Annotated in this window: 55 protein-coding genes (1 of these 55 running past the window's edge); 31 read left to right on the forward strand and 24 right to left on the reverse strand. The window is 29.3% G+C overall.

The window, feature by feature from the left end:
• A partial coding sequence (locus K354_RS0111435) for a methyl-accepting chemotaxis protein (RefSeq protein ID WP_024955635.1) occupies positions 1-1,063 on the forward strand: 1,063 nt, incomplete at its 5' end.
• A gap of 62 nt (positions 1,064-1,125) precedes the next feature.
• On the opposite strand, the gene htpG is transcribed toward K354_RS0111435, so the two are convergent.
• The 8 genes from htpG to K354_RS0111475 all read right to left on the reverse strand — a co-directional run bounded on the left by htpG (position 1,126) and on the right by K354_RS0111475 (position 8,239).
• A complete protein-coding gene (gene htpG, locus K354_RS0111440) occupies positions 1,126-3,015 on the reverse strand; it encodes a molecular chaperone HtpG (RefSeq protein ID WP_024955636.1) in 1,890 nt (629 codons plus the stop codon).
• Between the two features lie 126 nt (positions 3,016-3,141).
• On the reverse strand, positions 3,142-3,531 hold the full coding sequence (gene crcB / locus K354_RS0111445; RefSeq protein ID WP_342665261.1) for a fluoride efflux transporter CrcB: 390 nt from the start codon (positions 3,529-3,531) through the stop codon (positions 3,142-3,144).
• Positions 3,497-4,192 carry a lysophospholipid acyltransferase family protein gene (locus K354_RS0111450; RefSeq protein WP_245600608.1) on the reverse strand — a complete coding sequence of 232 codons (696 nt, stop codon included), beginning with the start codon at positions 4,190-4,192 and terminating at the stop codon, positions 3,497-3,499. Before K354_RS0111450 ends, crcB begins: the two co-directional genes overlap by 35 nt.
• Positions 4,176-5,273, reverse strand: coding sequence for a hypothetical protein (locus K354_RS0111455; RefSeq protein WP_024955639.1), 1,098 nt, complete (start codon positions 5,271-5,273; stop codon positions 4,176-4,178). Before K354_RS0111455 ends, K354_RS0111450 begins: the two co-directional genes overlap by 17 nt.
• Positions 5,273-5,947: a phosphoribosylformylglycinamidine synthase subunit PurQ gene (gene purQ / locus K354_RS0111460; RefSeq protein ID WP_024955640.1), complete on the reverse strand. Its 675-nt coding sequence runs from the start codon at positions 5,945-5,947 to the stop codon at positions 5,273-5,275. The genes K354_RS0111455 and purQ overlap by 1 nt, the downstream gene beginning before the upstream one ends.
• Complete coding sequence (purS, locus tag K354_RS0111465; protein ID WP_024955641.1) at positions 5,947-6,186, reverse strand: phosphoribosylformylglycinamidine synthase subunit PurS; 240 nt, start codon at positions 6,184-6,186, stop codon at positions 5,947-5,949. Before purS ends, purQ begins: the two co-directional genes overlap by 1 nt.
• An 18-nt stretch (positions 6,187-6,204) precedes the next feature.
• The gene (gene purC, locus K354_RS0111470) at positions 6,205-6,915 is read right to left on the reverse strand and encodes a phosphoribosylaminoimidazolesuccinocarboxamide synthase (RefSeq protein ID WP_024955642.1); all 711 of its coding nucleotides are present in this window, start codon (positions 6,913-6,915) and stop codon (positions 6,205-6,207) included.
• A 13-nt stretch (positions 6,916-6,928) separates the two neighbouring features.
• Positions 6,929-8,239 (reverse strand): S41 family peptidase, encoded by a 1,311-nt coding sequence (locus tag K354_RS0111475; protein WP_024955643.1) that lies wholly within the window; start codon positions 8,237-8,239, stop codon positions 6,929-6,931.
• A 266-nt stretch (positions 8,240-8,505) separates the two neighbouring features.
• Between K354_RS0111475 and K354_RS0111480 the strand changes: the two genes are divergently transcribed.
• Positions 8,506-11,079 carry an ATP-dependent Clp protease ATP-binding subunit gene (locus K354_RS0111480; RefSeq protein WP_037940737.1) on the forward strand — a complete coding sequence of 858 codons (2,574 nt, stop codon included), beginning with the start codon at positions 8,506-8,508 and terminating at the stop codon, positions 11,077-11,079.
• A gap of 21 nt (positions 11,080-11,100) precedes the next feature.
• Here the strand turns inward: K354_RS0111480 and K354_RS0111485 are convergent, their stop codons facing one another.
• The 5 genes from K354_RS0111485 to K354_RS14310 form a co-directional block, all read right to left on the reverse strand.
• The gene (locus K354_RS0111485) at positions 11,101-11,706 is read right to left on the reverse strand and encodes a DsbA family protein (RefSeq protein WP_024955645.1); all 606 of its coding nucleotides are present in this window, start codon (positions 11,704-11,706) and stop codon (positions 11,101-11,103) included.
• 29 nt (positions 11,707-11,735) lie between these two features.
• Positions 11,736-11,939, reverse strand: a complete 204-nt coding sequence (locus tag K354_RS0111490) for a hypothetical protein (protein ID WP_024955646.1) — start codon at positions 11,937-11,939, stop codon at positions 11,736-11,738.
• A 135-nt stretch (positions 11,940-12,074) separates the two neighbouring features.
• On the reverse strand, positions 12,075-12,431 hold the full coding sequence (locus K354_RS0111495; protein ID WP_024955647.1) for a hypothetical protein: 357 nt from the start codon (positions 12,429-12,431) through the stop codon (positions 12,075-12,077).
• Positions 12,432-12,502: 71 nt separating this feature from the next.
• A complete protein-coding gene (locus K354_RS0111500; protein ID WP_024955648.1) occupies positions 12,503-12,853 on the reverse strand; it encodes a nitrous oxide-stimulated promoter family protein in 351 nt (116 codons plus the stop codon).
• A complete protein-coding gene (locus tag K354_RS14310; protein ID WP_037940739.1) occupies positions 12,850-13,365 on the reverse strand; it encodes a hypothetical protein in 516 nt (171 codons plus the stop codon). Before K354_RS14310 ends, K354_RS0111500 begins: the two co-directional genes overlap by 4 nt.
• 152 nt (positions 13,366-13,517) lie before the next feature.
• Here K354_RS14310 and K354_RS0111510 point away from each other — a divergent pair, with 152 nt between their 5' ends.
• Genes K354_RS0111510 through K354_RS14930 form a run of 3 tightly spaced genes read left to right on the forward strand, consistent with a single transcriptional unit; the run spans position 13,518 to position 17,786 of the window.
• Entirely contained in the window at positions 13,518-15,425 is a 1,908-nt protein-coding gene (locus K354_RS0111510; protein WP_024955650.1) for a TonB-dependent receptor plug domain-containing protein, read from the forward strand.
• On the forward strand, positions 15,425-15,889 hold the full coding sequence (locus tag K354_RS0111515) for a hypothetical protein (protein ID WP_024955651.1): 465 nt from the start codon (positions 15,425-15,427) through the stop codon (positions 15,887-15,889). The genes K354_RS0111510 and K354_RS0111515 overlap by 1 nt, the downstream gene beginning before the upstream one ends.
• Entirely contained in the window at positions 15,879-17,786 is a 1,908-nt protein-coding gene (locus tag K354_RS14930; protein ID WP_024955652.1) for an EAL domain-containing protein, read from the forward strand. The genes K354_RS0111515 and K354_RS14930 overlap by 11 nt, the downstream gene beginning before the upstream one ends.
• Positions 17,787-17,796: 10 nt before the next feature.
• Here K354_RS14930 and rraA read toward each other — a convergent pair whose 3' ends face one another.
• A complete protein-coding gene (gene rraA / locus K354_RS0111525; RefSeq protein ID WP_024955653.1) occupies positions 17,797-18,276 on the reverse strand; it encodes a ribonuclease E activity regulator RraA in 480 nt (159 codons plus the stop codon).
• A 158-nt stretch (positions 18,277-18,434) separates the two neighbouring features.
• Here rraA and glmS point away from each other — a divergent pair, with 158 nt between their 5' ends.
• From glmS to mnmE, 10 genes are all read left to right on the forward strand, one after another.
• Positions 18,435-18,839 carry a methylaspartate mutase subunit S gene (glmS, locus tag K354_RS0111530; protein ID WP_024955654.1) on the forward strand — a complete coding sequence of 135 codons (405 nt, stop codon included), beginning with the start codon at positions 18,435-18,437 and terminating at the stop codon, positions 18,837-18,839.
• Positions 18,836-20,203, forward strand: coding sequence for a methylaspartate mutase (locus K354_RS0111535; RefSeq protein ID WP_024955655.1), 1,368 nt, complete (start codon positions 18,836-18,838; stop codon positions 20,201-20,203). Before glmS ends, K354_RS0111535 begins: the two co-directional genes overlap by 4 nt.
• Positions 20,196-21,401 carry a glutamate mutase L gene (locus K354_RS0111540; protein ID WP_024955656.1) on the forward strand — a complete coding sequence of 402 codons (1,206 nt, stop codon included), beginning with the start codon at positions 20,196-20,198 and terminating at the stop codon, positions 21,399-21,401. Before K354_RS0111535 ends, K354_RS0111540 begins: the two co-directional genes overlap by 8 nt.
• Positions 21,391-22,965: an AMP-binding protein gene (locus tag K354_RS0111545; protein ID WP_024955657.1), complete on the forward strand. Its 1,575-nt coding sequence runs from the start codon at positions 21,391-21,393 to the stop codon at positions 22,963-22,965. Before K354_RS0111540 ends, K354_RS0111545 begins: the two co-directional genes overlap by 11 nt.
• A gap of 76 nt (positions 22,966-23,041) precedes the next feature.
• On the forward strand, positions 23,042-23,176 hold the full coding sequence (gene rpmH, locus K354_RS0111550) for a 50S ribosomal protein L34 (protein ID WP_024955658.1): 135 nt from the start codon (positions 23,042-23,044) through the stop codon (positions 23,174-23,176).
• Positions 23,176-23,499: a ribonuclease P protein component gene (gene rnpA / locus K354_RS14320; RefSeq protein ID WP_037940740.1), complete on the forward strand. Its 324-nt coding sequence runs from the start codon at positions 23,176-23,178 to the stop codon at positions 23,497-23,499. Before rpmH ends, rnpA begins: the two co-directional genes overlap by 1 nt.
• Positions 23,499-23,849, forward strand: a complete 351-nt coding sequence (gene yidD / locus K354_RS0111560) for a membrane protein insertion efficiency factor YidD (RefSeq protein WP_024955659.1) — start codon at positions 23,499-23,501, stop codon at positions 23,847-23,849. Before rnpA ends, yidD begins: the two co-directional genes overlap by 1 nt.
• Positions 23,846-25,432, forward strand: a complete 1,587-nt coding sequence (gene yidC / locus K354_RS0111565) for a membrane protein insertase YidC (protein ID WP_024955660.1) — start codon at positions 23,846-23,848, stop codon at positions 25,430-25,432. Before yidD ends, yidC begins: the two co-directional genes overlap by 4 nt.
• Positions 25,429-26,340, forward strand: coding sequence for a Jag N-terminal domain-containing protein (locus K354_RS0111570; protein WP_037940741.1), 912 nt, complete (start codon positions 25,429-25,431; stop codon positions 26,338-26,340). Before yidC ends, K354_RS0111570 begins: the two co-directional genes overlap by 4 nt.
• Positions 26,337-27,680, forward strand: coding sequence for a tRNA uridine-5-carboxymethylaminomethyl(34) synthesis GTPase MnmE (gene mnmE / locus K354_RS0111575; protein WP_024955662.1), 1,344 nt, complete (start codon positions 26,337-26,339; stop codon positions 27,678-27,680). The genes K354_RS0111570 and mnmE overlap by 4 nt, the downstream gene beginning before the upstream one ends.
• 2 nt (positions 27,681-27,682) lie before the next feature.
• Here mnmE and K354_RS0111580 read toward each other — a convergent pair whose 3' ends face one another.
• Positions 27,683-29,224 (reverse strand): inorganic phosphate transporter, encoded by a 1,542-nt coding sequence (locus K354_RS0111580; protein WP_024955663.1) that lies wholly within the window; start codon positions 29,222-29,224, stop codon positions 27,683-27,685.
• Between the two features lie 164 nt (positions 29,225-29,388).
• On the opposite strand from K354_RS0111580, the gene K354_RS0111585 reads away from it, so the two are divergent.
• Complete coding sequence (locus K354_RS0111585) at positions 29,389-30,783, forward strand: MBL fold metallo-hydrolase RNA specificity domain-containing protein (protein WP_024955664.1); 1,395 nt, start codon at positions 29,389-29,391, stop codon at positions 30,781-30,783.
• Here K354_RS0111585 and K354_RS0111590 read toward each other — a convergent pair.
• Positions 30,780-31,493, reverse strand: coding sequence for a glutamine amidotransferase (locus K354_RS0111590; RefSeq protein ID WP_024955665.1), 714 nt, complete (start codon positions 31,491-31,493; stop codon positions 30,780-30,782). The genes K354_RS0111585 and K354_RS0111590 overlap by 4 nt on opposite strands.
• Before the next feature lie 141 nt (positions 31,494-31,634).
• Between K354_RS0111590 and purL the strand changes: the two genes are divergently transcribed.
• From purL to K354_RS0111605, 3 genes are read left to right on the forward strand one after another with little or no spacing between them, the layout of a single operon-like run.
• A complete protein-coding gene (gene purL / locus K354_RS0111595) occupies positions 31,635-33,836 on the forward strand; it encodes a phosphoribosylformylglycinamidine synthase subunit PurL (protein ID WP_024955666.1) in 2,202 nt (733 codons plus the stop codon).
• Positions 33,837-33,896: 60 nt separating this feature from the next.
• Positions 33,897-34,694, forward strand: a complete 798-nt coding sequence (locus K354_RS0111600) for an ion transporter (RefSeq protein WP_024955667.1) — start codon at positions 33,897-33,899, stop codon at positions 34,692-34,694.
• A 7-nt stretch (positions 34,695-34,701) separates the two neighbouring features.
• Positions 34,702-35,451: a metallophosphoesterase family protein gene (locus K354_RS0111605; RefSeq protein ID WP_037940756.1), complete on the forward strand. Its 750-nt coding sequence runs from the start codon at positions 34,702-34,704 to the stop codon at positions 35,449-35,451.
• Positions 35,452-35,482: 31 nt separating this feature from the next.
• On the opposite strand, the gene K354_RS0111610 is transcribed toward K354_RS0111605, so the two are convergent.
• Positions 35,483-36,619, reverse strand: a complete 1,137-nt coding sequence (locus K354_RS0111610; protein WP_024955669.1) for a MalY/PatB family protein — start codon at positions 36,617-36,619, stop codon at positions 35,483-35,485.
• A gap of 47 nt (positions 36,620-36,666) precedes the next feature.
• Positions 36,667-38,259, reverse strand: a complete 1,593-nt coding sequence (locus tag K354_RS0111615; RefSeq protein WP_051505442.1) for a cation:proton antiporter — start codon at positions 38,257-38,259, stop codon at positions 36,667-36,669.
• Between the two features lie 63 nt (positions 38,260-38,322).
• On the opposite strand from K354_RS0111615, the gene K354_RS0111620 reads away from it, so the two are divergent.
• From K354_RS0111620 to K354_RS0111630, 3 genes are all read left to right on the forward strand, one after another.
• Positions 38,323-39,075, forward strand: coding sequence for a DnaJ domain-containing protein (locus K354_RS0111620; RefSeq protein WP_024955671.1), 753 nt, complete (start codon positions 38,323-38,325; stop codon positions 39,073-39,075).
• Between the two features lie 134 nt (positions 39,076-39,209).
• Positions 39,210-40,742: a bifunctional phosphoribosylaminoimidazolecarboxamide formyltransferase/IMP cyclohydrolase gene (gene purH / locus K354_RS0111625; protein WP_024955672.1), complete on the forward strand. Its 1,533-nt coding sequence runs from the start codon at positions 39,210-39,212 to the stop codon at positions 40,740-40,742.
• A 201-nt stretch (positions 40,743-40,943) separates the two neighbouring features.
• Positions 40,944-42,536, forward strand: coding sequence for a methyl-accepting chemotaxis protein (locus tag K354_RS0111630; RefSeq protein ID WP_024955673.1), 1,593 nt, complete (start codon positions 40,944-40,946; stop codon positions 42,534-42,536).
• A gap of 13 nt (positions 42,537-42,549) precedes the next feature.
• On the opposite strand, the gene K354_RS0111635 is transcribed toward K354_RS0111630, so the two are convergent.
• On the reverse strand, positions 42,550-44,487 hold the full coding sequence (locus K354_RS0111635) for an ABC-F family ATP-binding cassette domain-containing protein (protein WP_024955674.1): 1,938 nt from the start codon (positions 44,485-44,487) through the stop codon (positions 42,550-42,552).
• Between the two features lie 84 nt (positions 44,488-44,571).
• Between K354_RS0111635 and K354_RS14325 the strand changes: the two genes are divergently transcribed.
• From K354_RS14325 to K354_RS0111655, 4 genes are read left to right on the forward strand one after another with little or no spacing between them, the layout of a single operon-like run.
• Positions 44,572-45,837: an EAL domain-containing protein gene (locus tag K354_RS14325; protein WP_051505443.1), complete on the forward strand. Its 1,266-nt coding sequence runs from the start codon at positions 44,572-44,574 to the stop codon at positions 45,835-45,837.
• Positions 45,838-45,877: 40 nt separating this feature from the next.
• The gene (locus tag K354_RS0111645) at positions 45,878-47,077 is read left to right on the forward strand and encodes a M48 family metallopeptidase (protein ID WP_024955675.1); all 1,200 of its coding nucleotides are present in this window, start codon (positions 45,878-45,880) and stop codon (positions 47,075-47,077) included.
• Entirely contained in the window at positions 47,070-47,885 is an 816-nt protein-coding gene (prmC, locus tag K354_RS0111650) for a peptide chain release factor N(5)-glutamine methyltransferase (RefSeq protein ID WP_024955676.1), read from the forward strand. Before K354_RS0111645 ends, prmC begins: the two co-directional genes overlap by 8 nt.
• 11 nt (positions 47,886-47,896) lie before the next feature.
• Complete coding sequence (locus tag K354_RS0111655; RefSeq protein ID WP_037940743.1) at positions 47,897-48,517, forward strand: LysE family translocator; 621 nt, start codon at positions 47,897-47,899, stop codon at positions 48,515-48,517.
• 46 nt (positions 48,518-48,563) lie between these two features.
• Here the strand turns inward: K354_RS0111655 and ftsZ are convergent, their stop codons facing one another.
• The 3 genes from ftsZ to K354_RS0111670 form a co-directional block, all read right to left on the reverse strand.
• On the reverse strand, positions 48,564-49,691 hold the full coding sequence (gene ftsZ, locus K354_RS0111660) for a cell division protein FtsZ (RefSeq protein WP_024955678.1): 1,128 nt from the start codon (positions 49,689-49,691) through the stop codon (positions 48,564-48,566).
• A gap of 86 nt (positions 49,692-49,777) precedes the next feature.
• Positions 49,778-51,145, reverse strand: coding sequence for a cell division protein FtsA (gene ftsA / locus K354_RS0111665; RefSeq protein ID WP_024955679.1), 1,368 nt, complete (start codon positions 51,143-51,145; stop codon positions 49,778-49,780).
• Positions 51,146-52,606: a peptidylprolyl isomerase gene (locus K354_RS0111670; RefSeq protein WP_024955680.1), complete on the reverse strand. Its 1,461-nt coding sequence runs from the start codon at positions 52,604-52,606 to the stop codon at positions 51,146-51,148.
• Positions 52,607-52,704: 98 nt separating this feature from the next.
• On the opposite strand from K354_RS0111670, the gene K354_RS0111675 reads away from it, so the two are divergent.
• Complete coding sequence (locus tag K354_RS0111675) at positions 52,705-54,015, forward strand: adenosylmethionine--8-amino-7-oxononanoate transaminase (RefSeq protein ID WP_037940745.1); 1,311 nt, start codon at positions 52,705-52,707, stop codon at positions 54,013-54,015.
• The gene (locus K354_RS14795; RefSeq protein WP_024955682.1) at positions 54,008-54,544 is read left to right on the forward strand and encodes a hypothetical protein; all 537 of its coding nucleotides are present in this window, start codon (positions 54,008-54,010) and stop codon (positions 54,542-54,544) included. Before K354_RS0111675 ends, K354_RS14795 begins: the two co-directional genes overlap by 8 nt.
• Here K354_RS14795 and K354_RS0111685 read toward each other — a convergent pair.
• Positions 54,534-55,610, reverse strand: a complete 1,077-nt coding sequence (locus K354_RS0111685) for a hypothetical protein (RefSeq protein WP_051505444.1) — start codon at positions 55,608-55,610, stop codon at positions 54,534-54,536. The genes K354_RS14795 and K354_RS0111685 overlap by 11 nt on opposite strands.
• 164 nt (positions 55,611-55,774) lie before the next feature.
• On the opposite strand from K354_RS0111685, the gene K354_RS0111690 reads away from it, so the two are divergent.
• Positions 55,775-56,089 (forward strand): DUF3817 domain-containing protein, encoded by a 315-nt coding sequence (locus tag K354_RS0111690; protein ID WP_024955684.1) that lies wholly within the window; start codon positions 55,775-55,777, stop codon positions 56,087-56,089.
• Positions 56,090-56,092: 3 nt separating this feature from the next.
• Here K354_RS0111690 and K354_RS0111695 read toward each other — a convergent pair whose 3' ends face one another.
• Complete coding sequence (locus tag K354_RS0111695) at positions 56,093-56,674, reverse strand: class II aldolase and adducin N-terminal domain-containing protein (protein ID WP_024955685.1); 582 nt, start codon at positions 56,672-56,674, stop codon at positions 56,093-56,095.
• Positions 56,675-56,735: 61 nt separating this feature from the next.
• Between K354_RS0111695 and rsmH the strand changes: the two genes are divergently transcribed.
• Positions 56,736-57,638: a 16S rRNA (cytosine(1402)-N(4))-methyltransferase RsmH gene (rsmH, locus tag K354_RS0111700; protein WP_024955686.1), complete on the forward strand. Its 903-nt coding sequence runs from the start codon at positions 56,736-56,738 to the stop codon at positions 57,636-57,638.
• Positions 57,635-57,671, forward strand: the 5' portion of a protein-coding gene (locus K354_RS0111705) for a hypothetical protein (protein WP_024955687.1). It continues 260 nt past the right edge of the window; 37 of the gene's 297 nt are visible here — the first part of the coding sequence; the start codon lies at positions 57,635-57,637; its stop codon lies beyond the right edge, outside the window. Before rsmH ends, K354_RS0111705 begins: the two co-directional genes overlap by 4 nt.

Genomic DNA, 57,671 nt, shown 5'->3' on the forward strand with positions numbered 1-57,671 from the left:
AAAATTCATCATTATTGGTATTGTTTCAATTTTAGTATCAATTCTTATTGTATATTTGATTATTACATTTTCTTTAAAACCATTATCAGATATGAGATTACATGCTCAAGATTTAGCTAGTGGAAATGGTGATCTTACAAAAGAGTTAAGCACTGAGAGAAAAGATGAAATATCTAAAGTAAGTAAAGAGATAAATAATTTTATTCAAAGAATTAGAAGTGTCATTCAAGAAGCTAAACAGTTAAGTAGCGAAAATTCTTCTGTATCTCATGAACTCTCAACAACATCTTTTCAAGTAGGTGAAAGAGTTGAAAATTCAACATTACTTATATCTGAGACAACTAATATTTCTCAAGATATTAAAACTGAAATAGATAGTTCAATTGAAGAAGCAAATGGTGCTAAAGAAGATATTCAAGAAGCAAATAAATCTTTACAAGAAGCAAAAGATGAAATTGTTTTAATGGCAACAAGCGTAGAAAAAAGTGTACAAACAGAGATTGAACTTGCTGCAAAAATTGCACAATTAAGTCAAGATGCTGAACAAGTAAAAGAGATTCTTACAGTTATCAATGATATTGCTGACCAAACAAATCTTTTAGCACTCAATGCAGCTATTGAAGCAGCCCGTGCTGGTGAGCATGGACGTGGATTTGCTGTTGTTGCTGATGAAGTTAGAAAATTAGCTGAACGTACTCAAAAATCTCTTATTGAAATCAATGCTACGATTAATGTTATTGTTCAATCTGTTTCTGGTTCAAGTGATGAGATGAATAAAAACTCTGAAGAGATTCAGAAGTTAACTATCTTTGCTGAAAATGCTCAAAGTAAAATTGTTCAAACTACTAAAGTTATGAATAAAGCTACACTAGTGAATGAAAAGATGATTAATAACTATATCCAAACAGGTAAAAATGTTGATAATATAGTAAGTAAAGTTCTTACCATAAATGAACTCTCTGGTGAAAATACAAGAAGTGTTGAAGAGATAGCAAGTGCTGCTGAACACTTAAATTCTATGACGGAAAAACTCAATACTACTTTAGGTATGTTTAAAACTTGATTTATAGAAAAAATTTACATGTAAGGATTTTTCCTTACATGTAAAAAGTCAGTTTGAAGTTGTTATAATGCTTTAGCAATGATTTTGTTTAATCTTTTTGCAAAACCAGTAATGTCTTCTATTTTCATACCTTCACTTAGTCTTGCTTGATCCATGAGTAGATAAGAAACATCATTTAAAAGTAAGTCATCAGATTTATTTAAAAGCTTTTCAAAAATTTCATGTTTAGGATTAATTTCAAGAATAGGCTTCACTGTAGGAAGATTATCTTGTCCCATCTGTTTGAGCATTTGTTGCATTTGAAAATCTGGATCATTTTTATCATAAATTAAAACAGAAGGAGAATCACTTAAACGACTAGAAATCTTAACGTCTTTTGCATCATCTTTTAGGATTTCTTTCATTTTTACTAAAATAGCCTGGTATTTATCTTCGTTTTCTTTTACTTCTTCTTTATCTTCTTTGATTTCCTCATCAATATCTGAATTATTGACTGGCTTGATAGGTGTTTTATCATATTCTGTTACCATAGGCATAATGATACTATCTACATCCTCATCAAGTAAAAGAACTTCAATATCTTTAGCTTTAAATTGCTCAATGAGTGGAGAATGTCTTAAGATAGCTTCTTCTTCACCAGTGATATAGTAAATTGATTTTTGCTCATCCTTCATAGCTTCTTTATACTCTTTTAGAGTTATAAGTCCTTCACGTTTGCTTGATTTGAACATAGCAAGGTCAAGAAGAGCTTCTTTGTTTTCAAAATCACCATAAAGACCTTCTTTAAGAACACGACCAAATGTTTTATAAAATTCAAGATATTTTTCTTTATCTTTAGTTTGAAGTTTTTTAAGTTCGCTAAGTATTTTTTTTACAGAAGCTTTTTTAATAGTTTCTAAAACAATATTTTGTTGCAGAATTTCACGACTAACATTGAGTGGCAAGTCTTCAGCATCAATAATACCTTTAACAAACCTTAGGTATACAGGAAGTAATTCTTTTTCGTCATCAGTGATAAAAACTCTTTTAACATAAAGTTTAACACCTGGTTGATAATCCATACGAAAAAGATCCATTGGTGCAGTTGTAGGGATATAAAAAAGTGTATTATACTCTATAGTTCCTTCTGCTTTTGTGTGCGTCCAAAGGATTGGGTCAGTACTATCATGTGAAATTTGTTTGTAAAAGTCTTTATATTCATCTTTTTTAATTTCACTTTTATTCATACGCCATAAAGCAGATGCTTTGTTGACTTGGATATTTTTAATTTCAGTTTTTGAAGGTTCTGTCTCTTTTCCATCATCATCTGTAACAGCAGGAATAGTTTCTTCTTTATCCATCCAAATACCAAATGGTATATGGTTTGAGTATTTTTTAATAATAGATTCTATTCTATAGTATTCTAAAAATTCTACTTCTTCATCTTTTAAAAAGAGTTTTATTGAAGTCCCATGAGTATCTTTAGTTGCTTCTACTATTTCGTAATCGCCACCAGCTTCACTTGACCAAGTATATGCTTTATCTTCACCCGCTTTTTTTGAAGTAACTTCAATTTTATTTGCAACCATGAAGGCTGAATAAAAACCAACACCAAATTGACCTATTAAAGAAGAGTCTTTTTTTTCATCACCACTAAGGTTTTGTACAAATGATTTAGTACCACTTCTTGCTATTGTACCAAGGTTTTCAACTAAATCTTCTTCATTCATCCCAATACCACTATCACTAAGTGTAAGAGTTTTTGCTCCTTTATCTATAGCTATATCTATTTTAGGTTTATATTCTAAATTTTTATAATTATCATCAGTCAGTGTTAGATAGTTTAGTTTATCCAACGCATCTGATGAATTAGATATAAGCTCTCTTAAAAATATCTCTTTATTAGAATATAAAGAGTGAATCATTAAGTCCAAAAGTTGTGTAACTTCTGTTTGAAACTGATGTTTTGACATGTATTTATCCTTTAATAAATTTTTTCATATTTTAGCAAAAAAACTATAAAAAATCGATAAAGTTTAATTTTTATATAGAGTAATCTTTAGTCTATATGTATCAAGTTTATTAAAAGAAGAAAAGTATTATCTTAGAAAATACTCAATAACTTTAAATCCACTACCAGCTGCTAAAACTGTAGCTACTACATTTAATATAATATTTGCAAGGCCTAAAACAAAACTACCTTGATTTAATAACCAAAATGTTTCTAGTGCAAAAGTAGAGTAGGTTGTGAGTGCACCCATCATTCCAGTAGATAAAAAAGATTTTATTGGTATAGAAAAAAACTGAGTATAAGTAAAAAGAGCAAATAAAATGCCTAAAATAAGACTACCTAAAATATTGACACCTAGAGTACCAAAAGGTAAATCATGAGGGACATTACGGTTTATAAGACCATTTATATAAGCACGACTAATGGCACCTATAAAACCGCCACTACCTATTGCTAGTATAGTTTGCCAGCTCATCATCTAAGGCCTTTTGCATATTTTCTCTCATGGTTGTAAACCAATTTTCATCCTTTTTTGGGTCAATTATGTCTAAATATATTACAGAGATATTTCCACTATGAGCAGTTAGCTTTTGTGAATCAAATATATGTTTTGTATTTACTAGAACTACTGGCTGTACTTTTAAATTGAGTTTTTCTGCTAAAATTTTTCCACCATTATGAAAATCTCCTAATTTTTCTCCTTGACCACGTGTACCTTCAGGAAAGAGGGCAATAGTACGCCCTTGATTGATTCTTTCTTTACTAAGTTTAATAATTTTAATAATGGAGCGTTTATCGTTTCGATCAATTGATATCATTTTTGGTGCTGCTATGATATGTCCAAAAAGAGGAATGTCTCTTAATTCTTGTTTAGCAACCCAGCATAAGTCTTTAGGATAGATTGTTTCTAGAGCTATTATATCAACCAAACTTTGGTGATTTATAAGGATCAGTTTAGCTTCTGTATTAGGTTCATTTTTTTGAATAATTTTAAAATTCATAAAATAGGTTTGCAGATGTCCCCAAGCTCTTCTTATGGCATGACTATTTTTTTGAAATATATAAATTAAAACAACAGTCATAAGAACAGTCATAACAAATTCAATAATAATAAAAAAACCTTTAATTTTTGGTATCACTCTGTTCCTTTATCCATCCAATTTTTCCATTAGGAAGTAGTATTTTTATATAATCATCTTTAGCATCAAGTTTTTGGGCATACAAGGTTCTATTTGTTGTATAAAAAATAGTAGATTTTTTTGTTGGCAATATTTTTATTTTTGTATTTTTGTCTATTCTTATACTATTAAGAGGATTTTTATCAAATGCAAAAAGCACAAATAGCATAATTATTAAGATTAAATAAGTTATTTTTCTTCTTCTTATAAATAAAATAATCAAGATAAGTGCAATAACTCCATATGCTCCATCTATATAAATTTGAATGCTACTGTCTTGTGGGTTTAAGTCTATTTGTGTACTAACACTGTCATCATCAACTACAATAGGAATAGAAAATTTTTCAAATTTGTTGTTCTGTGTATTAAAGTAAGTAAAATCAAATTTTTTTTCAAAATTAGGGATTATTGCATAATAAAATATTCTATGATAAGGTAAATTGTCAACACTAGAGTCAATACCATCTCTAGTTACCCATTGGAGTTTAAAATCTTCAAGATTTGATTGTTCTGCTTCTACTTCTAAAACGATAATATAACTTTTATCATCAAATTGACTCATTTTATGTTTTTTTATTTTAAGTGATTTTGCTATAACATTACTAAAGTATTTTGTACCATTGAGTTTAAATTTTGTAGGATTAAGTGCTTTTATAGTGGCACTATCAATTTGTAAAGAGTCTTGATGAATACTCAATGTAATATCAGGTAATTGGCTTGTATTATCATTTATTTTTATATAAAAAGTATTATAAAATATATTATCACTAAACCATTGCCATTTTGCATCTGGATTGATAACTTTTATATTTTCAGAGTTACTAAAACTGCTAGTAATTTCTTCAAAATTATTATTAGCAATAATAGCTTTAATTTTAAGGGGAAAAACTTCACCAACATATACTTTTGTGGGAATATTTTCATAGGATAAAAAGATAGATTTTACTTTTTGAGAAGTATTAGTACTATTATTAATATCATATTTATTCTGTGCAAGTGAATATGTGATGAAAATAAAAAGTAGTACTAATACTTGTTTCATTAGCCTTCCATAAGTCCTTGAAGCATTTTTATGCCGTCATTTGAGCCTAACAAAGTTTCTATAGCACGTTCAGGATGAGGCATCAGTCCAAATACGTTTTTATTTTTGTTACATATACAAGCAATTGAATCAACTGATCCATTTGGATTCTTATCAATTCCATTTTCATCAGAGTATTTTAATAATACTTGATTATTTGCATATAATTCATCTAAAGCTTTTTCATCAATAAAGTAGTTACCTTCACCATGTGCAATAGGAATATTAAGAACATCACCAATGTTGAGTTTTTGTAAAAAATCATTTTCGTTATTGACAACTCTTAAGTGATGGTACTTAGATATAAAATGCACATTAGAGTTTCTTTTCATAGCACCTTCAAGTAATCCCATCTCTAAAAGCATTTGAAAACCATTACAGATGCCAAGTACTTTTCCACCATCATTTGCAAATCTAATAACATCTTTCATAATAGGTGAAAATTTAGCAATAGCAGCACTTCGTAGATAATCACCATAACTAAAACCACCAGGGAGAACTACAAGATCAGTATCATTTGGTAATGTTTCATTTTTATGAAAAACTAATTCAACATCAGCATTTAATTTCTCATAAGCATATTTTGTATCCATTTCACAGTTAGTTCCTGGAAATACAACTACACTAACTTTCATTATGCTAGCTCAATCTCATAATTTTCGATTACTGTATTTGCAAGTAATTCTTCACACATATTGGCTACTTTAGCTTTGATGTCTTGTTCATTTCCTTCATTAACTTGTAAAATTATTTGTTTACCAATTCTCACATCATTTACTTCATTGAAACTAAGTGCACTTAATGCATGATGAACTGCTTTCCCTTGAGGATCAAGAACACCTTCTTTAAGTTGGATATTTACTATTACTTTCATTTTTATTTTCCTATATTTTTATTTTAAAATTCTTCTAAGCACTTCTTCATAAGCAACTTTTACATTACCTAGATCTTGTCTAAAAATATCTTTATCTAATTTTTCATTTGTATCCATATCCCAAAAACGACAACTATCAGGGCTTATTTCATCTGAAAGAAGTATGTTTCCTTCTGCATCAACACCAAATTCTACTTTAAAATCAACTAGACTGAGTCTTCTTTCAGCAAAAAATCTTTTCATAATAACATTTATTTCGCGACCAAGTCTTTTTAATTCTTCTAAATCAGATTCACTTTTCACTAAATCCATCATGATACAGTGTTGATCATTAATTATAGGGTCATTTAAAGAGTCGTCTTTGTAATAAAATTCAACTAAAGTAAAAGGTAGTTCAGTTCCATCTTTTATACCAAGACGTTTTGTTAATGAACCTGTTGCAATGTTTCTAACAACTACTTCAATAGGAATAATTTTTACAGCTTTTATTAGTTGGTTATTATCATCTAAAGTTTTAACAAGATGAGTTTTAATCCCACCTTTTTCTAAAAGTGCAAAAAGTTGTGTACTAATCTTACAATTAAGTGCACCTTTGCCTTCTTCACTACCTTTTTTTGCAGCATTACCAGCTGTTAAATCATCTTTAAATTCTGCAACTAAAAGATTTTCATCTTCAGTTTCATAAAGCCTTTTTGCTTTTCCTTCATATAATAAACTTTGCTTTTCCACGGTGTCTCCTACGTTATTTTTGTTTTATACTTAATACTTTTATAATATCAACTGCACTTTTTAACTGTAAATCTTTTAATATATCTTCTTCTGTTATAATTGTTTTTTTATCTTTTTTAATCTCTTTTTTCTTTGTTTTACTTTTACCGTCAACTTTTTCTAATTCTTTTTGAAGATGTTGTTTTAACTCTTTTTCTTTTATCATAAACTCATTTTCTTTATGAGGAACTTTTCCTGGGAAAACAGTAATATCAGGAGTAACACCAACAGCTTGTATAGTTCTTCCACTTGGCAAATAATATCTTGCAATTGTAAGTCTTAAAGCTTCTTCTTCATTAACAGGTAAAATAACTTGAACACTTCCTTTTCCAAAAGTTTTTTCTCCCACTATAATAGCACGTTTATGATCTTGAAGTGCTCCACTTACAATTTCACTTGCACTTGCACTTCCTCCATTGACTAAAACAACCAATGGAATATCTGTAATGGTACCTACTTTTGTAGCTGAATACTCACTGTTTTGATCTTTATAACGTCCTTTTTGAGAAACTATTACGCCTTTATCTACAAATAAGTCAGTTAATCCTACAGCTTGATTTAAAAGTCCTCCAGGGTTGTTTCTTAAGTCTAAAACAATACCTTTAATGTCTCTGTTTTTACTTAAAGCTTCTTTTGTTTTTCTTACAACTTTTTTATCAAAACTAACAACTCTAAGATAAAGAATATTTTCTTTTTCTATAGTTTTTGTATATACAGAATCTATTTTAATAATATCTCTTGTAATAGGGATTTTTAAAGGTTTGTTTTCTCCAGTTCTTACAACAGTAAGAGTTAAACTAGTACCAGGTTTTCCCCTCATAATAGCAACTGCTTCATCTATGGTCATATTTAAAGTGGATTGTTCATTGATTTTTAGTATAATGTCACTTGCTTTTACACCAGCTTTATCAGCTGGAGTTCCTTCCATAGGAGCAATAATAGTTAAAGCACCATCTTTCATGCCTATAGTAATTCCCAATCCTCCAAACTCACCTTCGGTTTGAATTTTTAGAGATTTGAAATGTTTTTTATCTAAATAAGAAGAGTGTGCATCTAAATTTGATAAAAGTCCTTCTATAGATTTGTTAACAATATCATTGACTTTTAAATCATCTACATAATATTGTTCTACCTTGTCTAAAACTTTTGAAAATTTAGCAAGTGCTGCAAGTCTACTTTGTGCTCCTTTACCTTCATCTTTAGCCATTAAGGTTGATGATAATACAAGTGTTGCCCCAAGTAGGGTTGTCGCAAAACCTAAACTTACAAATCTAAGATGTTTCATATTAACGCTCTCCCTTTTTCTGAGTAAATTCAGAAAAAAAATCCTCTTACTAAAGTCAAGAAGTAGAACTTCTATAAGCCTTATGTGCAAAAAGAAATTTATGTTATTTAAAATAGATGTAGATTATATAGAAATTTTACTAAAAAATCTATAAAGTCACTATTTGTTAATAGTGATAAATTATTATATGAGTTAATATGATAAAGAAACTTGACACTAGTTGACTAAAGTTGTATAATTTAATAAAGAAAAAATAGGAGCATATAATGAGTAATAAAATTTTTGAAAAACTTACACATCAGATGACACAAACAATAGAAAGTGCAATTAGTTTGGCTTTACATTCAAAAAATAGTGAAGTTGTTCCTTTACATGTATTTTGGGCACTATGTACTAATAGCAACTCTATTTTAAATCAAGTATTTAATAAAATGAGTGTTGATAAAGCAGCACTTGAGCTTGAAATAAAAAGTGAAATAGGAAAATTATCAACCTCTTCAAGTATTACAAAAGAGAGTATAAAAATATCTAAACAAATGGTAGAGAGTTTACATGTTGCTGAAGGTAAAATGAGCCAAATTGGAGATAGTTTTTTAGCTGTAGATACTTGGGTATTATCAAATTTAGACACAAAACCTATAAAAGAGATATTTACAAAATATATTGATTTGCTTGAATTTAAAAAGAATTTTGAAGCCTTAAGAGGTGGAAAGAAAATAGATAAACAGACAAGTGATGAGAATTTAGAGGCTTTAGGTAAATATGGAATTGATTTAACTGCTATGGCCAATGAAGGAAAGTTAGATCCCGTGATAGGAAGAGACGAGCAGATTCATAGAATGATGCAAATTTTGATAAGAAAAACAAAAAACAATCCTATTTTAATAGGAGAGCCAGGAACTGGTAAAACAGCAATTGCTGAAGGATTAGCAAGTAAAATTGCAGCTAAAGATGTTCCTCTAAGTTTACAAAATAAAAGGTTGATTGCTCTTGATATGGCTGCACTCATAGCTGGTGCAAAATATAGAGGTGAGTTTGAAGATAGACTCAAAGCAGTCATTGATGAAGTAAAAAAAGATGGGAATATTATACTTTTTATTGATGAGATTCATACTATAGTTGGAGCTGGGGCAAGTGAAGGAAGCATGGATGCTGCAAATATCCTTAAACCTGCTCTTGCACGAGGAGAACTTCATACTATAGGAGCTACTACGCTAAAAGAGTATAGAAAACATTTTGAAAAAGATGCCGCCCTACAAAGACGTTTTTTATCTGTAAAAGTAGATGAACCTAGTATTAATGAGGCTTTACAAATTTTAAGAGGTCTCAAACAAAGTCTTGAAGCACACCATAGTGTAAGTATTCAAGACTCTGCTTTAGTGGCTGCTGCAAAATTAAGTGCAAGGTATATAACGGATAGATTTTTACCTGATAAAGCAATAGATTTGATTGATGAATCAGCGGCTGAGCTGAAAATGCAAATAGAGAGTGAACCTACAGAGTTATCTATAGTCAAAAGGGAGATAAGTTCTCTTATGGTTGAGAAAGAAGCTCTTTTGATGGAAAAAAGTAAAAAAAATTCTGATAGATTAGAGATGATTGCAAAAGAGTTAAGTGATGCAAAAGAAAAACAGCAATCTTTAGAGGCACAATTTGAAAATGAAAAATCTGTATTTGATAAAATTTCTAATTTTAAGAGTGATTTGGATGCATTAAAGCGTGAAGCTGAAATGGCAAAGAAAAATAGTGATTTTAATAAAGCTGCTGAAATAGAGTATGGAAAAGTTCCAGAACTTCTTAAAAGTGAAGAAGAGTTAAAAAAGACTTGGGTGAATATGGAAAAAAGTGGCACACTTTTAAAAAATAATGTAGATGAAGAGATGATAGCTAGTATTGTGAGTAGGTGGACAGGAATTCCTGTTAATAAAATGCTTCAAAGTGATAAACAAAAAGTTTTAGACATAGAGGATAAATTAAGAGAAGAGGTTGTCGGTCAAGATAAAGCTTTAAAAGCTATTGGTAGAGCTATCAAAAGAAACAAAGCTGGACTTGGCTCAACTGAAAGACCAATAGGTAGTTTTATGTTTTTAGGGCCTACGGGAGTTGGTAAAACTCAAAGTGCAAAAGCTTTGGCTAATTTTCTTTTTGATAGTGAAAAATCTCTTCTTAGGTTTGATATGAGTGAATATATGGAAAAACATTCAGTATCTCGTTTAGTAGGACCACCTCCTGGGTATGTTGGCTATGATGAGGGTGGACAGCTTACTGAATTAGTCCGTAGAAAACCATATAGTGTACTTTTATTTGATGAAATAGAAAAAGCCCATCCAGATGTTTTTAATATCTTGTTACAAGTTCTTGATGATGGACGTTTAACGGATAATAAAGGTGTTGTAGTTGATTTTAAAAATACTATTATTATTTTAACTTCAAACATAGCAAGTGATAAAATTATGGAAGACCCTGAAAATTGTACAGATAGTGTTATGGGTGAATTAAAGAGAAACTTTAAACCAGAGTTTTTAAATCGTTTAGATGATATTGTAATTTTTAATCCTCTAGGTTTAGAAGAGATTACAGCTATTGTTGATATCTTATTTAGAGAGCTACAAGATAAACTTGAGCAAAAAGATATGAATATAACCCTTTCACTTGAAGCAAAAGAATTGATTGCAAAAGCAGGGTTTGATCCAGTATATGGAGCGCGACCACTTAAACGTGCTATTTATGAGCTTATTGAAGATAGACTTGCTGATATGATTTTAAGTGATGAGATAAACGAAGGTGATAATTTAGAAGTAAATGTGAGTGGAGAAAGTATAGTTATAACTAAAAAATAGTTTACATGTAAGGATTTTTCCTTACATGTAAGAGTTAATTTGTTTTAGTATTGCTTTTGGATTATTGTAATCTATAACTATATTGTAGTGATTTTCTTTTATTTGAAGGACTAAAGATGGAAAACTATTGATTGATAGTTCTCTTCTTTTTTTTAAATCTTCTTGAAATAAGCCTATAATAGTTTTTGATTCTAAATCAGAGGAAAATTTTTTTATATCAAGCCCTATGTTTTTTGCAGCTTTTTCTAAAGTATCTCTATCTGATGGATTTGAAGCATTTTGATAATATGCTTTTTGTATTGCTTTTATCATTTTATACTCTTTATTTTGAACTCTTGCAGCTACGCAAGCTTGACATGCTAAATAGGTTGAGCGTCTAGGTTTGCATTTTGTCCAAAAATCAAAGTTAAACTGGGTTCCTACTCTTTGTTCAATACTCTCCCATACATTTTGTAACATCTTTTGCATATCATCAGGCATGAGCTCATCACTATGAGGAGCTAATCCTCCATAAATATATTGTACTTGTAAATTTGAATCAATATTTTCGAGAATTTTTTTCCATGTAGGAGCAAAAGCATAACACCAAGAACACATAGGATCTAGTATATAGTATAAAGTATTCATGTTTTTCCTTTATGGAGAATTTATTTTATTTATTGTTGTTTTTTTGTAGATTTTATTTTTTTTGATTGATTATTATCTAAAAAAGAAGATATACCAATATTGGGATTTTTTAGTGATTTTTTCTCACCAGAATATAAAGAGGTTTTTTTCCCACCATGCATGTCTATTTTTCCATATTCATTTTGTGCAAAAATACTTGAAATTAACAAAGTTATCATAATAATATAGTTCATATTTTTCCTTTTATTTAAAATAATTGTATCTATATTTATTTACATATAAAGGATTTTCTTATCTTAGTTTTTATATTTTAGAATGTTTTTAATATTGGTTTGAGAGTTAGGGATAGTTAGATATCCCTAGTTAAATTATTTAGTAAAACTACTGTTTTCAATGAGTGCTCTGTAAAAGTAACCTGAACCTAAATCAACGTTAGCTTTTAGTGTTCCTTTAGCTGTAACAACATCGCCAGGAGCTACATTTGATGTTCCTGTTTTTACCGTAAATATTATTTTATTTTTTGAATTGTCTTCTACATGAACCCAATCTTTACCCATAATAGCACTTGAAATTTTGACAACTTTACCTTTTGCAGTAATAGTTTTTCCATTTAAAGCGGTATTATTCGCAAAGAGTTCAGATATTTTATATATTTTATCTGATGCTGTTGCTCCAACTACTCCAAAAAAAAGTACTAACAAAGCAACTACTAATTTATTTTTCATCTATGATCTCCTAAAATTTTTGATAATTTTACTATAATCATTCTATGAGTTTGCTTGTATTTAAATAAAATTTATTTTATAAATATTTTTTTTATTTTATTTAATCCTAGTTGTATTCCACCGTATCTCATAATAGTTGCCAATTTCTTCCATTGAGTCTTTTCATAACAAGGATTTGGGCATTTTCTACATCTTGGTTTTTCATCGTGTGGGCATTCTTTGAGTCTTTGATAAGAGTAGACAAAAGTTTCTTTACATGTAGAGCATAAGTGATATTCTAGTTTTTCATCTAAATTTTCATTGAGGTAGTTTAATTGAAGAGTTTCATAGAGTTTTGTTGCATCTTTATGTTTGTCATCGCAGTATATTTGTATAAATTTTAAAACAGTAGAACTATCGATTATAAACTTTTCTTTTGTCAATTTCTTTTTCCTCCCCGTTTAGACCATTTGTAGTCGTGATCATTGTTTATTTTAGAGAAGTATAGTTTTCCTGAATTTCTCCAAGGGTCTATGAGTATTCCCTCATCAAATGAACAACCTTTACATGTAATAACTAAAGAGTTGTGCTCTTGCCAATAATCATTAATATTTGCTCCACCTATATAATAATCAAAGTTATTTAGATTTTGTTTTTTAGCATGTTCTAGCATATCATAGGCAAAATGCCAACAAAGACCTCTTTTCTTGATTCCAATGTTGACTAAGAAGTTGTGATATAAAGGAGGGGAAACAAGGTGATACTCTTTTGTTAGTTTTTCTGATTGTTTTATCATTTGATACGAAAGTGCTTGAGCCTCATTTTTGTCAATTTTATTGTTAAAAGTTAATAGTAGAGTTAATTTATTTAGAGGAATTTTTTTCTTGGTTGGTCCCTGTGGAGTACTGCATCCGATAAAAATTAAAGATAAGAAGAGGACTATAATATATTTCATTCAAAATTATAGCAAATAAAGAAAATAAATATATAAATAATTTTAAATATTACAATATAATTACATATATAGTATTAAAATAACTTTTTAAATAAGATATTAGTATATTTTATATATACTCCCTCTTTTTATCTCTTGATTTTAGGCCAATAATGAAAATATTTTATTTATTTATGTTATTTAGTAGTATACTATTTGCAGATTCCTTAAGTAGTTTACTTCAAAAATATAAAAATACTTCTGAAAAATCTTTAAAAACTGTAGATGAAAAATTAGGTCATGTTATTATTTATTCTCAAAAAGAGATTAGATTAATGCAATATAACAAACTTAGTGATATTTTAAAAGAACTTCCTCTGATGAATTTTAATACAAATAGATATGGACTTACAAGTCCATCTTTAGCAGGAACAAAAACTACTACGAGTGGTTTTTTTAGATTTTTTATAAATGATCATGAAATAAGTTCAGCATATAGTCAATCAGAAGCTTTATCTTGGGATGATTTACCTTTAGATTTTATCGATCATGTAGAGATATATTATGGAGATAGCTCATTTGCTAAAGGCAATGAAACGGGTATCTATTTTATAAGAATGTATACGAAATCTGCGCTAAAAGAGAATGCTAATGAGATTAAACTAAGAGGCTCCAATAATGGTAGCAATTTACAAAGTGTTATGCAGTCACAAAGTTTTGAGAATGGTTGGTCAACTTTACTTTTTTTCAATAATGAAAAATCAAATGCAACAATGGATTATGAAGATCAAACTTTGCAAAATAATAGTAATAGAAAGTATCTGTATCTAGATGTAAGTAATGAGAATACAAATATAAATATTGGTTATGCAAATATAAAAAAAGATAATTATATGGGTTTATCTTTTGATGTGCAACCTGATGGTGGAGAGATAGAATCAAAAGATTTTTTTGTTGATATAACACAATATTTTTTAGAAGATAAGTCTATTAAATTGGGGCTTTCTTTTGATATTAATAATCTATACAATGAAGAAAAAAACAAAGAAGGTATAGGATTAATTCCTGTTTTAGACTTAGCAAGTCTGGGGACTACTATACCAAAAGAATATAATACTGAAGCGCAATTAACTAAAACTAATGTATATTTATCCAAATCTTTTCAATACAAAAATAATAATTTTTTAACAGCAATAAATATAAAAAATAAACAATATAAAACTAAACACAGGACAACCGTTAATTTCTTGAATACAAAAACAGATGTAGGACAGTATAGTGATTTTGATGAAGAGACGGCTTATTCTTTTTTGTTTGAAGATGATTATAGAGTCAGTAAAGACCTTATTTTAATTGCAAATGCGAAAGTTGATAAATATAACAAAAAAGGTTATCTTGAAGATTCTACAGAAAAATTATTTAGAATAGGGACTATATACACACCTTTTAAAAACTTTGGATTAAAAAGTTTTTATACAAGCACCTACATCCCTATATCTTTTTACAATACAGATTTAGCAAATAAAAATAGTAAAAATCTTAAATCACAAAAGTATAAAATAGCTACATTTGAAGGTGTTTATACTCATGGTGAATCAAAGTTTAGTGTACTTTATCATAATGTTAAGATCCATGATTTTGTGTATTTAACTCCTGTAGGTTTTATAAATGTTGACCATGATATTAAAACAGAAGGTTTAACTTTTAATTATGAATATCATTTTTCTAATACCAATAAAATAAATCTCAATTATTATGCAATGAGATTGAGTGAAACTATAAATAATTCTGATAAGGGTGGTTATATAAAATACATGGGAGAGTATGATAAGTTTTCCTATTTTACTTCTTTGCTTTATAAAAGTTCTTATGATTATCTTGATATACATGTGAGATCTAGTTTTGATTTGAGTTTAGGAGTGACATATAATTTTAGTAAAGATTTAAGTGCTAGTATTAAAGGTTCAAATTTATTAAATAAATCGACTAAATCACTTTATACAAAAGGCTTTCCTGGCGATACCTTTGCGTTAGAAGATCATGATAGAAGTATATATTTTAGTCTTAAGTGGGTGTTTTAATGAAAACTATTATATCTTTAATAACTTTAGTATCATTCTCTTATGCGAACCAATATACTTTTTTACTTGATAAGTATGATAAAGAGATAGAACTTGAGGCAAAAATTATAGCAAAAATTGCAACAGCGTCGATAAGTAAACAAATAAAACTTTTTATACCACAAATATCTCCTATGGAAAAAAAGGTATATTCTAAATTTTTTACTTTAGCAAAAAATTGTCAAACATCAAATTTTGTATTTATGAATAAAACTATAGACAATGAAGAGCTGTGTGTTAAAACAAATAAACTGTTTTTTACAAATAATTATAAAAAATTATTAGCAGACAATAGATATTATGGAGCATTTTTTTGGTATAAAAGTAGACCAAACATTGTTTTTGTAAAAAATAGACTTAAAACAAAAGGCATAGAATTACCTCAAGAATATAATCAGTATATTGAGGATTTGGATGAGAAATAAGTTTTTTATAAAAAATCCAATATATTTAATTTACCTTATTGTAACGGTTGTTATTATATTATTGCTTTTATTATACGGGACAATAAAACTAGAAGAAAAAGTTGAAAAAAAGATGTTTGAAATTTCAACATCTGATGTACTACAAATTGCAAGAAATAATGCAAAGATTATAGGGGCATTTTTAAAAAATAGTAACAATTATGTTAAGGATATAAAATATGATGTTATGTTACGAGGAAAGATAGAAAATCAGATAGAATCTTTGCCCACAAAAAATATAAAATATGCCTATCTTTTATATCGAGATAGTAAAGGAACATTTAGATTTTTAGCAGATGCATCAAAACCCTCTGAAAAAGCATTTTTAAATCAAAAATTTGATGTAACAAGTTCTAAATGGAATGAAATCTATGATAAAAAAGAACCTTTTATAATCAAACAGCCACTTTTAAAAGAGTTATCCATTAGTTACCTAGTTCCTATACTTTATAAAGAAAAGGTAGAGTTAATATTAGCAATTGATTTTTCAATTAAAAAAGTAGAAAATATAAATAATATAATTTCTTTAATGAAAAAAGCAATCTTAGCAATGATTGGGGTAATTATTGTTTTTGGTCTTATTCTTGTAGTACAAACATTTAGGTATTTTATTGTGAAAAAAACTGCTTATGTAGATAAACTAACCAATGTTTTTAATCGAAATTATTTACAAGAGCTTCAAGAATTTATAAATTTACATGATTATGTATTAGCAACATTAGATATTGATCATTTTAAAAAAGTAAATGATACTTATGGACATAATATTGGAGATCTTGTTTTAAAAGAAATTGCAAAGCTTATACTAAAAACTTCAAGAAAAAAACATGATATTGTTATTAGATATGGGGGAGAAGAGTTTGTAATCTTATTAAAAACTAAACGAAATGATAAATTAAGTGCTTTAAATGTTATAGAAAAAATTTTTACTACAATCCAAGAGAATAAATTTTATATTTCCCCTTTAGAGTATATTTATGTAACTGTTTCAATAGGTGTAAATTTAGTTCCATACAAATCAAGAACTTTTTCTGAAGCTTTTAGATTAGCAGACATTGCACTTTATAATGTAAAAGATAAAGGTAGAAATGCAATAGAAATATATGAAGAAAAGGATAGACGGAAAAATAATGCAAATATGTCTATAAGTGAAATTAATGCAGCTATTGAAGAAAATAGAGTTATATGTTATTTCCAACAAATTGTTGAAACTCAATCCAAAAAATTGTCTCATTATGAAGCACTTCTTCGTATCATCGATAAAAATGGTAATATAATCACACCAGACAAAATATTACCTTCAATAAGAGGAACATTTATTTTACGAAATATTACTAAAATAGTGTTAGATATCTGTTATAAGAGACTATTGTCCAATGATGATGTTTACATAAATGTAAATTTAAATCCCCAAGATATTGTTAATGAATCTATACTAAATATTTTAAATGATTATGCCCAAATAGATAACATTTCTAATAGAATGGGTTTAGAAATAGTTGAAAGTGAAGATATTATTAATTATTCAGATGCAAAAGAAAATCTTTTAATGTTGAAAAAATTAGGATATAAAATTTTTATAGATGATTTTGGAAGTGGATATTCAAATTTTATATATTTAACAGAAATTCAAACAGATTTTATAAAGTTAGATGGGAATATTATCAAAAAAATTGTTGAAGATAAAGTTTCATTTCTTGTTGTCAAAAGTATAGTTAATTTTGCGAAAGAAGCAAATATAAAAGTTATCGCTGAATATGTATGTAATGAAGAAATATATAAAATAATAAAAACTCTTGGTATTGAATACTCTCAAGGATATTTGTTTTCAACACCAAAATTATTTGAAGAACATTAAGAGATGAGCATTAGATTTCTAAAGCTTCTTTAGATGTTATAATACCGTCATTATCAGCATATAAATACTCATTTTGTACTAACTTAACACCTGCAAAATTTAAAGTAATTTCTTGTTCTCCCTTATTTATAATGGGAGCTTTTTTAGGACAAGTTCCAAGGGCAAAAAGTCCTACATCTATACTTTGAGTATTTATAATATCTCTTACATATCCATTAACTATTATACCTGCCCAATTATTTTCTTTAGCAAATGCCATAAGTTTGTCTCCAACTACAGCAATATATTTAGCATCCACATCTACAACACAGACTCTTTTATCTCCTTTAGTTTTAAGAAGTTTTATAAGCTCAGTATTATTATCGATAAGTTTACATGTAGCTATCTTCCCATAAAACTTATCAATTCCACCGTATGAGTTAAAACCAGGGTTTAGCACTTGTACTTTATCGTCATATTTATCGCATAAATCCGCTGTACTAAATGACATTGAATCTCCTAAAATTTTTATTTAATTATAACCGGTAAAATTGAAGTTACAATTAATATACTCATCTCTAAATTTTTCTTTCCATTTTAACAAGTTAATTATATACTATAAATAATTTAGATAAAATTTAGCCCATACTAGAAAAAATGGATAAATAGATGAAAGTTGTAACAGGTGTAGTAGGTAATGACATACATGTAGTTGCAAATAGATTGATTGATATTTCCTTGCAAGCAAGGGGATTTGAAGTTTTTAATCTAGGCGTAAATACACATTTAGAAGAGTTTATAGATGCAGCTGTAGAGAGTGATGCTGATATAATTCTCATATCTTCACTTAATGGTGAAGCTGAAGGTTGGTGCAGAGATTTACAATTTTTAAGAGCAGAGTATGCACTTAAAAATGTAGTTTTTGTTATTGGTGGTAATCTCTCTGTTGGTGAAGCAAAAGATGAAGATATTGTTCCTAAGTATGAATCGTATGGTTTTGATTTGGTATTTCATCAAGTAGATTTGAATACAGGATTGGATAAATTAGAAGAATTTTTAGGTAAACGCTCATGAGCCTGCATCAAAAAGAGAGAGACATAATAGTCCAAAATGAGTATGTAGATAATTTTGATTTTTCTGAAATAGAAGAGTTTATCACAAATGCTAGCAAAGATTTGTTTATATCTCATAAGTTTAAAAATAGCAGCACTACCTTAGTGCAACCTCGTGGGGGATTTCCTACATACAACAAACAGTATGAGCTTTACGAAGAGTTTGAAAAAGCTGATATTGATGTCATGCCACTGACTATAGACTCTCATACAAGATTAAATGACTATGGTAGTGCAAAAAAGATGCTTATGTTGAGTGAAGCAAATGAAGTTGATATGCTTAATGGTTATCCCTTAGTAAATCATGGATACAGAAATACAAGAAAAATGGTTACTCATTTTAATCGACCAGTAAGTTTAAGACATGGAACACCTGATGCAAGACTTTTAATCGAAACTGCACTTGCAAGTGGTATTTTTGAAATAGAAGGTGGACCTATTACCTATCTATTGCCTTATTCTAAAAACTTTCCACTTGATAAAGCCTTTTTATACTGGAAATATGTAGAAAGAGTATGTGCAAATTATTCAGGCTTAAATGAACCAATCAATAGAGAATCTTTTGGACCATTAACTGCAACACTTGTACCTCCATGTATTACTATTGTAATTCAACTTTTAGAGATGCTTTTATCTTTAGAAGAGGGGGTAAAATCTTTTTCAGTAAGTTTTGCTCAGACGGGTTCAGTAAACCAAGATGCAGTAATGGCAAATGTTATAAGAAAAATGGCAGATTTTTACGCTAAAAAAATTGGTGTAGAAGATGCAACTATAAATTTAGTTTATCATCAATGGATGGGAGCATTTCCAAGAAACAAAGAGTTTTCAGATTCACTTATTAATACAAGTTCATTTATAGCTAGTTTAGTGAGAGCTGATAAGATAATTATTAAAACAAGAGATGAAGCTTTTGGTATTCCTACTATGCAGTGTAACGCTCAATCAGTAGCAAATACAAAGTATACGTTTAAAGTACTTAAGGGTTTACCTCCAATAGTTGACGAAGAAGAAGAGGCTATCTTAGAAGAGGAAATCCACTCTATCATGGAAGCCGTTTTCAATGATAGTGCAGATACTCTTTGGAGAAAGACTTTTAATTCAATCAAAAATGGAATTATAGACGTTCCATTTTCACCACATATTATTAACCATAATGCAGTAGTTACTATACGAGATGAGCATAGTAATATAAGAATTATAGAAAAAGGAAATCTTCCTATTAGTGAGAAGTGTTTTGCATATGAGAAATCAAAAGTAAAATTGAGTGAAGATAAAACAACTGTAATTAATAAGATTATAGAAGATATAGGAGTTATGCATGAGTAAACTTTTAATAGATGTTGGAAGTACCTACTTTAAAATTAGCTCTGATGATGGAGTAGAGCAACAATTTCGTGATTTTAGTAAAACTATTTTTGATGATTTAACTAGTAAGTTTGGAGATACGATTAATAAGTATAATAAAGAAAGTGTACATATCTGTTCTTCTGCAAATGGAGGACTTAGTACTCTTATTATTGGGCTTACAAACTCGTTTAGTTTAAAGTATGCAAAAAATATAGCATTTAACTCTGGAATTAATATCATAGATACGGTTTTATATCACCATATAGATAAAAGTGCAGTTCCTGGTGATCTGTTAGATGTTGTTATAGTTGTAGGAGGAATTGATAGTGTTGGTGGTATATATGACGATAAACTATTTAAATATCTTGAAAAATTGAGTTACAGCAATATTGTGTATGTAGGAAGTCAAAAAGATGCACAGTATCTTAGCAAAAATATAGAATCATTAGTTGTATTAGAAAATATCATTACAGATAAACTAAAAATGAAAGAAGAGGCTTTAAAAGAGTACTTAACAAATCTTTATCAACAAGATATCGTTGGAAAAGAAGATATTAAACATTTATATGAGCTTACTTCAAATCAAATCTATTCTACACCATATATTGTAAATCAATCTCTTCCTTATGTGGATGCAAGACATGAAGTGATAAATCCTTTTATTGTAGTAGATATCGGTGGGGCTACGACTGATATACATTATAGTAGAGATTTATCCCGTGAGAATATGTTAAGTGAGAGTGAATACGACAGACTTGTGTTTAAAAAACTTGGTGTTTATAAGTCAAAAGAGAGTTTGATATTTGCTGCAAAAAATAATGAATTTGTTTATGAGTTGTTAAACTACTTAAATGTAACAGAAAATATACTTGAACAAACTGATGAAAAAGCGTTAAGGGTATTAATGCAATTATCTATATTTTTAGTACTGTGTAAAGTTTCAACACATAATTCAATGTATATAACACTAAACCTACATCTTTTAAAAAGTATAGTTTTAACAGGTGGAATAACAAAAGTTTTAAGTTTTGAAGAAGTTGAAAGTATTGTGCAGTTTTTTTATAAAAAAATACTTCATACAACAGCAATACCGACAATATTACTTGATTCAAATTATGATATTTGGACTTTAGGTATGAATGCAATAGAAGATAAAAGGATTGAAAATGTCAATTAACTGTATGAGATCACTAATAGAAAGAGCAAATAGGAAAACACCAACAAGTATTGCTGTTATAGACTCAAAGCAACAATTAACATATAATGAACTTTTTACAAAAGTAAATCAAGTTGCACACTATTTAAGCGAATTAGAACTTTCAAAAGGGAGTCGTATAGGGATTTATTCTTATAAAAATGCTGAACAAGTTATAGCTATCCTTGCTATTATGTCAACAGACTATATTTTTGTACCTATTTCAAGATTGCTAAAACCTGAACAAGTTGAACATATTATTAATGATTGTGGCATTACATGTATAATCACGGATAAGGCAAAATTGAAAAATATTGATGAGGTAAACTATAACGGAACTATCATTACTTATGAAGCGACTAATAGAGAAATAGTATCGTTTGAAGAGATTTATAAATGTTGTACAAAAAAATATGAGTGTAACATAGGTGGACACTCAAATGCTACTATTACTTATAGCTTTGGTTCATCTGGATTTCCTAAAGGTATAGTTATTACGCATAGAAATTTAGTTGATAGTGCTAGAGTTGCATCTCAGTATCTTGAAATTCAAAGTGACGATGTTATCTCAGGAATACTTCCTTTTACTTTTGATTATGGTTTAAATCAAATTTGTAGTGCAATTTATAAAAGAGCTACCTTAGCAGTTCATAGTATGCTTTTAGCATCTGATTTTTTTAATCATGTTTTAAATGATAAAGTAACCATTATACCTCTTATGCCTATACATATAACACAAATGTTTGATGATACAAGTATGAGAGTACCAAATCCACAATTACTTGCCAATGTAAGAAAAATAACAAGTTCAGGTGGAAAAATCACAGATAAGATGATAAAAGATATAGATGCACATTATCCAAATGCACAATTTTACTCAATGCATGGATTAACTGAAGCTTTTCGTTCTACTTATCTAGATCCAAGTCAATTAAAAATACGTCCAGAATCTATCGGTAAACCAATTCCTGATGTTGAAATTTATATTGTCAATGAAAATGGAGAAGAGTGTAAACCAAGAGAAATTGGAGAACTTGTTCATCGTGGAGGATATATCTATAAAGGATATTGGAATGCAAAAGAACAAACAGATAAGTTATATAAATCTATTAAAGTGTTAGAAAAAGTTGTCAATTTAGAAGGTGACTTAACAGACGAAATTGTTGTCTGTAGTGGTGATTATGTATATAAAGATGAGGAAGGCTATATCTATTTTGTATCAAGAAAAGATGATATGATAAAATCATGTGGTTTTAGAATCAGTCCTTATGAAATAGAAAGAGTTGTTTACAATAATCTCCCTTTTGTAAAAGAGTGCGCAGTTTTTTCAGTAGAAAATGAAAAAATAGAAGAAGAAATAATTATGGCATATAGTGCTTCAAAAGAGGTAGCAAAAAATGAAATACTTTTTGAATTAAAAAAACACTTACCAAATCATATGATTCCAGTAACTATTTTATATAAACAAAAACTTCCTCAAACAAGTCCAAGTAGTGGAAAAATTGATAAAGAAGTATTGAAAAAAGAGGTTTTAGAAGTAGTTTAATTTAAACTTATGGATTGTTTAAGTAAAAAAAAGGTAAAATCTGTGCCTAAAAAACAAATTTAATGAAGGATTTTTGGTGAAAAGAACATATCAACCACATAGTACTCCTAGAAAACGTACTCACGGTTTTAGAACGAGAATGAAGACTAAGAATGGTCGTAAAGTTATCGCTGCACGTCGTGCAAAAGGTAGAAAAAGATTGGCACTGTAATATGTTTTGAAAAACTCAAACTAACTAGTGAGTTTTCAAACGTTTATAAACACGGGAAGAAATGGCACTCAGATGGTGTTGTTGTCTTTTTCAAAGAAGGTTCAGAAAAGAAGGTTGGTTTTACAGCTAGCAAAAAAGTTGGTAATGCTGTCAAAAGAGCTTTAGCAAAACGTAGAATGCGTGCATTGTTTTTTGACAATCAAGATAGATTGGTTGATGGTATTTATGTATTTGTAGCGAAAGAACGTATGAGTCAGATGTCTTATGAAGCTTTAAAAAAAGGGTATCTTTGGTCTCTTAAGAGACTGGGATGTTTAAATTAATGAGGCGTCTGGCGCTTTTTGTCCTTAAACTATATCAAAAGTTTTTTACTCTTATGAGTTATGGAAGTTGTAGATATTATCCAACTTGCTCAGAATATGCTAGATGGCAGATTCTCCATAATGGGTTTTTAAAAGCTTGTTTTTATAGTTTATTGAGAATTTTAAGATGTAATCAGTTATTTCCTGGTGGAATTGACTATCCAGTTATAACTAAAAATTTTCATTACTCTCTATGCGCTACTCCACACCCACTTTCTGTAAAAATAAAGTTTTGGTTCGTACCAAGAAAACTTAAAAGTTTTTACGTAATAAAAGCTTTTAATATACACTCTCAAAAGGGAACACCGTGATAGACAAACTGAGCAATCAGAGTAGAATAATTATAGCAACGGTTTTATCATTTTTATTCTTCGCAACATATAACTACTTTTTTATTCCAAAACAAGAAGTTACTGAACAGAAAACACAAGTTGAAAAAGCACAAAAAGTAGGTTCTCAACCTATAACTTCTGTTGCACCTTCTTCATCTGATATACCAAGTCAAGTAAGTAAAAAAAGTGTAGAAATCATAACAAAAGTACAAGCCGCTTCTTATGAATTGCATATAGATAGACTGGGACGTATTAGTAAGTTTTATTTAAATGAAACGAAGTATAAAGATGAAAATGGTGATAGAATCGAACTTATTGATTCTGAGTTAGTTCCATATCCTTTAGAAATTCGTTTTTCAGATGAAAATATAAATTCTCAAGCATTTGCAACATCTTATACTGCAAGTGAAAGTGAAATTAAAGTAGCTGATAAAGGTACTAAATTGACACTTACACAATCTTTAAGCGATTTAAAGATTGTAAAAACTTTAACTTTTTTTCCTAATGGTAATTATGACCTTAGTGTAACAATGAGTAATCCTAAAGAGTATTTTATAACACCAGGTTTTAGACCAAATGTAGGAATTGATAGTTATACGTTTCACGGATCTTTAATTAAAGAAGCAGATGAAACATTAAGTGTTATAGATGATGGTGATGCTACAGGTAAAGAAGCATTTGCTAATGCAATTTTTGCGGCTTCTTCAGATAAGTATTACACAACACTATTTTATAATTTTGATAAAGGACTAGATGTAGTTGTTAGTCCTGTTTATGAAGAATCTCCTCTACTTTTTATAAAAGGGAAAAATAACTTAAAATTAAGTGGTTATCTTGGACCAAAAGAGCATACAGTACTTGTTGCAATTGATAAAAGATTAACAGATGTTATAGAGTATGGTTTTTTTACCTTTATTTCTAGACCTTTATTTATGCTACTTCAATACCTTCATTCAATACTGGGTAACTGGGGTTGGTCAATTGTTTGTATGACACTTCTTATTCGTTTAGTACTATTTCCTTTGACATATAAAGGTATGGTATCAATGAATAAATTAAAGGCTTTAAGTCCAAAGATAAAAGAACTTCAAGCAAAATATGGTAAAGATAAACAAAAACTGAATACTCATATGATGGAACTTTATAAGAAACATGGAGCAAACCCTATGGGTGGTTGTCTTCCAATTGTTTTACAAATTCCTGTATTTTTTGCAATTTATCGAGTATTACAAAATACGATTGAATTAAAAGCAGCTCCTTGGATTTTGTGGATACATGATTTAGCTGTTATGGATCCATATTTTGTTCTGCCTATTGCAATGGGTTTAACAATGTTTTTCCATCAACGAATTACACCAACAAACTTTACTGATCCAATGCAAGAAAAGATTATGAAATTTTTACCACTGATATTTACATTCTTCTTTGTATCTTTTCCAGCTGGTTTAACACTTTATTGGTTTGTAAACAACTTATTTTCAATTGCTCAGCAATACTATGTAAATTCACTTTTTGCGAAAGGTCAAAAAGCAGAAATAACTGAAAAAAAGGCTAAAAAATGATACGTATAGAAGCAGCTACACTTGAAGAAGCATATTCTCAAGCAGCGACTAAATTATCTTGCTCAGTTACACAAATTTCATTTAAAGTAATTCAAAATCCAAGCTCTGGATTTTTGGGTATGTTTAAAAAAAGTGCAATAATAGAAGCTAGTCCTAAAGATGCTTCTATGACAAATCAATCTACTCCTAATAGTGCATTAGGAGTAGATAAACCTAAAAAAAGTAGAAATAGACGCAATAAAAATAGAAAAAAAGAACACTTAAGTGAATCAGTAGACACTAAAGTTGAAGAAAAAGCTCAAACAAATAAGAAACAAGAATCTCATAAAAAACCTCTCCAAAAGAAAAAATTTGAAGAAAAAAAACAATCAGAAAAAACAGCTGAAAAACCTATACAAAAAGTATCTAATAGAAGAGAATATACTAAACCAAAAATTGAAATTAGTATAGCAGTAGAAGAAATTAGAAAAGATATTAACTCACTTTTTACTCATAGTTGTTTTGAGTTAAATGAAATTAAAGTAGAAGTTTATAGTGAAGATACAGTCTTAGTAGAATTTGGTGGAGAAGATGCAGCTTTACTTATAGGTAAAGAAGGCTATAGATATAAATCTCTTTCATATCTTTTATATAATTGGATAAATTTAAAGTATAATCTAAATGTACGTTTAGAGATTGCAGAATTTTTAAAAAATCAAGAAGAGATGATTGCCAAATATCTTGTTGGTGTAATTGATCGTATTAATAACACTGGACGTGCTCAAACAAAAATCTTAGATGGTGTTCTTGTAAAAATTGCTCTAGAAGCTTTGCGTAAAGAATTTCCTAATAAATATGTTGGTATTAAATCAGGTCGTGAAGGCGGTAGATTTATCGTTATTAATGATTTTAATAGAAAAAATACATAACAGTGGATACAATTGCAGCTATTGCAACAAGTCATGGAGTTGGCTCTATAGCGGTTATTCGCTTAAGTGGGCCAAACTCTTTAGATATTGCGAAAAAACTCTCACATAAAGATAATTTTACTCCAAGACATGCTACACTCTCATCTTTATATGACGATGCCAATGATTTGATTGATGAATCATTAGTTATATACTTTCAAGCACCTCGTTCATTTACTGCTGAAGATGTTATAGAATTTCAGTGTCATGGTGGGATAGTTGTTGCTGATTTGATACTAAGTGAAGTATTAAAACATGGTGCAAGATTAGCTCAACCAGGTGAATTTTCAAAACGTGCTTTTTTAAATGGCCGTATAGATTTAACAGAAGCAGAAGCAATTGCAAAACTCATAGAAACAAAAAGTATAGATGCAGCAAAGATTTTAACTCGCCAAATGAAAGGTGAAGTTAAAGAATTTGTAGAAAATATTCGTGAAAGTTTAGTTGAAATTTTGGCATTTGTTGAAGTAAATATAGATTATGCTGAAGAAGATTTACCACAAAATTTAATGGATCAAATAAAAGATAAATTAGATAATTTAAGAATTGAACTAAAAAAAACCTATGATAGCTCAAAAAGACGAGAAGGATTGATAGAAGGTTTTAAAGTTGCCATAGTAGGAAAACCTAATGTTGGGAAAAGTTCATTATTAAATGCTTTACTTAACTATGATAGAGCGATTATTAGTGATATTGCAGGAACTACAAGAGACACGATTGAAGAAGAAGTACGAATAGGAACACACCTTATAAAGATAGTTGATACTGCAGGAATTAGAGAAGCAAATGATACTATTGAAAAGATAGGGATAGAACGCTCTAAAACAGCTATAGAAGAGTCAGATATAGTTATATCTATGTATGATAACTCTCGTGTATTTGATGAAGAAGATGCTCAAATATTGAGTTTATTACAAAGTTATGGTAATGATAAAGCTATTTTACATGTAATAAATAAAAGTGATTTAGACTCTAAGTTTCATAATGTAATGATTGCTGAAAAAGCAATCAAATTAAATTGCAAATTTGGAGCAGAAACAATTGCTTTAGAAATAGAAAAAATTCTAGACAAAAGTTCACTGGATGAAACACTACTTTTGACTTCAAAAAGACAGATGGAAGCTGTTGAAAATACATATAGTAGTATAGAAATGAGTATTGAACTTTTAAGTGAAGGTGAGTTAGAACTTTTTGCTTTTAATCTTAATGAAGCTATTATGAGTATATCTTCTATTTCACGAAATTTTGCAAGAACAGAAATCCTAGACAAAATGTTTGGAAGTTTTTGCCTAGGAAAATAACCTTATATTCCCATAAGAGCCTTTAATATAAAGAAAAATATTCCTGATGATATAGCGGCTATTGGTAAGGTGACTACCCATGCTAAAGCTATTGGTTTCATCAAATTCCAGTTTGCATTTCTATTGAGTATACCAATCCCTATAACAGCACCTATAAGAATATGCGTAGATGATACTGGAATACCCATTTTAGTTGCCATCAAAATAACTGCACTTGCTCCAAGTTCTGCTGAAAATCCTGTTATAGGCGATATTTCAGCTAATCTTGTTCCTACTGTTTGAATAACTTCTTTACCTAAAAACCATAGACCTACTATAAGAGAAACTCCAAAAGTAGCCATAGCAACTATAGGAACAGGTGCTTTTGCGTTAATAATACCAGTTTTTAAAACATCTAGAATTGCTGCAAATGGTCCAATGGCATTTGCTATATCATTTGCACCATGACTAAAAGCAAACGCAGATGCTGTGAAAATTTGTAGCCATGAGAAAATTTTGATGGTTGATTTATCAACATCACTTTTTGCCATTAAGTTGACTATTGCAAAACTTATGAGATAAGCGGCCGTTGCAATTACGAAAACAATCCACATTGTTTCAATGGTAGTAACATTTAATTTAAGATGTTTTAATCCTTTAAACAGTAACATCCCAGAAATAATAGATGCAGCAAAACCACCTACAAGAGGAACATGTTTTTTTAAAAATGCAAATGCATCTATGCTTTTTTCTTTTTCTTTTAATTCTTTAATCATTTTTTGATAATCGCTTGATGTTTCAAGTTCATCATCATCTTCCATAAAGGCAAGTTCTGATAACTCTTTTATCTGTTCTTCTTGAGATTTATCTTTAAGAGTTATCTTATATGCTTCTTTGAGAGTTTTTCTTCTACCTTTTATTCTACTTATTTTAGCAACTGCTCTTTTTCCTGGAGTTAATATTTTATTTTTTATGTAATAGTAAATTATATAAGATAAAAGTCCACCAAGTAAAGGAGAGACTACCCAACTTATTGCAATTTGTACTATTTTACTCCAATTTACCATATCTATAACATTATCGTTTGTTGTAAGAACTGTACCTAAAGCTAAACTACTACCAACTATACCACCAACTATTGAATGGGTTGTAGAGACAGGAAGACCTTTTTTTGAAGCAAAAAGTAACCATAAACCAGCACTTAGTAGTGATGACATCATCACTAAAACAAAAAGCATTGGATCAAAATTTACATCAGGAATTTTTACAATCCCTTTTCTAATTGTATTAGTAACTTCACCACCTGCAAATATAGCACCACTTAGTTCAAATATAGCTGCTATTACAAGAGCTTGTTTAATAGTTATAGTTTTAGCACCTACACTAGTACCAAAAGAGTTTGCAACATCATTTCCACCAATATTAAATGCCATAAAAATTCCAAAAATAGATGCAATTGAAAATAACATAAGATGATGAGAAGGTATAATTTTAAATCCCCAAACAAAAAAACCAAGAGTTGATATCAAAAATATGCCAAGTGCGATAATGTTGTCTTTAGTCATTTTTATCCTTCGATTGAGTATAGTATCAAGGAATTATCTCATAAAAAATCTTAGCTTTTTCTTGATAAATATTATTTTGTATCAAATTTGGTGTTATTGTATACTTTAAATTACATTGTACTAGAATGTTTACATGAGTATTTTACTATTATTAAGGAGATACTATGGCAACTGTCAAGTCATATGGGGCCACTGGAACCGTTACAGGTTCTTGTCATTTAATAAAAATAGGTTCAATTTCTATTCTAGTTGATTGTGGAATGTTTCAAGGTGAAAATGAAGATTATAATTATGATGATTTTGAATTTAACCCTAAAAATATTGATTATTTGGTTTTAACTCATGCACACATTGATCATATAGGAAGGGTTCCTAAACTTGTAAAAGATGGTTTTAATGGCACAATTATCTTAACAATACCTACTTTTGAAATTGCAGAGATAATGCTTCTTGATTGTGCAGTAATTGCAGAAGAAGAGTATAAAACGCTCTATAGAAAAGCTCAAAGAATAGGAACTGAACAAAGTATACAAAAACCTTTATATACAAAAGAAGATGTACAAAATGTTTTTAGCAAAAAGTTTATCAAACTAGATTATAAGGAAAAATATAAAATTTCTTCGATTTTAAATTTAACCTTATACGATGCAGGTCATATTCTTGGAAGTGCTTTTGTATCGTTTGATTTTAGAGATGAAAATTTAAAAAAGAGGGTTGTTTTTTCAGGAGATATTGGAAGTAAAAATCGATTAATTTTGGATTCATTAGATTTTTTGAATAAAGCAGATACCCTTTTTATAGAATCTACATATGGAGATAGAGTACACAAAGATTTGGCTGTAAGTATTGAAGAGTTTAAAAAAGCGATTATTAATACTATAAATGCTGAGGGTAATGTCATTATTCCGTCTTTTGCACTGGAAAGAACGCAAGAGATACTGTGGCTTTTACGCTTAATGTATGAAAAAAAAGAGTTACCTCGATGTAAAGTGTTTTTAGATAGTCCTTTAGCTATAAAAGCTACATATATTTATGAGAATTTTCCTTGCCATTTAAATGATAAAGTTGGATTATATGCTAGTTTAGGAGATAGTCCTTTTATGTTTCCTTGGGTGAAATATTCACAAAAAAAAGCAGATTCAATGAAAATTAATGATGTTAAATCAAAAGCAATTATAATTGCTGGAAGTGGAATGTGTAGTGGAGGTAGAGTTATGCATCATTTAAAACAGAGACTTTGGAATCCAAATAATGCGATTATTTTTGTTGGATTTCAAGTATCTGGTACTTTAGGTCGTGATATTGTTGATGGAGCTAATTTTGTTAAAATCTACACTGATAAAATAGCTGTTAAATCAAAAGTATATACAATAAATGGTTTTTCTGCTCATGCAGATAAAAATGATTTATTAGATTGGATGAGCCATTTCAAAAAACTTTCTAAAGTATGTTTAGTACATGGAGAATTAGAAAAGATGAAAATTTTCAAAAAAGAAATTTTTACAAAATTAGAAATTAAAGCACATATAATGAAAAAAGCTCAAAGTGTTTTTGTTTAGCTTAATATATGTGTTGCAAAATTTTTAAGCACCTTTGCACTGTAGTTAGTATTTTTTACATTGGCAATTAAAGTTTGAAGTTGTGTATGAGAAAAGTTGTTTGTTTTTGAGATTTCTTCTATATAAGCGGACATAACTTTTGTATTATATTCAGGATGAAATTGAACTCCCCATGCATTTTTCCCTATTTTAAAAGCATGATGTTGATCGTGTTTATTTGAAGCTAGAAGAGTAGCATTTTTTGGTAAAGTTAAAACAGTTTGAGAATGTATTGTATGAACTTGAAAATTATTAGGTAAGTTATGAAATAATTGATCAGTTTTTGCATGTTGATTGAGTGTAATATCTGTAGTTCCTATTTCCATTCCATTTGGATGATAGTCTACAACACCATTCATTGATTTTGCTAAAAGTTGATGACCATAACATATACCCAATAGTGGAACTTCATTTTTCATTATGGTTGGAATCCATTTTTCAATTTGAATGCTCCATGGTAACTCATCAGTTGCCATAGCAGCTGATCCAGTTATTATAATTCCTAAACAGTTTTCTGGAGTTGGGAGATTATCGTTGTTTTGAATATCTATAACACATATATCTAAGTTTTTATTTGCAATGGTATCAATAATCCATTGATCAAAATCACCTAGCTTATTAAGTATATTTTTAAAAGTAGTTCCAGTTTTTATAATATAAAGTTTTTTCATATTTTCTCCAATTAAATCATCTAATACAAATGAGTATACTAAATTATGAAGGCAAATAATTTAGAAAGATGATTAATTTAAATACATATTTAGCACTTTTTGAGTAAAATAAGTCAATTTAATTCATAGGGTACTAAAATCATGGAAAATTTAGAAGAAGTTTTAAAAAAACATAAGCTTACAATGGATGAGTATGAAAACATACTAAAGATAATGGGACGTGAGCCAAATATGCTAGAAATTGGCATTTTTTCATCTATGTGGAGTGAGCATTGTTCATATAAATCAAGTAAAAAATATTTAAATGGCTTTCCTACTAAAGCTCCATGGGTTATTCAAGGTCCTGGTGAAAATGCTGGTGTTATTGACATTGGTGATGGAATGGCTGCTGTATTTAAGATGGAATCTCATAACCATCCAAGTTTTATTGAACCTTACCAAGGTGCTGCTACTGGTGTTGGTGGAATTTTAAGAGATGTATTTACTATGGGTGCTCGTCCTGTAGCAAACATGAATGCTCTTCGTTTTGGTAATGTTACAAATAGTGATGATATCTCAAAACATCAAAGATATTTAGTACGTGGTGTAGTTGCTGGTATTGGTGATTATGGTAACTGTATGGGTGTTCCTACAATTGGTGGTGAAACATCATTTGATGAAAGTTATAATGGAAATATTTTAGTAAATGCTTTTACTCTAGGTCTTGCAAAAACAGATGAAATTTTTTATGGACTTGCTGAAGGTATTGGAAACCCAGTAGTTTATGTAGGGAGCAAAACTGGACGTGATGGTCTTGGTGGTGCAGTTATGGCTAGTGATAGTTTTACTGAAGAAAATAAATCACTTCGTCCAACAGTACAAGTAGGTGATCCTTTTGCTGAAAAACTTTTACTTGAAGCTTGTTTAGAACTATTTAAACATGATTATATTGTTGGTATCCAAGATATGGGAGCTGCAGGTCTTACTTCAAGTTCATTTGAAATGGCTGGACGTAGTGGCTCTGGTATGATTATGAATCTTGATAAAGTTCCTGCTCGTGAAGAAAATATGCAACCATTTGAGTTTATGTTAAGTGAGTCTCAAGAGAGAATGCTTATCTGTGCTAAAAAAGGTTATGAAGATAAAGTACTTGAAATCTTTAGAAAATGGGATTTAGATGCTGAAGTAATTGGTGAAGTAACGAATACTGGAAATATGGAACTATTCTGGCATGGTGAAAGAGTAGCAGATATTCCTGTTCTTCCTGTTGGTGAAGAAGCACCTATCTATGATAGACCAGTAGCTCGTCCAGCTTATTTAGATGAAATTGCAAATACAACTATAGATGATTTTGATAAAGTTGCAAATCAAGAAGCATTTGAAAAACTTTTTAGTTCGGTTGAAGTTGCAGATAAAGCATGGATTTTTGAGCAGTATGACTCAATGGTACAAACAAATACAATTAAAGCACCAGGAAGTCTTGATGCGAGTTGTATTAGAGTAAAAGAGAATGGAAAAGCACTTGCTATGAGTAGTGATTGTAATCCTCGTTATAACTATATCGACCCTAAAGGTGGAGCTGCTGCAGCTGTTATAGAAAGTGGTAGAAATGTTGCTATGACTGGTGCTCGTCCTCTTGCTATTACAGATTGTCTTAACTATGGTAATCCAGAAACTCCAGAAATTATGTGGCAGTTTGCTGAGGGTTGTTATGGTATCAAAGAAGCTTGTGCAAAACTAACTACTCCTGTAGTAAGTGGAAATGTATCTTTATACAACGAAACAAATGGCGTAGGTATTTTCCCAACTCCTGCAATTGCAATGGTTGGTGTAAATGATGATGCAAATAAAGTTCTTCCAAGTTCTTTCCAAAATGTTGGAGCTTCTCTTTATTTAGTAGGCGATACTACTAGTGAGTTTGGTGGAAGTCTTTATATGAAAGAGTTATATGGAAAAGTTGAAGGTAAATTACCAAATATTGATTATGATAAAGAGTTAGCTCTTTGGGAACTTATTATTGAAGCAAATAAAGCAGATGTCATAAGTGCTGCAAAAGATGTTAATGTTGGTGGTATTGCTATAGCTCTTGCAAAAATGAGTTCAGTAAGTGGAAAAGGTGTTACATGTAACATTGATTTAAATGATAGCAGAGATATTTTTTCAGAGAGTTTTTCTCGTGCAATAGTTGAAGTAAAAAATGAAGTTGTATTTGAAAACATGGCAAAACAACTAAGACTTAGCATAACAAAGATAGGAAAAGTAGAAGAGAGTGGTTTTACATGTAACGATGTAAAAGCTGACTTAGAAGCTATGAAAAACAGTTACTTTAATAAATTTCAAGAAGTAATTGAACAAGATATATAAAAACTATAATAGGGGCTTTATAGCCTCTATTCCTTCTTTAAATAAACTTACGGAAAATTTATGAATAATTTTATTTTAAAAATAAAACATATTAGAGATTCTAGATGGTTCTCTAATCTAACAACATCTATAATCATTTTTTATGCATCTGTACTTGGTTTTGAGACACTTGATACTGTGGCACAACCTTTAGGTGATTTTCTTCATGTTTTAGATTCTATTGTAACGGTATATTTTGTGATTGAATTAATTATAAAAATGGCTGCAGAAGATAAGTTTTTAAACTTTTTTAAAAGTGGTTGGAATATATTTGATTTTATTATTGTTATGATAACTCTTATGCCTTTGGAAAATAGCTCATTTGCTGCAATTGCAAGACTTTTAAGAATATTTAGAGTTCTTAGACTTTTTACAGCAAGGCCAGAACTTAAAGCTATCATAGATATGCTTATAAAAGCAATACCTTCTATCGTTGATATAGTAATTTTACTTTTTATAATTTTCTACATTTATGCCATTATGGGTAGTTTTATTTTTGCAGATATGCCCTCAGGTTTATGGGATAACTTTTTAGTAGCCATGTTAACACTTTTTAGAGTTTTTACTTTTGAAGATTGGACAGATGTTATGTATGAAACTATGGAAGTATATCCTTGGTCTTGGACTTATTTTGTTAGTTTCATAATCATAGCCGCATTTGTATTTTTTAACCTTTTTATTGCAGTCATCATTGGTGAAATGCAAAAAATGCAAGATGAGAAAATGAAAGATGAAATCCATGAAGATAGTAAAAAAATCGATATACTTTTAAAAGAAGTAAGAGAACTTAGAAAAATAGTGGATGAAAAAAAAGAGTAGGCCTTTTATGAAAGATATAAAAATTGCAATACTTTCTGATATTCATGGCAATATATTTGCTCTTGAAGAAGTATATAAAAATGCTAAATCCAAAGGTGTTGATAAATTTATAAATCTTGGTGATATTTTCTATGGTCCAATTGAGCCTAAAAAAACATATGATTTTTTAAAAGAGCATGATTTTATAACAATTAGTGGAAATCAAGATAGGTTTTTACTAGAAGTAGATAAGCAAGCCATAAGTCAAAATCCTACAATAAAGTTTGTTTTAGATGAGCTTGGTAGTGAAGGTTTAGAATGGATAAAAAAACTTGATTTTGATTTACATGTAGATAAAGACATTTATATTTGTCATGGTACACCTAGTAATGATGAAGAGTATTTACTAGAAACTTTTGATAAAACTATTAAAGAAGATAAAGAAATAAAAAATTCACTAAAAGATATAGATAAATCAGTTATTCTTTGTGGGCATTCTCATAAGCCTAGATTGATTAAATTGAGTTCAGGTCAAATAGTTATAAATCCAGGAAGTGTAGGATTACCTGCATATAATGATGATGTACCAGTTAAACATACAATGCAAAACTACTACCCTCATGCATCTTATGCAATCTTAGAAAAAAGTAAGTTTGGTTGGAATGTTGATTTTGTAAAAGTAGCGTATGATGTAAAAAGTGCCGTTGAGAGTACAAAAAAAAGAGATAGAGATGACTGGGTATACTATCTAAAACATGGAAAGGGTTTGGTTTTATAACTTTAAAAATTTAAAGTAGTGATTTAATTCACTACTCTAAATTTTTTAAGGCTTTTTCTATCCTTAAAAGACCTTCTTTTAAAAGTACTTTTGTAGTTCCGAAGTTTAATCTTAAAAAGTTTTTATCTCCAAAAGGCTCACCTTCACTCAATCCTACACCGTATTTTAAAAAGTATTCATAAGGATTTTCAAGATTTAAGGCACTTACATCAATCCAAGATAAAAAAGTTGCATCTTGATTGAGTAATTTTAATTTAGGATGTTTTTTGACAAATTCTTGAACTAAATTCAAATTTTCTTTGAGATAGACTCTTAATGCTTCAAGCCATTCATCACATGAGGTATAAGCAGCTTTTGTAGCTGTAATGGCCAATAGATTTGTTTCACCAGGAAAGCCTGCCATAGCTCTTTTAAAACTCTTTCTAAGTGTTACATCAGGGATGATTGCATAAGAGCTTTGTAGACCAGCTATATTGAACGTTTTACTAGGAGCGAGAAGGGTAATGCTTCTTTTTGCAATTTCTTCATTTAAAGAGGCTATTGGTATATGCTTGACTTGTGGATTTAAAATCAAATCAGCATGTATTTCATCCGAACAGATGATTAAGTCATGTTTTACACATATTTTGCTTATTTTTTCTAACTCTTCTTTTGTAAAAACAGTTCCACCAGGGTTGTAAGGATTACAAAACAAAAAAAGTTTACATGTAGGATTTATGGCTTTTTCAAATGCATCAAAATCTATTGTCCATCTACTATTTTTTTCTACTAGAGGTACTTTAATGAGGTTGAGATTTGCATTGTTTGGAGCTTTTACAAAGTGTGGATATATAGGAGTATTTATGATAACATCTTGGGTATCAATAGCCTTACATGTAATATTCATTCCACTTACAACACCAGGAAGCCATACTATCCACTCAGGCTTGACTCGCCAGTTATAATGGCGTTGTATAAAATCTATGACAGCTTTATTTGTATCTTTATCAATTCCAGTATAACCAAATACACCATGTTCAACTCTGTGTGTTAAAGCATCAATAATAGCTTGTGGAGATTTAAAATCCATATCAGCAACCCACATAGGGATTACATCTTGATTTTTATATTTATCCCATTTTTCGCAACCACTTTTTGTTCTATCAATCTGTACGTCAAATAAATTCAAATTAACTCCTTATAAAAGCAAAAATTGTAGCATAATTTATGACTCTCTTAGCAATTATGTAAAACAGCTTTACTCGTTTCAATATTTTCTACAATAATATTTTGGATATTTAACTCTTTTATAGTTGATTTTTCTCTCTTACTATGTACTTTTATGAGAATTTTTTCTCGAGGAATTTCTTTAACAAGTATGGAGCAAATTTGGTAAAGTTTTTGAGGATTATCGATAGCAACAATAACTTTTCTAGCACTCTTTAAATATGTGTTTTTAAGTACCTCTTTTTTTACTGCATTTCCAAAGATAATAGGCTCTTTATTTTTTAGACCTTTGTAGTAAGAGTTTATATCATTTTCAACTATAATATAATGCTCATTTTTATCTTTAAAAGCTTTTGCTACACTTTGTCCAAATTCACCATATCCTAAGATAACAACATGGTCTTTTACTTTGTTGCTAACATGTTCTGATACAATAAAATTTGCATCTTCTTTTTTGATTACCTTATCTGTGATTTGAGTGAGGTTTTTGAGTATGATAGGTGTTAATATCATTGAGATAACAATAGTTACTATCATTATTTGACCGTATGGGGCTACTATAAGTTCACTTGAGCGGGCTAATTCTAAAATCGCTAAAGAAAACTCACCGACTTGAACAAGAGATAACGCTGTTTTAAAACTTGTTTTACTGTTTTCTTTTAGTTTTACAATAGCAAAAATAATGATAAATTTTAAAATTAAGATGGACAATAGAAGTACAACGATTATATGTAAATATTCAGCAATAATTAAAAAGTCTATTTGCATACCAACAGTGATAAAAAAGACACCCAAGAGTATATCTCTAAAAGGAACCAAGTCAGCTTCTGCTTGGTGTTTAAATTTTGTCTCAGATATAAGCATACCCGCAATAAATGCACCTAGAGAATACGAAAAACCTAATTGATGTGCCAAATAAGATGAACCAATAGCTAAAAAAAGGATAGTTCCAACAAAAAGTTCATCAGAATTTGTTTTTGTGATAAGAATAAAAAACTTTTCGAGAACAAATTTTCCAAGTATATAAAGAACCACTAAAAGAATGATTGCATTGATAAAAGTAGTCAATAAAATATCTGAAACATTACTACTTTTATTTGCTAAAAAACCTAATAAAAGTAAAATAGGAATAACAGCAATATCTTGCATAATAAGTATACCAAGGGCACGTTGACCATGTCTTTTGTTGATTTCTCCATTCTCATTAAATGTCTTTAGTATAATTGCTGTAGAGGAGAGAGCTATTGCTAAAGCAATGACAATTGACATTTTTTCTGAAATACCAATCATATAAAAACTTATAAGATATACAATAATAGAGGTGATGATGATTTGTGCTGAACCAGCTACAAATACTTCATATTTCATTTTTTTTAGGTGTGATATAGAAAACTCTAAACCTATCGTGAACATCAAAAAAACTACACCAAATTCAGCTATTTCTTTTAGTTCATGATTATGTACAGCATCATGAAGTCCAAATCCATAAGCTATGATAGTTCCTGTTGCTATGTATCCTATGATTGTAGGTAAACCAAACCTTTTTAATATAATATTACAAACCAAAGATATAAAAAGTGTAAAAACGATAATACTTAGCATGTTCACTCCATAAGCTAAAGGTTTACATTATTTTAGTAAAATAAAATAAAAAAGGAATTTAAATTGAGTTGGAGTATTTTTATAGCTGTAGCGATTGTATTTTATTTACTTACAAGAGGGTACAAAACAAGTGATTATCAAAATATACATGTAAACAAAGTACAGAGACTACAAGGTAAATTAGAAGACCATGAAGCGGGGCTTTTAGTAGCACTTATGGCAAAAGTAGCAAAAGCAGATGGAAAAGTATGTGAACTTGAAGCGGAACTTTTAAGTCTTACTTTTACTGATATTTCAAAAGTTTTTGATAATCCAAATGAGATTAGAGAAGAGTTAAAAGCTATATACAAAAAAGAGATGAAAAGTTTTGAAAACACTCTTATAGTTTCAAAAAAGTATTTTGAACTTACAAAAAGAGACTATGCAAAACGACTAAAAGTTATGGAGTATCTTTTAAATCTAGCTTTTATTGATCATGATTTTTCAAAAGCTGAGTTTATGATAACAGAAGATATTGCAAATGCATTAGAGATAAAAAAATCTGATTTTGAAACTTTAATTGCACAGTTTGAACAGTTTTATGCAAGAGTGCAAACACAAAAAAAATTAACTCTTTCTAAGGCTTATGAGATTTTAGGAGTAAGTGAAGGAAGTGATTTTGCAATAGTAAAAAAAGAGTATAGAAAACTCGTAAGAGAGCATCATCCTGACATTTTAATGGGGCAAGGGAAAGAGCAATCTATCATAGATGAAGCAACAAAAAAACTCCAAGAAATTAATGAAGCATATGAGCTTATAAAAAACAATAAAAAGTAATTTATCATTTTTAAAACAAAGTTTTAGTATAATCGCGTATTAATCTCAGCTTGCTGAAGCTTCAGTGAGAGGAATTGAGTTTGAACAAGTTCAAATTCAAGGAGAAATAAAATGTCTACATGTAAGGGTTGAATTTGAGAGCATTAATTAGTGTAAGTGATAAGACGGGCGTAGTTGAGTTTGCAAAAGATTTAGAATCTTTAGGTTATGAAATAGTATCAACTGGTGGTACTTTTAAGCTTTTAAAAGCTGAAGGTATTAAAGCTATTGAGATTGATGAAGTGACTAAATTTCCTGAGTGTTTTGAAGGAAGAGTAAAAACTTTAAATCCATATGTACATGGTGGAATTTTATACCGTCGTGATAAAGAGTCTCACATAAATCAAGCAAAAGAGTTAGGTGTTGAAGGTATTGATTTGGTATGTGTAAATCTTTATCCATTTAAAGAGACTATTTCTAGAACTGATGATTTTGATGAGATTATTGAAAACATAGACATTGGTGGTCCAGCTATGGTTAGAAGTGCTGCAAAAAACTTTAACAGTGTATTAATAGTAACTGACGTAACTGATTTTGATACTGTTATAGATGCTCTTAAAAATGACAAAAACACAGTAGAGTTTAGACGTGATTTGATGATAAAAGCGTATGAGCATACAGCAGCATATGATAGTATGATTGCAAATTATATGAACCAAAGATTTAATGGTGGTTTTGGTGATAAACAATTTATTGTTGGTACAAAAGCATTTGATACGAGATATGGAGAAAACCCACACCAAAAAGGTGCTTTATATGAGTTTGATTACTTTTTCTCAAACAACTTTAAAACACTCAAAGGTGAAGCAAGTTTCAATAATATGAATGATATCAATGGAGCTGTAAAAATAGCCGCTTCTTTTGGTGAAGCACCAGCAGTTTCTATAATCAAACACGCAAATCCTTGTGGTTTTGCTATTGGTGATAATTTACTTGATGCATATACTAAAGCATTAAAATGTGATCCTGTTTCTGCATTTGGTGGAGTTGTAGCGGTAAATGGTACTTTAGATGTTGCACTAGCTGAAAAAATAAACGAAATTTTTGTAGAAGTTATCATCGCGGCAAATGTAGATGAAGAAGCATTAAAAGTATTTGAAAAGAAAAAAAGAATTAAGATTTTTACACAAGAGAGCAAATATTTAGTACTCAATAATGATGAACATGACTTTAAACATGTTGATGGTGGTTTTGTTTATCAAAATAGTGATAAAGTTGAAGATGATGAAGTAAAAAATGCAGTATGTAAAACAACAAGAATTGCAAATGAGCAAGAGATGAGTGATTTAGAGATTGCTGTAAAAGTAGCAGCTCTAACAAAATCAAACTGTATTGTTTATGTAAAAGATGCTGCAATGGTGGCCATTGGTATGGGTATGACAAGTCGTGTTGATGCTGCAAAATCAGCACTTAGAAAAGCAGAAGATATGGGTTTAGATGTAACAGGGTGTTCAATGGCAAGTGAAGCATTTTTTCCATTCCGTGATTCTATTGATACAGCTGCCCAGGCTGGTATAAAATCTATAATAGAGCCTGGTGGTAGTATGCGTGATGATGAAGTTATTGATGCTGCAAATGAACATGGAATAGCACTCTATTTTACAGGAACTAGACACTTTTTACATTAAGATATATTGATCTTTAACTCTTTTTTAACACTTGCGATATCATTATAAGTTATCGTAAGTGTTGATTTTTTCTCCCTATTTTTAAGTAAGTATTATGTTTTAACAAAGTAGTAAGAATAAATAATTGTGTGTCAAATAAAGTGTTATATAAGCTAATATGTATTAATATTATCTTTAAGATAAAGACTTAAAGGCAGATAGATGATTCGAAAAAGTATTGGTTTAAAAATAGCATTTACCTTAATTCCTGTTTTGCTTATAAGTTTTATTGTCTTACAATTTGTTATAGTTAATGAGTTTGAAAAATCTTCAGTTTCTCAAAGTAAAAGAAATTTAGATTCTTTTAGTCAATCAGTTTTTCAAACAGTAAGAGTTGCTATGAATCTTGGTGATCCAGCCTTAATTAAAAAGTCTTTAAAAGATGCAGCAGCTATGGAAGGTATAACAGAACTTAAAATCCATAAATCTCAATCTGTAATTGATACATTTGGTATGAACGCTAAGCCAAGTGATGAAAAATTAATTAAAAATTTATTAGTAAATCCTGAAGTAAAAAGTATGACTTTAAATGATGAAAAAGGACATAGACTAAGATTTCTTAGACCTCTTATTGCAACGGCAGACTGTCTAGCCTGTCACGCTATGAATAAAGAGAAAGATGTTCTTGGAGTAATGGATATGACATACTCTTTTAAAACAATAGATGAAAATATTCATAACAGTAGTTTAAAATTTTTAATTATTTTTTTAATTTCACTAGTTCTAACAGCAGTAATTGTTATGTTAGTATTAAAAAGAGTTGTGGGAAATCCAATAAAAATATTAAAAGCAAAAGTTGAAGATTTATCTTATGGGGAAGGTGATTTAACTTCTAAAATTGAAGTTGGAAGTCAAGATGAATTAGGTGAAGTAGCAAATTTTATAAATAAATTTATTAAAAAAACAAGAGATATCATAAGATCATCACAATCTTCATCAATTGGTGTTAAAACTACAGATGATAAGTTAAACGAAGATGTAGAAAAAATAACTCAAAGTGCTATCAAACAGACAAAAAATATTAGTGAAACTTTTGAAATAACGAAAAGTGTTGAAAGCCATTTAAATATTTCTGAAAAGCTTTCTAAAAAAACAGCGCAAGGTAATATAGAAGCATTTGAAATTTTAGATGCAATGAGTATATCTTTAAATAGTGTTGTAGAAAATATTATAAAATCAAGCGAAAATGAGCAAGAAATGGCAACACAGATTAATACAGTTGTTGCTCAAACAGAGCAAATTAAAGGTGTATTAGATATGATTAAAGATATAGCAGAGCAAACTAATCTTTTAGCATTAAATGCAGCAATAGAAGCAGCTCGTGCTGGTGAACATGGTCGTGGTTTTGCGGTTGTTGCTGATGAAGTAAGAAAACTTGCTGAACGTACTCAAAAATCTTTAGCTGAGATTGACACCACAATAAGTGTTATTGTTCAAGGTGTATCTCAATTAAGTACTAGTATGGAACATAATGCAACAGTCATGATAGAAGTTTCAAATAATGCAGAAAAAGTAAGAAGTGAATCTGAACATACTAAAGAAAAAACATTAGAATCTATAGAATCTTCAAAAGAAGCATCAAAAAAAGTAGTAGAAATTTTACATCTTACAAAAGTTATGACAGAACAAATGAAGGGTACATTAGAAATATCAAATACCAATCAAAAAACAGCAGAAAGTTTAGATAAAATATCACATGCTATGACAAAAATAGCAAGAGATTTAGATCATACTCTTGCAACGTTTAAAGTGTAAAAATAAGGGGAAATTATTCCCCTTTATTGATTAACTCTACTTTTTCTTCAATTTCTAAATATCGCTCAATAATAGGTTCTAATTCAGCTTCTTTTTTATTAAGACTTTCACTAAGTTTTGTTAGTCCCAGTTTTTGATAGCATTCTGGATTTTGCAAACATGCTTTTATTTCTTCAATTTCTTCTTCTAACGCTTCAATCTTTTTAGGAAGAGATTCATACTCTAACTTTTCTTTATAGCTTAGCTTTAGACTTCTATTAGTTGTTATTTGTATTTTTTCTTTTTGTTCCGCTTTAGAAATAGTTTCAATTTCTTTTAACTCTTTTTCAATTGCCAAATATTCACTATAGCTTTGGTAACTCTCTTCAATTTTTCCATCACCTTTGAAAATATAGAGTTTTTTGGCAATCTTGTCTACAAAATATCTGTCATGGCTTACAAATATAACGGCACCTTGAAAACTTTGAATATACTCTTCAAGTATATTTATTGTTGGAATATCCAAGTCATTGGTAGGCTCATCTAAAATAAGACAGTCTATATCTTTCGTAAAAAGTAAAGCCAAAGCTACTCTATTTTTTTCTCCGCCACTAAGAAGTTCTATTTTTTTATTGAGGTATTCTTTTGGAAAAAGAAAGTTTTTAAGGTATCCAAAAACATGCATATTTCTTCCACGAACATCTACTCTATCTCCACCATTTGGACAGAAGGTTTCTATAAGATTTTTACTATCATCAAGTGCAGTTCTTTGTTGGTCAAAATAGGCTATTTTAAATTCACCTTTTTTAAATGACCCACTATCTACTTCCAATTCTGTTAAAAATATTTTTAACAGAGTAGATTTTCCTGCACCATTTTTACCAACAATAGCAATTCTGTCATTTTGTAAAATACGACCACTAAATGATGTAATCAGTTCTTTATTGCTTAATTTTTTATGTATATCATACATTTCAAAGAGCATTTTTTGTCTATTTATTGATTTGTCTTGATTGAAGTTTTTTTGTTCTCTCTCTAATTCTAGTTTCATCTTATTAATTAATGATGGGTTTTTCTTTGCATTTTCTCTTAGCTCAAATACTCTTTGTTTTCTTCCCTCATTCCTTTTTAAACGAGCTTTTACCCCACGTCTTAACCACTCTTCTTCACTTTTTAAATGTTTTAAAAGTGTATCATGACTTTTACTAAGACTAAGCATAAGAGCTTCTTTTGCACTTAAGTATTGCTCATACCCACCTTTATAAGTTCTGAGTTTATGCTCATCAATCTCAACAGTTTTTGTGGCAATATTATCTATAAAGTATCTATCATGAGAGATAAAAACTAAAGTAAATTTTTCTTTTAAAAGCATCTCTTCTAAAAACTCAACCATATAAACATCTAAATGATTTGTAGGTTCATCAAGCAGTAAAATATCTGGTTTTTTAAGAATGAGACCAGCTAAAGTTACTCTTCTTTGTTCCCCACCACTTAACATATTAACAGGATTATTTTCATACTCTTTGAGTTGGAATTGCACTAAAACTCTTTCTATTTTATCATCTAAATTCCAAGCATTATGAGTATCTAAAAAATTTGTTAGTGTTTCTTGTTTTTTTAATAAATCTTTATTTTCAAAATCATTTTCTAGTTTTACTAGAGTGTCTTCATACTCTAATCTAGCATTTTTTAGTTCACTTAACTCTTCTTCTATAGCTTCTTTAACACTGATGTCTTCATCAAAAGAGGGAGATTGGCTTAACATATCTATTTTTACACCATTTTGTATAATACGCCTACCTCCATCATAATCTAAAGTTCCATTGATGATTTTCATGAGTGTTGATTTACCACCGCCATTTTTTCCTATAATACAAATTCTTTCACCTTTTTCTACAAAAAAATCAATTTGCGAGAGTATTTTTTGTGATTCATATGCTTTGCTAATATCTAAAAGGTCTAATAGTGCCAAAATATCTCCATAGTTTTATTTAATAGGTGTAATTTTAACAAGATTTTGCTAGAATTGACTTGAATATACAATTAGGGGTAATTTTTGGATATAGAAAAACTAAAACATGAATTAGAGAGTACTAAACTTAAACTTATGGATCAATTTTATGTTGATTATCTTAGTTCTTTACCTAATTTATATAAGCTTCGTAATGATTTAGAAAATAATTCAGATTTCACACTTATTATGTTAAATATTGATAATTTTAAAATACTCAATGACTTTTATGGTTTTATAGTAGGCGACTTTATCCTCGAGTCAGTTGCTAATAAATTACAAAACTTTTTTAAAGGTGAACAAGTTTATAGAGTATCAAGTGATGAATTTGCAATCGTTCTTAATAAAAGATTGAGTTTTTATGAGCTTAAAGATTACCTCGTCGAACTTTCAAAAAAAATATCCCATTTAGAATTTAATTATTCTAAGATAGATATATTTGTTGATTCTACACTATCGAGTTCTGCTAGTAGATCAAATGACAATATATTTTCTAAAGTAAATATGGCTTTGAAATATGCAAAAGAAGAGGGTTTGAAATTTTGGATATATGAAGATAATATGAATTTAGGCAATGAATACGAAAGTAATTTAAAATTTGCTATTAAAGTAAGAAAAGCTTTAAATAATGCTGGATTAATACCTTATTTTCAACCAATTGTAGATAACAAAACAGAAAAAATTGTTAAGTATGAAGCACTTTCAAGGTTAGTTGATAGTGATGGGATAGTTTATCCACCTGAAAAATTTATCCCTGTTTCAAAAAAAATCAAAGTATATGACAAGGTCACAAAAGAGGTTATAAATAAAACATTTGAAATTTTTAAAGATAATGATTTGGAATTTAGTATAAATTTATCTTTTGAAGATATTATGAATCAAGAAATTTATCAGTTTATTATCAATAAGTTAAAAAAATCAGATATTGGTCCACGTGTAACTTTTGAGCTATTAGAATCAGAAAAAGTGCAAGATTTTCAAAAAGTAGTTCGCTTTTTTGATGAAATAAAAAGACATGGAGTAAAAGTTGCAATAGATGATTTTGGAAGCGGTTTTTCAAATTTTTCCTATATGACTAATTTGAGTCCGGATTATATTAAAATAGATGGTAGTCTTATTAGAAATCTTGATGTTGATGAAAATGCACAAATAGTAGTAGAAACTATAGTAAGTTTTTCTAAGAAACTTGGTATTAAAACTGTTGCAGAGTATGTTCATTCGAGTACTATTCTTTCTACAGTTAAAAATATGGGCATAGATTATTCACAAGGTTTTTATATAGATCAGCCTAAACCTCAAATAACATTTTAATTTGGTATAATTTCATCAAAAATTAATAGGATAGATTTTTATGTTTGAAATTATATTAATCATATATACACTTTACACAATCGCAAAGGTTTATATTAGTATAGCAGAGTCTAATTTTGTTTTAAAAGCAAAAGAAAAAAAAGCGATTATATTAAGTGAGAAAAATTATAAAGAAGCAGCAGAATATAAAATAGAAACAAGTAAGATTTCGATTGTAAATTCATTATATGATTTATTACTATTTTTTGCTTGGATAGGTTTTGGCTTCAAGGCTTTAGATGGTTTATTAAACTTTGATAATAGTATGATATATACAATTACTTTCATACTTTCTTTTATTGCAATAAATTATATATTAGGACTTCCTTTTGAGTTATATCAAACATTTAACCTTGATAAACGATATGGTTTTTCTACTATTGATGTTAAAACGTATATTATTGACCAGATAAAAGGAGCAGTAATGTTCTTAGTTTTTGGATCTCTTCTTATTTGGTTATTAGCTTTTATCATTGGAAGTTTTGAAAATTGGTGGATTTGGGGATTTGGCGCTGTATTTATAGTGATTTTATTTATAAATATGATTTATCCAACACTCATAGCTCCTATTTTTAATAAATTTTCACCACTTGATAATGAAGAATTACAAAGTTCAATTGAAAATCTTTTGAGTAAAGCAGGCTTGAAAAGTAGTGGAGTTTTTAAGATAGACGCTAGTAAACGTGATAAAAGATTGAATGCATACTTTGGGGGATTGGGAAAATCAAAAAGAGTTGTGTTATTTGATACGTTGATAAAAAAGCTTGAAACTAAAGAGCTTTTAGCAGTACTTGGGCATGAATTGGGCCATTTTAAGCATGGAGATATTGTAAAGAATATTGGAGCAAGTGCTTTGATGCTGTTTGTTATGTTTGCTTTTTTTGGGAATATTCCATTAAGTATTTATGAAGGAATAGGAGTTGAAGAAAGTGCTCATATGACTCTTATACTGTTTTTATTGCTTTCTCCTGTCTTATCATTTTTAATGATGCCTCTGTTTGGATTGTTGAGTCGTCACAATGAATATGCAGCGGATGAGTATGGAAGTGAATGTGAGAGTAAAGAGGCACTTGCTAGTGCATTAACAAAGTTAGCAGATGAAAATAAAAGTTTTCCTCTCTCTCATCCTTTAACTGTAGCTTTTTATCATACTCATCCAGGACTTGTAGAAAGACTTGAGAGATTAGGTGTTAATGTATAGTGTAAAAGAGGCTTTAACTAAAGCTACACAACAGATAAAAGGTATAAGTGATATACCAAATAAAGAGGCTAGAATACTTTTAGCCTCATACTTAAAAAAAGACCAACTTTGGCTTATAACGCATGACGGTGAAGAAATTGTAGAAGAGGGGTACTTTAAGCTCATTGAGAGACGTTTTAACAATGAACCAATAGAATATATAACTAATAGTGCAAGTTTTTATGGTAGAGATTTTTATGTTGATTCAAATGTACTCATACCTAGACCAGAAACAGAAATACTTGTAGATGAAGTTATCTCTACATGTAAAGGTATAAAAAGACCAACTATAGTTGAAATAGGTACTGGTAGTGGAATTATATCTATTGTCTTAGCTCTTTTAATTCCAGATGCTATAATAACAGCTATAGATATTAGTAAAGAAGCTTTAAAAGTGGCACAAAAAAATGCTGAGAAATATGAAGTTGATGATAGAATAGAGTTTATTCATAGTGATTTATGTGAGAATTATAAAAAGAAAAATTTTGATATGTTAGTATCGAATCCTCCTTATATTGCTAATGATGAGAGTTTACATATAGGACTCTCTTATGAGCCAAGTATGGCACTCTATGGTGGTAAAGAGGGAGATGAAATTCTTAAAAATATTATAAATATTTTTATAGAAAAAAACGTAAAAAATTTAGCTTGTGAAATGGGCTATGATCAAAAAGATGCAATAACAAATTATTTGAAAGATTTTAACTTAAAAGCAAATTTTTACAAAGATTTAGCTAGATTAGATAGAGGATTTGTCATAAATAAATAAAAGGAAACATTATGGAAATTATATCATTGGTATTTATACTTACATCTGTGGTTATTATATTAACTCCTGGACAAGATATGGTTTTAGTTATGTCACGATCAATTTCGCAAGGTCAAAAAGCAGGTATTATGACAGCACTTGGAGTTAGTATAGGTTTGATGGGACATACTCTTCTTGCAACATTAGGACTTGGTGCACTACTTATGACCTCAGAATGGCTATTTAACACTATAAAATTTATAGGAGCAGGATATCTTCTTTATATTGGTTATCAGTTAATAACAAATAAAGAACATAAGCTTTCGATGAAAGACTTACCAAAAATCTCTTATAAAAAAATGTTTTTTCAAGGTGCTTTATCAAATATAAGCAATCCAAAAATAACTATATTTTATTTTTCTTATTTACCTCAATTTATAGTTCCAAATGGCGGCAGTGAAACATTTCAGCTTTTTATACTTGGAAGTACTTTTGCTGCTATAACATTTTTTATAAAAGGGCCAGTTGGATATATCGCAGGAATATTATCTGTATATATTAAATCACGTCCAATAATATTAGAATATATTCACAAAACAAGTGGTGCGATTTTGATTTTACTTGGTTTAAAACTAGCTTTAGAAAAAAGATAATAGAAGAGGGCTAAAAAGCCCTCTTAAGAGAAGATTTTGAGGAAGTTTAGTCCATTTGATGACGGATATAAGTTGGGATATCAAGATAATCTTCTTGACCTTCATAACCGCCACTTACTTTTTTAAGGCGTGTAATACGCTCTTTTTTAACTGCTTCTTGGTTTTCATTTAGAAGTTTTAATTCTTTTGTTTTTTCAATTTTATTTTCAAATCCAGTTGCAACGATAGTAACTTTAACACTATCATCAGCCATATTTTCATCTGTAGTTGTACCAAAGATAACATCGGCATCTTCATCAGCACTATCATACACAACACCCATAGCTTCACTTATTTCTGAAAGTGGGCAAGCTGAAGGAATGTGAAAGTGTATAAGAACACCTAAAGCACCATTAATAGACATATTATCTAAAAGAGGAGATTCTATGGCACTTTTAACAGCTTCACTTGCAGCTCCTTCGCCACTACTTTCACCAACACCCATAAGAGCCATACCTCTATGAGACATAACTGTTTTAACATCAGCAAAGTCAACATTAATATCACTTTGACCTGAAGAGAGTACAACTTGACTCATACCACCAACAGCACGACTTAGAACATCATCAACAATTTTAAAACTGTCTTTGATTCCTAAGCTTTTATCTACGATTGATAAAAGTTTATCATTAGGAATAACTACTATGGAGTCACTCTCTTTTTTAAGTTCATTTAGACCAGCTTCTGCTAGTTTCAATCTTTTTCTACCTTCAAACATAAAAGGTTTTGTTACAACTGAAACTGTTAAAGCTCCAATTTCTTTTGCAGCTTGAGCAATAATAGGAGCAGCACCAGTACCAGTACCACCACCAAGACCTGAAGCTACATATACGATATCTGCATTTTCTAAAGCACTTTTTATCTCTTCATAACTCTCTAGTGCAGATTCTTTACCAACTTCTGGTTGCATTCCTGCTCCAAGACCTTTAGTCTTTTTCTCACCAAGTTGTATTTTTGTAGTCGCTAAAGAATGTTCGAGTGCTTGAGCATCAGTGTTAGCAACGATTAAGTCGATACCACTTACTCCTTGGCTTATCATATGGTTAACCATATTCCCACCGCCACCACCAACACCGATGACTTTTATTTTTGCACCATAAACGCTTTTAGTTTCTTCTATTGTAAAACCACTCATCTTCTCTCCTGATTGTAATTTTCATTTTTATATTTATTTTACGAAATAAAATTCCGTAAATTTTCTCGTTTTGAAGCTATAGTAGCTTAAAACAATTGAGTCATACGGTTCCAAATTTTGGACAATAAACCATCTGAACTCTTTTTTTCTTTTATATCCGCAATGCTTGCTAGTTTATCCCTAGCACTTTCTATTCCACTTTCTTCATTTAAAAGCGTATCGTTATCTGATCCATCAAGAATATTTTGAACATTTTTGCTAGGAGATATTGCTTCATCTTTATATCTTAGTTTTTTATTTGAATCTATTTCATAAGGTGTAAAATGACCTGCACCATAAAGAACTAAACCAATAGCCGTAGAATATCCTGGATCTCTTAATGTTTCAAAAAGGCCATCCATTTCCCTTGGTTTTGCTACTCTTATAGGCATGTTGTCAAATATAGCAGATGCTAATTCACGGATACCTTCTAGTTTTGTCATACCACCAGTTAATACAATACCAGCTCCAAGTTGGTCTTTATATCCACTATCTTCAAGAGCTTTAGCTAGTATCATAAGTGTCTCTTCTACACGAACATAAATTACATTTGAAACAATATCAAGTGAAACTTCATGTGTTGAGCCATCATCTCCTATAACTGGAAGTTCTATAAGGTCATTTGCATTTCCGTGAAGTGAGCCATAGTTGATTTTGATATTTTCTGCTGCACCTAGTGGAGTATGTAGTGCTGTAGATAAGTCATTTGTAATATTGAGTGAGCCAACACCTAAAAAGTCGTTAAATCGTATAGAATTACCTGTATGAACTACAAGGTTACATGTAGCTCCACCAACATCAACTACACAAACACCAAGCTCTCTTTCATCTTCATTAAGAACAGCAATACTAGATGCATATCCACCTAATACTATATTGTCTATCTCAACACCAGCTGATTTTACAGCTTTTTCAAGATTGCTTAGTGATGATTTTTGAGCAGTTATAATGTGAACTTGTACTTCAAGTCTTGCACCATTCATTCCTAAAGGATCATCAATAAATTCTTGATCGTCGACTTTAAAATTATATGGAAGTATATGTAGCTTTTCATATTCATTGGGTATATTTGCATTGTGATCTGCCATTTGCATTGCACGATTTATTTCTCTTATACCAATATCACGATTAGGAATATTTACTACACCACTACTATCTATACTTTTAGTATAAGCACCAGAGATAGAAACAATAACTTTTTCATATTGTGTTCCCGCTACTCTTTTAGCATCATTTAGTGCATTTTTTATAGACTTTGAAGCAAGTTCTATATTTGTAATAATCCCTTTTTTAAGTCCTTGTGACTTTGCAATACCAGCTCCAAGAATCTTTATATCATCATTATCACTTTTTTCTGCGATAATAGCACAAATTTTACTCGAACCAATGTCAATACCTAAAATCGTAGTACTCAATTAGTTTCCTTTATAGTATTGTTCAATCTTATATCTTTTTTTAAGCTCTTTAATAAGGTTGTTACTTATCTCGGCTTGTTTCATTTGGCTAATATTTTCATTAACTAAATCAGAATATTTTTTTAATTTACCTTTTTCAAGCAACTTTTGTTCCTTTATTTGGTATAAAACAGCCTTGTTATCGATGATTTTATAATTTCTCATTTTATTATTATCAAAAATAAAATTGATTAATTCTAAACTTTGTGCTTCTGTAAGTCCAGGGATTGTTGTAACAGTATCTCGACTTACAAACCCAATATCTTTTCCTTCAAATAAATTTAGTCTAGCTTCTGCTTTTTCTTTAAGTGCTTTAGTTTTATTGTCAATTTGCAATTGAGCTAAAACAGCAGGTTTAGCATCTGCATAAGATTTTGGCAAAGGATTATTTACTTTTTTAATTTTAACAATAATATATCCATTTTCTGTAGCAATTGGCTTTAAGACTTCACCAACTCTTGTAGTTGTTAGTTTATCTATAGGAAAAGTTGTATCACTTATTTTTACGTTTTTCTTTCCTGTTGCTTCCATTTGATCTTTTTTAAATAGTAAATAATTTTCAAGTGCTACTCTTTTTGTTGCTTTAAGACGAAAATCTTTTTCAACTTTAGCTCTTGCATCTTTTAATTTTAGGATTTTACCTTCACTATTTTTGTAATTATATTTTTTTTCTTGATAAAATTCTTTTAGTTTAGTCTCATCTATAGGCTCATCCGTCAGTGCTACTGTTATGGTGTCTAAATCATAGCTTTTTTCGCTAAGGTATTTTGTTTTGTTTTCATTCCAGTATTTTTTTATTTGATCTTCACTTACTTCTGCTTCACCTGGTGATAAAGTTATAATATCTACAGAAAGTTTATCTTTCATGAACATTGATGCTACAAACATCTCTTTTTCATTTTTTGTTGGAGGGAGTTTTAAAAACTTTTGTACTTTGTCAAGTAAAAGTTGTTTTTTTAACCTAATTTCATAATCTTTTGCTTTAATCCCTGAGTTTTTAATAACTCTATAATAAGCATCTTTATTAAATACTCCATCAACTTTAAAGGAATCATCATTTACTAACAAATTTTTAACTTCACTCTCTTGTACTCTTAAACCAATTTCATCTGCATAACTTAAAAAAAGTGTTTGGTTGATAACATTTTCTAAAACCATTTTTTGTAAACCCATTTGGTCAGCTTTTTCTTGAGTTAATTTTCCACCTAAAATATTATTATAATAACTATAGTAATTAGAATACGCTAATTGAAACTCTTGGACAGTTATTTTTCTATCACCAACTTTAGCTACAGCAGAAGCTCTGTCTGAATTCAAATCATACGCTCCCCAACCAACAAAACCAGCACCAATAAACGCAATAACGCTTATCCAAATTGTAACAACTAAATATTTTTTATGATGTTGCATCCACGTAATCATTAAAATCCCTTTAGGCTCAGGAAAGCCTTTTATATTTTTGTTATAATTCTATCTTTATTGATATTAAACGACCATAAAATCGAATATTTGGAGAATAAATGAATAAAATAAGTGAAAATTTAACAAAAAAAGATTTAGAACATATCTGGCATCCTTGTACACAGATGAAAGATTATGAAAAATTACCTCTAATTCCTATAAAAAAAGGGAAGGGAGTTTATCTCTATGATTATGAAGATAATAAATATATTGATTCAATAAGTTCATGGTGGGTAAATATGTTTGGTCATGCAAATGAATATATCAACCAAAAACTAAAAGAACAAGTTGATGCGTTAGAACACGTTATACTAACATGTTTTACTCATGAACCTATTATAGATCTTTCACGAAGACTAGTAGAAGTTACACCAAAAGGTTTAAATAGAGTTTTTTATGCTGATAATGGTTCGAGTGCTGTTGAAGTTGCTTTGAAAATGAGTTATCAATATTATGTTAATAAAGGTGAAAAAAGAACATGTTTTTTATCTTTAGAAAATGGATATCATGGTGAGACTATAGGAGCTTTATCTGTTAGTGATGTAGGGTTATATAAAGATACTTTTGACCATATACTGCTTAAAACTGTACAAGTACCAGTACCTAGTGATATGAGTGAGAGCTCTACATGTAAAGCTATTGATGCACTTGAAGAGGTATTGAAAGACAAAGCAAATCAGATTGCAGGTTTTATACTAGAACCACTTATCCAATGTGCTGGTAATATGCATATGTATTCCCCTCTTTATTTAACAAAAGCACGAGAACTTTGCGATAAATATGATATTCATTTTATAGCGGATGAAATAGCTGTTGGATTTGGTAGAACAGGGACTATGTTTGCTTGTGAACAAGCTGGTATTACTCCAGATTTTATGACGTTATCAAAGGGTTTAACAGGAGGATATCTTCCACTTTCTTGTGTTATGACTACAGATAAAATATATGATGCGTTTTATTGTGACTACAATGAAAATAAAGCATTTTTACATTCTCACAGTTATACAGGTAATCCTCTTGCTTGTAGTGTTGCAAATGCTACTTTAGATATATTTGAGAATGATGATGTTATAAACGAAAATAAGAAAAAAAGTGCATATATAGCTCAAAAATTAGAAAAGTTTAAAGAGTTAAAAAATATAGCAAGTATAAGACAAACAGGTATGGTAGCTGCGATGGATATAATAGGTTATAAGCCAAGTGATAGAATAGGTTTAAAAGTATTTGATTATGCACTTGAACAAGGGGTATTTTTAAGGCCTTTAGGTAATGTTGTTTATTTTATGCCACCTTATGTTATTAACTATGAAGAGATTGATAAAATGATGGATACTGCATATCAGGCTATAAAAAGTTTAAATAATGGATGATATATTTGAAAGAAAAAAAATACTTGAAGCATATATTAAAGGGAAAGATGAAGATAAATTTCAAATACTTGAAAATATATATTTAGATACAGCACAATTGTTATTTAAAATAGACTCAGATAATATATCCTTTCCTTCTGAAGTCGAGGGAAATAAAACAATAGCTAAAGTCTTGTCAAAAGATTTTAATCAAAAGTATGACAATGTTAAAACGTATTATTTATCAGATGATTTTTCTAAGCAAAAATGGCTTGTATTAATGAGAGAAAAAGAAAATGAAAATATTAGAGTAGGTTGCGGATATTATGATTGGGAATTTATAAGGCAAAGGGATAATGAGTTAAAAATTAAAAGTCATACAATTTATATTCACGAAATGTTAAATCTCAATGATAAACCATTGGAATATTTATTAAATATGCAAAAATCGTTTGCATATCCATGGGCAGATAAAAACAGATTAATAGAAGTCTTTGAAAAATTTAAAGAGTTAGTAGCAGTTACAAATTATTTAAAAATTAATCCATAGAACGTAAAAGTTGTTCTATAGTATTTATATCTTCTATAGTGATTTTATGAGATGGGGTTACCATACGTAATATATGAAAAACTTCTGTAATAGATATGCCTTTAGTATCTTTTTTTACTATGCGAGCTTTATTGTTTTCAATGACAATGTTGAGAAGTTTTTTTCTACTGTATTGCATAAAATAGGTTAAAAGAAGTATATCATTATGGTTTTTTTCAATTGCTACAGCTACTTTTTCTGTCACATCAGGTATTTCTGGGTAAAGATTTTCAAAATCTTTTTTTTCTATATATCCTATATAAACTTTTGTAAATAGATCAATATACCTTGTACAGGTTTCTGATTTTAAAAAATTCATATTTAATACTGTGTTTGGATTAGAACGGAGCTTGTGCAACATCCAACTTAAAGAATTATAGTATCTAAATGGAGATGTTTGTAACTTTGACGCACTCACTAGATTTGGAGCAACTGGAGTTAAAAATGGTTTTCTTTTTCTTCTATTTTTTGATTTTAGCCAATTAAATATGTTCGAAACATCAAAAGATTTTGTTAACCATACAGTGCAATACTCTGGCAACCTTTTTCTACCACTTACACCTTGATTTAAAATAATAAGAGCTTTTATATTATGATTTGGAAATAAAATTTCTAAGAGTGCTTTTTTCTTTCTTAAACGGCGTCTTAAGTTTGTTACTGATTTAATTAAGGTCATTTCTATAAATATTATTTCTTTGTCATTAAAGAAAAGACCATCAAATTCGTTTATCTCAATAGCTCGAGTTTTATAAATAATTTGACCTTTATTATTTACATGTAAAGCATTTGATTGAGTATTTGTTTTATGAGCGTGAGGACCTTTGAGTATAAAATTACCTATTCGAGGGTTTTGTTTTGCATAAAGTAAAAGTTTTTCATAAAGATAATTTTCGTAAACAATACCAGCAAAAGAGTGATAAGCACTAAGGTAGTCTGGAGATTCTTTATCAACTTGTGCAGCTTCAAGCTTAATAAGATGTTTGATGTTATAGTGATAATATAATAAGTTGTCACTTATATCTTCCATTTCTAGATTTGCGATACTTTGAGGCAGTTTTAAAATTATTTTTCCTAATTATATATTTTTTTATTACTCTAAGTATATCAAAGCTAACTTAGATAGGCTAGTGTTGTGTTTTTATTTATTCTTTTTTTGTATACTTTGAACATTAAAGTATATGGAGATTTGATTTGTTTAGTTCATCTTTAAAACGTTTTAGAATAATTACTTTTGTTGAGGGAGTTTCTTTTTTAACACTTTTGTTTATAGCTATGCCTATAAAATATATTGGGGGAAATCCCATACCTGTAAAAATAGTTGGTATGGCACATGGATTACTTTTTTTTGTATTTTTATTTTGTTTGTATCAAGCAGCAGTAGAGTATAAGTGGAGTAAAAAGTTTAGTTTTTTTGCTATTGTATTTTCTTGTATACCTTTTGGTACATTCATTTTAGATTCTGATTTGAAGAAAAAACAGTTAATATTGGCTCAACAAAAGAAGTAGTTTTTATCTGCCTCTATTAAATTCATGAGAATAGTATAGAAGTTGACAACTGTTTTCTAGTAAAGCAATAGTTTTTGCAAGTTGAAGCATATCTCTGTCATATGCGTAAAGACCATATCCTTTTATAACTATAATATTAGTATTTTTCTCTCTTAAATATCTATATATTTCGATATCAGCTCTTTCATACCAATCTTCAAATTGTTTTGGGTCATAAACAGGAATAGAATCAAAATGCATAGAACCAAAATAGTCTTTGGGTGTAATTGTATCGTGCATTAAAGAGTAGGCCATGATAAAGGGAGGCATTGCATAACAAATATATTTTGCTTCATTTATATTTTTGTAAATATTAAGATGAATATCTGCATCAAGACTTGCTTCATTCCATCTATAATCTTTTTTAGAATATAACTCTATAAAATCTTCATCTTTTATATCATCAAATATAGTATCTTTTTTGTTAATAAAAAATTTTGTTTGTTCGATTCTTGCAGAAAGTGAACCATGAAATATACCAATAAAATCTTTTCTAAACATAGATAAAGAGATATGTTTTAAGTCTTTAAGTAGATACTTTTGCACAAATTAACCTTTTTTTATTACATAGTTTGGTATTATAACAGAAAATATAGCAGGACAGAAATTGAATATACCTCATATACCCGTATTGTTAAATGAAGTCAAAGAAACTTTTAAAGATATAAATGATGGATATATTGTTGATTGTACAGTAGGTTATGGTGGGCATAGTGAAGCTTTATTAGAACAAAATCCAAATATAAAATTGATATGTTGTGATCAAGATGCAGAAGCAATAGCATTTAGTAAAAAAAGGCTTGAAAAGTTTGGTGAAAGAGTTATCTTTGAGCATGCAAAATTTTCTACTGTGATCGAAAAGTATTTAGATTATCCAATTCATGGTATTTTGGCTGATATTGGTGTTTCTTCATTGCAACTTGATAAAAAAAGTAGAGGTTTTGGTTTTGAGAGTGATACTCTTGATATGAGGATGAACCCAGAAAATCCAATTAGTGCAAAAAATGTTGTAAATGAATATTCTCAAGAGCAATTAGAAGAAATTTTAAGAGAATATGGTGAAATGAGAGATTTTAAAAGAGTTGCTAAGACAATAGTAGACAATAGACCTTTTGAAAGTTCACGAGAATTAGCTACAGTTTTAAAAAAACTGGGAGGAAAACCAAAGATTCATCCAGCGACTCTACCTTTTCAAGCTATTAGAATTGAGGTCAATAATGAGCTTGGAGAATTAGATGAGTTATTAGAATCAATTTACAATTCTAAACTCAAAAATTCTTTAGTAGCAATTATCTCTTTTCACTCTTTAGAAGATAGAATAGTGAAAAAAACATTTAAGCTTTGGACACAAAACTGTATATGCCCCGCAGGTGTTATGAAGTGTGAGTGTGGCAATAACCATTCTCTTGGTAAAGTGATAACTAAAAAGCCAATAATCCCTACAAAAGAAGAGGAAAAAATAAATCCTCGTAGTAGAAGTTCTAAAATGAGAGTGTTTAAATTAAAATGAATAGTGATAAGTCAGAATTATTAGAAGAGTATG

The sequence above is a fragment of the Sulfurospirillum arcachonense DSM 9755 genome, assembly GCF_000597725.1.
Classification (GTDB): domain Bacteria; phylum Campylobacterota; class Campylobacteria; order Campylobacterales; family Sulfurospirillaceae; genus Sulfurospirillum_A; species Sulfurospirillum_A arcachonense.

What these genes read in the sequence shown, in the direction of transcription:
- htpG (WP_024955636.1), bottom strand. Translation starts at nt 3,015, where the DNA reads ATGTCAAAACATCAGTTTCAAACAGAAGTTACACAACTTTTGGACTTA.
- crcB (WP_342665261.1), bottom strand. Translation starts at nt 3,531, where the DNA reads ATGATGAGCTGGCAAACTATACTAGCAATAGGTAGTGGCGGTTTTATA.
- K354_RS0111455 (WP_024955639.1), bottom strand. Translation starts at nt 5,273, where the DNA reads ATGAAACAAGTATTAGTACTACTTTTTATTTTCATCACATATTCACTT.
- purQ (WP_024955640.1), bottom strand. Translation starts at nt 5,947, where the DNA reads ATGAAAGTTAGTGTAGTTGTATTTCCAGGAACTAACTGTGAAATGGAT.
- purS (WP_024955641.1), bottom strand. Translation starts at nt 6,186, where the DNA reads ATGAAAGTAATAGTAAATATCCAACTTAAAGAAGGTGTTCTTGATCCT.
- K354_RS0111475 (WP_024955643.1), bottom strand. Translation starts at nt 8,239, where the DNA reads ATGAAACATCTTAGATTTGTAAGTTTAGGTTTTGCGACAACCCTACTT.
- K354_RS0111480 (WP_037940737.1), top strand. Translation starts at nt 8,506, where the DNA reads ATGAGTAATAAAATTTTTGAAAAACTTACACATCAGATGACACAAACA.
- K354_RS0111485 (WP_024955645.1), bottom strand. Translation starts at nt 11,706, where the DNA reads ATGAATACTTTATACTATATACTAGATCCTATGTGTTCTTGGTGTTAT.
- K354_RS0111490 (WP_024955646.1), bottom strand. Translation starts at nt 11,939, where the DNA reads ATGAACTATATTATTATGATAACTTTGTTAATTTCAAGTATTTTTGCA.
- K354_RS0111495 (WP_024955647.1), bottom strand. Translation starts at nt 12,431, where the DNA reads ATGAAAAATAAATTAGTAGTTGCTTTGTTAGTACTTTTTTTTGGAGTA.
- K354_RS14310 (WP_037940739.1), bottom strand. Translation starts at nt 13,365, where the DNA reads ATGAAATATATTATAGTCCTCTTCTTATCTTTAATTTTTATCGGATGC.
- K354_RS0111510 (WP_024955650.1), top strand. Translation starts at nt 13,518, where the DNA reads ATGAAAATATTTTATTTATTTATGTTATTTAGTAGTATACTATTTGCA.
- K354_RS0111515 (WP_024955651.1), top strand. Translation starts at nt 15,425, where the DNA reads ATGAAAACTATTATATCTTTAATAACTTTAGTATCATTCTCTTATGCG.
- K354_RS14930 (WP_024955652.1), top strand. Translation starts at nt 15,879, where the DNA reads ATGAGAAATAAGTTTTTTATAAAAAATCCAATATATTTAATTTACCTT.
- rraA (WP_024955653.1), bottom strand. Translation starts at nt 18,276, where the DNA reads ATGTCATTTAGTACAGCGGATTTATGCGATAAATATGACGATAAAGTA.
- glmS (WP_024955654.1), top strand. Translation starts at nt 18,435, where the DNA reads ATGAAAGTTGTAACAGGTGTAGTAGGTAATGACATACATGTAGTTGCA.
- K354_RS0111535 (WP_024955655.1), top strand. Translation starts at nt 18,836, where the DNA reads ATGAGCCTGCATCAAAAAGAGAGAGACATAATAGTCCAAAATGAGTAT.
- K354_RS0111540 (WP_024955656.1), top strand. Translation starts at nt 20,196, where the DNA reads ATGAGTAAACTTTTAATAGATGTTGGAAGTACCTACTTTAAAATTAGC.
- K354_RS0111545 (WP_024955657.1), top strand. Translation starts at nt 21,391, where the DNA reads ATGTCAATTAACTGTATGAGATCACTAATAGAAAGAGCAAATAGGAAA.
- yidD (WP_024955659.1), top strand. Translation starts at nt 23,499, where the DNA reads ATGAGGCGTCTGGCGCTTTTTGTCCTTAAACTATATCAAAAGTTTTTT.
- K354_RS0111570 (WP_037940741.1), top strand. Translation starts at nt 25,429, where the DNA reads ATGATACGTATAGAAGCAGCTACACTTGAAGAAGCATATTCTCAAGCA.
- K354_RS0111580 (WP_024955663.1), bottom strand. Translation starts at nt 29,224, where the DNA reads ATGACTAAAGACAACATTATCGCACTTGGCATATTTTTGATATCAACT.
- K354_RS0111585 (WP_024955664.1), top strand. Translation starts at nt 29,389, where the DNA reads ATGGCAACTGTCAAGTCATATGGGGCCACTGGAACCGTTACAGGTTCT.
- K354_RS0111590 (WP_024955665.1), bottom strand. Translation starts at nt 31,493, where the DNA reads ATGAAAAAACTTTATATTATAAAAACTGGAACTACTTTTAAAAATATA.
- purL (WP_024955666.1), top strand. Translation starts at nt 31,635, where the DNA reads ATGGAAAATTTAGAAGAAGTTTTAAAAAAACATAAGCTTACAATGGAT.
- K354_RS0111600 (WP_024955667.1), top strand. Translation starts at nt 33,897, where the DNA reads ATGAATAATTTTATTTTAAAAATAAAACATATTAGAGATTCTAGATGG.
- K354_RS0111605 (WP_037940756.1), top strand. Translation starts at nt 34,702, where the DNA reads ATGAAAGATATAAAAATTGCAATACTTTCTGATATTCATGGCAATATA.
- K354_RS0111615 (WP_051505442.1), bottom strand. Translation starts at nt 38,259, where the DNA reads ATGCTAAGTATTATCGTTTTTACACTTTTTATATCTTTGGTTTGTAAT.
- K354_RS0111630 (WP_024955673.1), top strand. Translation starts at nt 40,944, where the DNA reads ATGATTCGAAAAAGTATTGGTTTAAAAATAGCATTTACCTTAATTCCT.
- K354_RS0111645 (WP_024955675.1), top strand. Translation starts at nt 45,878, where the DNA reads ATGTTTGAAATTATATTAATCATATATACACTTTACACAATCGCAAAG.
- prmC (WP_024955676.1), top strand. Translation starts at nt 47,070, where the DNA reads ATGTATAGTGTAAAAGAGGCTTTAACTAAAGCTACACAACAGATAAAA.
- K354_RS0111655 (WP_037940743.1), top strand. Translation starts at nt 47,897, where the DNA reads ATGGAAATTATATCATTGGTATTTATACTTACATCTGTGGTTATTATA.
- ftsZ (WP_024955678.1), bottom strand. Translation starts at nt 49,691, where the DNA reads ATGAGTGGTTTTACAATAGAAGAAACTAAAAGCGTTTATGGTGCAAAA.
- K354_RS0111670 (WP_024955680.1), bottom strand. Translation starts at nt 52,606, where the DNA reads ATGATTACGTGGATGCAACATCATAAAAAATATTTAGTTGTTACAATT.
- K354_RS0111675 (WP_037940745.1), top strand. Translation starts at nt 52,705, where the DNA reads ATGAATAAAATAAGTGAAAATTTAACAAAAAAAGATTTAGAACATATC.
- K354_RS14795 (WP_024955682.1), top strand. Translation starts at nt 54,008, where the DNA reads ATGGATGATATATTTGAAAGAAAAAAAATACTTGAAGCATATATTAAA.
- K354_RS0111685 (WP_051505444.1), bottom strand. Translation starts at nt 55,610, where the DNA reads ATGGAAGATATAAGTGACAACTTATTATATTATCACTATAACATCAAA.